General features: G+C 44.7%; 69 protein-coding genes (2 of these 69 cut by a window edge). 51 read left to right on the plus strand and 18 right to left on the minus strand.

Features of this window, described 5'->3' with window-relative positions; translation table 11 throughout:
• The 7 genes from ilvD to ACQCV8_RS08235 all read left to right on the plus strand — a co-directional run.
• Positions 1-899, plus strand: the 3' portion of a protein-coding gene (gene ilvD / locus ACQCV8_RS08205; protein ID WP_426844089.1) for a dihydroxy-acid dehydratase. 808 nt of this gene lie to the left of the window's left edge; only the last 899 of its 1707 coding nucleotides appear in the window; its start codon lies beyond the left edge, outside the window; the stop codon is at positions 897-899.
• Between the two features lie 100 nt (positions 900-999).
• Positions 1000-1434, plus strand: coding sequence for a BrxA/BrxB family bacilliredoxin (locus ACQCV8_RS08210; protein WP_426844090.1), 435 nt, complete (start codon positions 1000-1002; stop codon positions 1432-1434).
• Between the two features lie 144 nt (positions 1435-1578).
• Complete coding sequence (locus tag ACQCV8_RS08215; protein WP_426844091.1) at positions 1579-2355, plus strand: class I SAM-dependent methyltransferase; 777 nt, start codon at positions 1579-1581, stop codon at positions 2353-2355.
• 28 nt (positions 2356-2383) lie between these two features.
• Entirely contained in the window at positions 2384-2512 is a 129-nt protein-coding gene (locus ACQCV8_RS08220; protein WP_426844092.1) for a YuzL family protein, read from the plus strand.
• Between the two features lie 386 nt (positions 2513-2898).
• Positions 2899-3453, plus strand: coding sequence for a YpjP family protein (locus ACQCV8_RS08225; RefSeq protein WP_426844093.1), 555 nt, complete (start codon positions 2899-2901; stop codon positions 3451-3453).
• Positions 3454-3472: 19 nt separating this feature from the next.
• Positions 3473-4003 carry a phosphatidylglycerophosphatase A family protein gene (locus tag ACQCV8_RS08230; protein ID WP_426844094.1) on the plus strand — a complete coding sequence of 177 codons (531 nt, stop codon included), beginning with the start codon at positions 3473-3475 and terminating at the stop codon, positions 4001-4003.
• A gap of 84 nt (positions 4004-4087) precedes the next feature.
• Positions 4088-4864, plus strand: coding sequence for a TerC family protein (locus ACQCV8_RS08235; protein WP_426844095.1), 777 nt, complete (start codon positions 4088-4090; stop codon positions 4862-4864).
• Between the two features lie 36 nt (positions 4865-4900).
• Here ACQCV8_RS08235 and ACQCV8_RS08240 read toward each other — a convergent pair whose 3' ends face one another.
• Positions 4901-5029: a hypothetical protein gene (locus ACQCV8_RS08240; RefSeq protein ID WP_426844096.1), complete on the minus strand. Its 129-nt coding sequence runs from the start codon at positions 5027-5029 to the stop codon at positions 4901-4903.
• A gap of 117 nt (positions 5030-5146) precedes the next feature.
• Between ACQCV8_RS08240 and ACQCV8_RS08245 the strand changes: the two genes are divergently transcribed.
• Both ACQCV8_RS08245 and ACQCV8_RS08250 read left to right on the plus strand, forming a co-directional pair.
• A complete protein-coding gene (locus ACQCV8_RS08245) occupies positions 5147-5941 on the plus strand; it encodes a thymidylate synthase (protein ID WP_426844098.1) in 795 nt (264 codons plus the stop codon).
• A complete protein-coding gene (locus ACQCV8_RS08250; protein ID WP_426844099.1) occupies positions 5938-6423 on the plus strand; it encodes a dihydrofolate reductase in 486 nt (161 codons plus the stop codon). The genes ACQCV8_RS08245 and ACQCV8_RS08250 overlap by 4 nt, the downstream gene beginning before the upstream one ends.
• Positions 6424-6698: 275 nt before the next feature.
• Here the strand turns inward: ACQCV8_RS08250 and trhA are convergent, their stop codons facing one another.
• Together trhA and ACQCV8_RS08260 are read right to left on the minus strand one after the other, a co-directional pair.
• The gene (trhA, locus tag ACQCV8_RS08255) at positions 6699-7340 is read right to left on the minus strand and encodes a PAQR family membrane homeostasis protein TrhA (RefSeq protein ID WP_426844100.1); all 642 of its coding nucleotides are present in this window, start codon (positions 7338-7340) and stop codon (positions 6699-6701) included.
• Positions 7341-7353: 13 nt separating this feature from the next.
• Positions 7354-9387 (minus strand): sigma 54-interacting transcriptional regulator, encoded by a 2034-nt coding sequence (locus ACQCV8_RS08260; RefSeq protein ID WP_426844101.1) that lies wholly within the window; start codon positions 9385-9387, stop codon positions 7354-7356.
• A gap of 217 nt (positions 9388-9604) precedes the next feature.
• On the opposite strand from ACQCV8_RS08260, the gene iadA reads away from it, so the two are divergent.
• A complete protein-coding gene (gene iadA, locus ACQCV8_RS08265; protein ID WP_426844103.1) occupies positions 9605-10777 on the plus strand; it encodes a beta-aspartyl-peptidase in 1173 nt (390 codons plus the stop codon).
• A gap of 195 nt (positions 10778-10972) precedes the next feature.
• On the opposite strand, the gene ACQCV8_RS08270 is transcribed toward iadA, so the two are convergent.
• A complete protein-coding gene (locus ACQCV8_RS08270) occupies positions 10973-11197 on the minus strand; it encodes a hypothetical protein (RefSeq protein WP_426844104.1) in 225 nt (74 codons plus the stop codon).
• Positions 11198-11476: 279 nt separating this feature from the next.
• Here ACQCV8_RS08270 and ilvA point away from each other — a divergent pair, with 279 nt between their 5' ends.
• The 8 genes from ilvA (at position 11477) to ypmT (ending at position 17434) form a co-directional block, all read left to right on the plus strand.
• Positions 11477-12751, plus strand: coding sequence for a threonine ammonia-lyase IlvA (gene ilvA, locus ACQCV8_RS08275; protein WP_426844105.1), 1275 nt, complete (start codon positions 11477-11479; stop codon positions 12749-12751).
• A 15-nt stretch (positions 12752-12766) separates the two neighbouring features.
• A complete protein-coding gene (locus ACQCV8_RS08280; RefSeq protein WP_426844106.1) occupies positions 12767-13417 on the plus strand; it encodes an SOS response-associated peptidase in 651 nt (216 codons plus the stop codon).
• Between the two features lie 91 nt (positions 13418-13508).
• Positions 13509-13760 (plus strand): DUF2535 family protein, encoded by a 252-nt coding sequence (locus ACQCV8_RS08285; protein ID WP_426844107.1) that lies wholly within the window; start codon positions 13509-13511, stop codon positions 13758-13760.
• A 109-nt stretch (positions 13761-13869) separates the two neighbouring features.
• Positions 13870-14712, plus strand: coding sequence for a DegV family protein (locus ACQCV8_RS08290; protein WP_426844108.1), 843 nt, complete (start codon positions 13870-13872; stop codon positions 14710-14712).
• A gap of 14 nt (positions 14713-14726) precedes the next feature.
• The gene (locus ACQCV8_RS08295) at positions 14727-15317 is read left to right on the plus strand and encodes an SCO family protein (protein WP_426844109.1); all 591 of its coding nucleotides are present in this window, start codon (positions 14727-14729) and stop codon (positions 15315-15317) included.
• 136 nt (positions 15318-15453) lie between these two features.
• Positions 15454-16248 carry an SGNH/GDSL hydrolase family protein gene (locus ACQCV8_RS08300; protein WP_426844110.1) on the plus strand — a complete coding sequence of 265 codons (795 nt, stop codon included), beginning with the start codon at positions 15454-15456 and terminating at the stop codon, positions 16246-16248.
• 10 nt (positions 16249-16258) lie between these two features.
• Entirely contained in the window at positions 16259-16837 is a 579-nt protein-coding gene (locus ACQCV8_RS08305) for a YpmS family protein (RefSeq protein ID WP_426844111.1), read from the plus strand.
• Between the two features lie 381 nt (positions 16838-17218).
• On the plus strand, positions 17219-17434 hold the full coding sequence (ypmT, locus tag ACQCV8_RS08310) for a protein YpmT (RefSeq protein WP_426844112.1): 216 nt from the start codon (positions 17219-17221) through the stop codon (positions 17432-17434).
• A 259-nt stretch (positions 17435-17693) separates the two neighbouring features.
• On the opposite strand, the gene ACQCV8_RS08315 is transcribed toward ypmT, so the two are convergent.
• The gene (locus ACQCV8_RS08315; protein ID WP_426844113.1) at positions 17694-18452 is read right to left on the minus strand and encodes a DUF4397 domain-containing protein; all 759 of its coding nucleotides are present in this window, start codon (positions 18450-18452) and stop codon (positions 17694-17696) included.
• Positions 18453-18593: 141 nt separating this feature from the next.
• On the opposite strand from ACQCV8_RS08315, the gene ACQCV8_RS08320 reads away from it, so the two are divergent.
• On the plus strand, positions 18594-19400 hold the full coding sequence (locus ACQCV8_RS08320; protein WP_426844114.1) for an alpha/beta fold hydrolase: 807 nt from the start codon (positions 18594-18596) through the stop codon (positions 19398-19400).
• Between the two features lie 99 nt (positions 19401-19499).
• On the opposite strand, the gene ACQCV8_RS08325 is transcribed toward ACQCV8_RS08320, so the two are convergent.
• From ACQCV8_RS08325 to ACQCV8_RS08335, 3 genes are all read right to left on the minus strand, one after another.
• On the minus strand, positions 19500-19757 hold the full coding sequence (locus tag ACQCV8_RS08325; protein WP_426844115.1) for a DNA alkylation repair protein: 258 nt from the start codon (positions 19755-19757) through the stop codon (positions 19500-19502).
• A gap of 169 nt (positions 19758-19926) precedes the next feature.
• Positions 19927-21528, minus strand: a complete 1602-nt coding sequence (locus tag ACQCV8_RS08330) for an MDR family MFS transporter (RefSeq protein ID WP_426844116.1) — start codon at positions 21526-21528, stop codon at positions 19927-19929.
• Between the two features lie 23 nt (positions 21529-21551).
• Positions 21552-22001, minus strand: a complete 450-nt coding sequence (locus tag ACQCV8_RS08335) for a MarR family winged helix-turn-helix transcriptional regulator (RefSeq protein WP_426844117.1) — start codon at positions 21999-22001, stop codon at positions 21552-21554.
• Between the two features lie 202 nt (positions 22002-22203).
• Here ACQCV8_RS08335 and msrA point away from each other — a divergent pair, with 202 nt between their 5' ends.
• From msrA to ACQCV8_RS08405, 14 genes are all read left to right on the plus strand, one after another.
• On the plus strand, positions 22204-23160 hold the full coding sequence (gene msrA / locus ACQCV8_RS08340; RefSeq protein ID WP_426844118.1) for a peptide-methionine (S)-S-oxide reductase MsrA: 957 nt from the start codon (positions 22204-22206) through the stop codon (positions 23158-23160).
• Between the two features lie 515 nt (positions 23161-23675).
• Positions 23676-23795: a YjcZ family sporulation protein gene (locus ACQCV8_RS08345; RefSeq protein WP_426844119.1), complete on the plus strand. Its 120-nt coding sequence runs from the start codon at positions 23676-23678 to the stop codon at positions 23793-23795.
• Between the two features lie 231 nt (positions 23796-24026).
• Positions 24027-25490 (plus strand): NAD(P)/FAD-dependent oxidoreductase, encoded by a 1464-nt coding sequence (locus ACQCV8_RS08350; protein ID WP_426844120.1) that lies wholly within the window; start codon positions 24027-24029, stop codon positions 25488-25490.
• 365 nt (positions 25491-25855) lie between these two features.
• Complete coding sequence (locus tag ACQCV8_RS08355) at positions 25856-27199, plus strand: aspartate aminotransferase family protein (protein ID WP_426844121.1); 1344 nt, start codon at positions 25856-25858, stop codon at positions 27197-27199.
• A 1-nt stretch (position 27200) separates the two neighbouring features.
• Complete coding sequence (locus ACQCV8_RS08360) at positions 27201-27902, plus strand: CoA transferase subunit A (RefSeq protein ID WP_426844122.1); 702 nt, start codon at positions 27201-27203, stop codon at positions 27900-27902.
• Positions 27875-28534, plus strand: coding sequence for a 3-oxoacid CoA-transferase subunit B (locus tag ACQCV8_RS08365; RefSeq protein WP_426844123.1), 660 nt, complete (start codon positions 27875-27877; stop codon positions 28532-28534). The genes ACQCV8_RS08360 and ACQCV8_RS08365 overlap by 28 nt, the downstream gene beginning before the upstream one ends.
• 4 nt (positions 28535-28538) lie before the next feature.
• Complete coding sequence (locus ACQCV8_RS08370; RefSeq protein ID WP_426844124.1) at positions 28539-29819, plus strand: peptidase; 1281 nt, start codon at positions 28539-28541, stop codon at positions 29817-29819.
• Positions 29816-31153, plus strand: coding sequence for a 4-aminobutyrate--2-oxoglutarate transaminase (gene gabT / locus ACQCV8_RS08375; RefSeq protein WP_426844125.1), 1338 nt, complete (start codon positions 29816-29818; stop codon positions 31151-31153). Before ACQCV8_RS08370 ends, gabT begins: the two co-directional genes overlap by 4 nt.
• Before the next feature lie 112 nt (positions 31154-31265).
• Positions 31266-31745 carry a Ger(x)C family spore germination C-terminal domain-containing protein gene (locus tag ACQCV8_RS08380; protein ID WP_426844126.1) on the plus strand — a complete coding sequence of 160 codons (480 nt, stop codon included), beginning with the start codon at positions 31266-31268 and terminating at the stop codon, positions 31743-31745.
• Positions 31746-31781: 36 nt separating this feature from the next.
• Positions 31782-32615, plus strand: coding sequence for a putative beta-lysine N-acetyltransferase (gene ablB / locus ACQCV8_RS08385; RefSeq protein ID WP_426844127.1), 834 nt, complete (start codon positions 31782-31784; stop codon positions 32613-32615).
• Positions 32616-32668: 53 nt separating this feature from the next.
• Entirely contained in the window at positions 32669-34084 is a 1416-nt protein-coding gene (gene ablA, locus ACQCV8_RS08390; protein ID WP_426844128.1) for a lysine 2,3-aminomutase, read from the plus strand.
• Positions 34071-34349: a YokU family protein gene (locus ACQCV8_RS08395; protein ID WP_426844256.1), complete on the plus strand. Its 279-nt coding sequence runs from the start codon at positions 34071-34073 to the stop codon at positions 34347-34349. Before ablA ends, ACQCV8_RS08395 begins: the two co-directional genes overlap by 14 nt.
• Positions 34350-34426: 77 nt before the next feature.
• Positions 34427-34654, plus strand: coding sequence for a YozE family protein (locus tag ACQCV8_RS08400; protein ID WP_426844129.1), 228 nt, complete (start codon positions 34427-34429; stop codon positions 34652-34654).
• 201 nt (positions 34655-34855) lie between these two features.
• On the plus strand, positions 34856-35539 hold the full coding sequence (locus ACQCV8_RS08405) for a hypothetical protein (protein ID WP_426844130.1): 684 nt from the start codon (positions 34856-34858) through the stop codon (positions 35537-35539).
• Positions 35540-35542: 3 nt separating this feature from the next.
• Here the strand turns inward: ACQCV8_RS08405 and ACQCV8_RS08410 are convergent, their stop codons facing one another.
• A complete protein-coding gene (locus ACQCV8_RS08410; protein ID WP_426844131.1) occupies positions 35543-35680 on the minus strand; it encodes a hypothetical protein in 138 nt (45 codons plus the stop codon).
• A gap of 126 nt (positions 35681-35806) precedes the next feature.
• Between ACQCV8_RS08410 and ACQCV8_RS08415 the strand changes: the two genes are divergently transcribed.
• Positions 35807-35998 (plus strand): YozD family protein, encoded by a 192-nt coding sequence (locus ACQCV8_RS08415; RefSeq protein ID WP_426844132.1) that lies wholly within the window; start codon positions 35807-35809, stop codon positions 35996-35998.
• On the opposite strand, the gene ACQCV8_RS08420 is transcribed toward ACQCV8_RS08415, so the two are convergent.
• Positions 35988-37082, minus strand: a complete 1095-nt coding sequence (locus ACQCV8_RS08420; RefSeq protein WP_426844257.1) for a DUF2515 family protein — start codon at positions 37080-37082, stop codon at positions 35988-35990. The two genes, ACQCV8_RS08415 and ACQCV8_RS08420, sit on opposite strands and share 11 nt — an antisense overlap.
• A gap of 115 nt (positions 37083-37197) precedes the next feature.
• Between ACQCV8_RS08420 and ACQCV8_RS08425 the strand changes: the two genes are divergently transcribed.
• The 5 genes from ACQCV8_RS08425 (at position 37198) to ACQCV8_RS08445 (ending at position 40020) form a co-directional block, all read left to right on the plus strand.
• Positions 37198-37359, plus strand: a complete 162-nt coding sequence (locus ACQCV8_RS08425; RefSeq protein WP_426844133.1) for a hypothetical protein — start codon at positions 37198-37200, stop codon at positions 37357-37359.
• 2 nt (positions 37360-37361) lie between these two features.
• On the plus strand, positions 37362-38117 hold the full coding sequence (locus tag ACQCV8_RS08430) for a serine/threonine protein kinase (RefSeq protein WP_426844134.1): 756 nt from the start codon (positions 37362-37364) through the stop codon (positions 38115-38117).
• Positions 38118-38128: 11 nt separating this feature from the next.
• Positions 38129-38899 carry a sporulation protein gene (locus ACQCV8_RS08435; protein ID WP_426844136.1) on the plus strand — a complete coding sequence of 257 codons (771 nt, stop codon included), beginning with the start codon at positions 38129-38131 and terminating at the stop codon, positions 38897-38899.
• 119 nt (positions 38900-39018) lie between these two features.
• A complete protein-coding gene (locus tag ACQCV8_RS08440) occupies positions 39019-39636 on the plus strand; it encodes a phosphatase PAP2 family protein (RefSeq protein WP_426844137.1) in 618 nt (205 codons plus the stop codon).
• Positions 39637-39705: 69 nt separating this feature from the next.
• A complete protein-coding gene (locus tag ACQCV8_RS08445; protein ID WP_426844138.1) occupies positions 39706-40020 on the plus strand; it encodes a YodL domain-containing protein in 315 nt (104 codons plus the stop codon).
• Positions 40021-40060: 40 nt separating this feature from the next.
• On the opposite strand, the gene ACQCV8_RS08450 is transcribed toward ACQCV8_RS08445, so the two are convergent.
• Positions 40061-40204 (minus strand): hypothetical protein, encoded by a 144-nt coding sequence (locus ACQCV8_RS08450; protein WP_426844139.1) that lies wholly within the window; start codon positions 40202-40204, stop codon positions 40061-40063.
• Positions 40205-40235: 31 nt separating this feature from the next.
• On the opposite strand from ACQCV8_RS08450, the gene ACQCV8_RS08455 reads away from it, so the two are divergent.
• From ACQCV8_RS08455 to ACQCV8_RS08470, 4 genes are all read left to right on the plus strand, one after another.
• A complete protein-coding gene (locus ACQCV8_RS08455; RefSeq protein ID WP_426844140.1) occupies positions 40236-40601 on the plus strand; it encodes a hypothetical protein in 366 nt (121 codons plus the stop codon).
• A gap of 72 nt (positions 40602-40673) precedes the next feature.
• A complete protein-coding gene (gene deoD / locus ACQCV8_RS08460; RefSeq protein WP_426844141.1) occupies positions 40674-41378 on the plus strand; it encodes a purine-nucleoside phosphorylase in 705 nt (234 codons plus the stop codon).
• Between the two features lie 237 nt (positions 41379-41615).
• The gene (locus tag ACQCV8_RS08465; protein ID WP_426844142.1) at positions 41616-42404 is read left to right on the plus strand and encodes a M15 family metallopeptidase; all 789 of its coding nucleotides are present in this window, start codon (positions 41616-41618) and stop codon (positions 42402-42404) included.
• Positions 42405-42428: 24 nt separating this feature from the next.
• Positions 42429-42929 carry a mismatch-specific DNA-glycosylase gene (locus tag ACQCV8_RS08470; protein ID WP_426844258.1) on the plus strand — a complete coding sequence of 167 codons (501 nt, stop codon included), beginning with the start codon at positions 42429-42431 and terminating at the stop codon, positions 42927-42929.
• 33 nt (positions 42930-42962) lie between these two features.
• On the opposite strand, the gene ACQCV8_RS08475 is transcribed toward ACQCV8_RS08470, so the two are convergent.
• The 3 genes from ACQCV8_RS08475 to ACQCV8_RS08485 all read right to left on the minus strand — a co-directional run bounded on the left by ACQCV8_RS08475 (position 42963) and on the right by ACQCV8_RS08485 (position 44625).
• Positions 42963-43208 carry a hypothetical protein gene (locus tag ACQCV8_RS08475; RefSeq protein ID WP_426844259.1) on the minus strand — a complete coding sequence of 82 codons (246 nt, stop codon included), beginning with the start codon at positions 43206-43208 and terminating at the stop codon, positions 42963-42965.
• Positions 43209-43575: 367 nt separating this feature from the next.
• Entirely contained in the window at positions 43576-44280 is a 705-nt protein-coding gene (locus tag ACQCV8_RS08480) for a class I SAM-dependent methyltransferase (RefSeq protein ID WP_426844143.1), read from the minus strand.
• A gap of 69 nt (positions 44281-44349) precedes the next feature.
• Positions 44350-44625, minus strand: coding sequence for a hypothetical protein (locus ACQCV8_RS08485; protein WP_426844144.1), 276 nt, complete (start codon positions 44623-44625; stop codon positions 44350-44352).
• Between the two features lie 175 nt (positions 44626-44800).
• Here ACQCV8_RS08485 and ACQCV8_RS08490 point away from each other — a divergent pair, with 175 nt between their 5' ends.
• The 4 genes from ACQCV8_RS08490 (at position 44801) to ACQCV8_RS08505 (ending at position 48930) form a co-directional block, all read left to right on the plus strand.
• Positions 44801-46186, plus strand: coding sequence for a S41 family peptidase (locus ACQCV8_RS08490; RefSeq protein WP_426844145.1), 1386 nt, complete (start codon positions 44801-44803; stop codon positions 46184-46186).
• Positions 46187-46381: 195 nt separating this feature from the next.
• Entirely contained in the window at positions 46382-46990 is a 609-nt protein-coding gene (wrbA, locus tag ACQCV8_RS08495; RefSeq protein ID WP_426844146.1) for an NAD(P)H:quinone oxidoreductase type IV, read from the plus strand.
• Positions 46991-47078: 88 nt separating this feature from the next.
• On the plus strand, positions 47079-48326 hold the full coding sequence (locus ACQCV8_RS08500) for a pyruvate kinase (protein WP_426844147.1): 1248 nt from the start codon (positions 47079-47081) through the stop codon (positions 48324-48326).
• A 7-nt stretch (positions 48327-48333) separates the two neighbouring features.
• Entirely contained in the window at positions 48334-48930 is a 597-nt protein-coding gene (locus tag ACQCV8_RS08505) for an alpha/beta hydrolase (protein WP_426844148.1), read from the plus strand.
• 42 nt (positions 48931-48972) lie between these two features.
• Here ACQCV8_RS08505 and ACQCV8_RS08510 read toward each other — a convergent pair whose 3' ends face one another.
• The 3 genes from ACQCV8_RS08510 to ACQCV8_RS08520 all read right to left on the minus strand — a co-directional run bounded on the left by ACQCV8_RS08510 (position 48973) and on the right by ACQCV8_RS08520 (position 51872).
• The gene (locus tag ACQCV8_RS08510) at positions 48973-49749 is read right to left on the minus strand and encodes a 3-hydroxybutyrate dehydrogenase (protein WP_426844149.1); all 777 of its coding nucleotides are present in this window, start codon (positions 49747-49749) and stop codon (positions 48973-48975) included.
• A gap of 73 nt (positions 49750-49822) precedes the next feature.
• Positions 49823-51109, minus strand: coding sequence for a GntP family permease (locus tag ACQCV8_RS08515; RefSeq protein ID WP_426844150.1), 1287 nt, complete (start codon positions 51107-51109; stop codon positions 49823-49825).
• Positions 51110-51251: 142 nt separating this feature from the next.
• Positions 51252-51872, minus strand: a complete 621-nt coding sequence (locus tag ACQCV8_RS08520; protein ID WP_426844151.1) for a nitroreductase family protein — start codon at positions 51870-51872, stop codon at positions 51252-51254.
• Positions 51873-52023: 151 nt separating this feature from the next.
• On the opposite strand from ACQCV8_RS08520, the gene ACQCV8_RS08525 reads away from it, so the two are divergent.
• From ACQCV8_RS08525 to ACQCV8_RS08540, 4 genes are all read left to right on the plus strand, one after another.
• Positions 52024-52329 (plus strand): winged helix-turn-helix transcriptional regulator, encoded by a 306-nt coding sequence (locus ACQCV8_RS08525; RefSeq protein ID WP_426844152.1) that lies wholly within the window; start codon positions 52024-52026, stop codon positions 52327-52329.
• 13 nt (positions 52330-52342) lie between these two features.
• Positions 52343-53083 (plus strand): SDR family NAD(P)-dependent oxidoreductase, encoded by a 741-nt coding sequence (locus tag ACQCV8_RS08530; RefSeq protein ID WP_426844153.1) that lies wholly within the window; start codon positions 52343-52345, stop codon positions 53081-53083.
• Between the two features lie 14 nt (positions 53084-53097).
• Positions 53098-53457: a DUF2188 domain-containing protein gene (locus ACQCV8_RS08535; protein WP_426844154.1), complete on the plus strand. Its 360-nt coding sequence runs from the start codon at positions 53098-53100 to the stop codon at positions 53455-53457.
• Between the two features lie 85 nt (positions 53458-53542).
• Positions 53543-53791: a hypothetical protein gene (locus ACQCV8_RS08540; RefSeq protein WP_426844155.1), complete on the plus strand. Its 249-nt coding sequence runs from the start codon at positions 53543-53545 to the stop codon at positions 53789-53791.
• A gap of 125 nt (positions 53792-53916) precedes the next feature.
• Here the strand turns inward: ACQCV8_RS08540 and ACQCV8_RS08545 are convergent, their stop codons facing one another.
• On the minus strand, positions 53917-54377 hold the 3' portion of the coding sequence (locus ACQCV8_RS08545; RefSeq protein WP_426844156.1) for an Hsp20/alpha crystallin family protein. It continues 7 nt past the right edge of the window; 461 of the gene's 468 nt are visible here — the last part of the coding sequence; its start codon lies off the right edge, out of view; its stop codon occupies positions 53917-53919.

Genomic DNA, 54377 nt, shown 5'->3' on the forward strand with positions numbered 1-54377 from the left:
TCGGCGGTTCAACGAATGCCGTCCTCCATCTGCTTGCGATCGCCAATGCAGCTGAGGTAGATTTGACGCTGGATGATTTTGAGCGGATCCAAAAGAAGGTTCCCCACATTGCAAATTTAAAGCCCAGCGGGAAGTATGTCATGCAGGATCTGTATGAAGCGGGGGGAGTGCCCGGGGTAATGAAGCTGCTCTTGGAACAAGGGTATTTGCATGGTGATTGTCTGACTGTGACAGGAAAAACCATAGCTGAAAACCTGGAGGTTCTGGAGGGGCTTAAAGACAATCAGGATGTTATTGTTCCGCTGGACAAACCATTGCGTGAAGATGGTCCCCTGGTCATCATGAAAGGGAATCTGGCCCCGTCTGGAGCAGTCGCAAAGGTTTCCGGATTAAAGGTTACAAGTTTAACAGGCCCGGCGAAAGTTTTTGACAGTGAAGAAGAAGCAACCGAAGCGGTTTTAGCAGGGGAAGTTTCTGCGGGCGATGTGATTGTCATCAGGTATGAAGGTCCGAAAGGGGGACCGGGAATGCCTGAGATGCTCTCACTGTCCGCCATCCTTGTAGGAAAAGGCCTCGGTGAAACCGTAGCTCTTCTTACAGATGGGAGATTTTCAGGTGGAACTCATGGACTCGTAGTTGGCCACATTGCCCCTGAAGCACAAATCGGCGGACCGATTGCCTTTTTGAATACCGGAGACCTTGTCACCGTTGACAGCGATCGAAGAGAGCTGACGATGCATGTTCAGGATGAAGAGCTCGCAAGAAGAAAAGCGAGCTGGTCGCCTCCTGTACAAACTATGCGGGGAGTACTTGGGAAATATGCGCGCACCGTTTCCTGCTCCTCTCAAGGAGCGGTAACCGATCTCCCTGAGACACCTATGGAGCATGTAAAGCTTTAATCGTTTGCCTCCGGAATTTTTCTATAGTATTCTTGAAAACATAGGAGCAAAAGAGCCACGGCGGCCAGCTCCATATGATCGATTCAGGAGGGGTTTTAAAATGTCGATGGCATATGAAGAATACATGCGTCAAATGGTAAAGCCAATGAGAGCGGAACTTACAAACGCCGGCTTTCAGGAGCTTTTGACAGAAGAAGAAGTAGAAGCCTTTATGGAAAATGCTGAAGGAACGACCCTTGTCGTTGTGAACTCAGTTTGCGGATGCGCAGCAGGCCTTGCGCGCCCGGCTGCCACTCAGGCTGCGCTGAATGCCGATAAAAAGCCTGACCGGCTTGTGACCGTCTTTGCGGGACAGGATAAAGAGGCTACTGCCAGAATGAGGACTTACTTTGAAGGGTATGAACCTTCTTCTCCTTCTATGGCACTTCTAAAAGGGAAAGATGTCGTTCATTTTATTCCGAGAGACAGCATTGAAGGATTTGCAATAGAAGAGATTATGGCTAATCTTGAACAGGCTTTTGAAAAAAACTGCTGAGCAGGCAGATGGGATGGCTTCTCAATTGAAGCCATCCCGATTTTTATGAAAAGCTTTGGCTGAGCAAGCTGCTGATTGAATAAATATCTTTAGCGGATATCATCAGCCAGCTACAGCCTGGCTTCAGGAAAAGGGACGCTAAAATTGATTGTAACTACAGTGATGAGAAACTTTAAAGAAGCGGAAAAAACAGCCTTACGTCTGGCACCTTCTATCAACGGACGGTTTGAGCCGAGAAATAAACAATCCATAGCTTTCATGCTCCATAAGTACCAAAAACCTGTTCTGGTTGTCGGAACCGAGAGAATGGAGCTCTTCACCAGCCCGGATAGTAAACCTTTCTTTTTTCACCCAAACTCTGCCATGTTCAGGGTTAAGCGGCTTATGAAGGGGCAGTCCGACCCGTTTGCACAAGCTGCGGGGTTATCAAGTGGCAAAACCATGCTTGACTGCACGCTTGGCCTAGCCTCCGACAGCATAATCGCCTCCTTCGCAGTAGGTGCTGAAGGAAGGGTCTGCGGACTTGAAAACAATCAGGAAATGGCCGTCATTGTTAAAGAGGGCCTGCAAAACTGGGATACGGGCATCGATGAAATCAACAGGGCGATGAGAAGCGTAAAAGTAGTTCATGCGCATCATACCGGCTTTCTAAAAAACTGTTCTGATTCTTCATTTGATGTCGTCTATTTTGACCCGATGTTTGAAGAACCCATTGATTCTGAGGGAATGACACCGCTAAAACAAATTGCCTTGCATGAAGATCTTGCAGAAGAAGCGGTTTTCGAGGCGCTTAGAGTCGCTAAAGAAAGAGTTGTTCTTAAAGATCACTGGAAAAGCGCCCGTTTTGAAAAATTTGGTTTTATTCAGCTGAAGCGGCGCTCAGCTTCTTTTCATTACGGAGTTATAGAATTGAAGAAATAGGCGGAAACTATGGGCGGAGGTGACAGCCATGTCCAGAAAAAAAGCCGACCCATCCAAAGCCCAGCTTGGATCTCCTGAACCGGAAGGACAGGGAACGACGAATAAAGAGACGGGGAAATCCAGAAGCTCCGCCGTCTCCAAGCCTAAAAATATGTAATGGACAGGGGAGATCCCGCAGATGGAACAGCGCCCGTTCCGCGCAGGGCGCTGTTCATCTGCTGTCAAGGCTTTGCACATTCAGCCCGCAAGTAAAAAAGGATTCGCGTCAAACCTCGGAAGCAAATAAATTGAGCAGAGGTTAAGTAAGCCCGGAACGTAAGCTTCCGGGCTTTAGTCTGTTATTTCCATCATAATCATGTAAAGCAGCGTGAGAAAACTTGCTGAAATAAGCAGGACCTCAAACATGTTGCGCCTCCCCGTGTAGGTAATACATTTATTGTAAAGGAAATGATTGTTTAATTAAAGCGTTTTCCTAACTTTGTTAAGGTGAAGTTCTATAAGCTATGATAAACTAATAGAGAATAAACCTGGGAGAGGGTCAGCATGAACAAATGGCTTAAAAAAACACTCGTAGCGCTTTTTTCCATCGCCACTCTAGGCATGGTTGCACCTCCAGCTTCTCTTATTGCAGAAGAAAAAACAGGCAGCTTATCCGAAACCCTTTCAGAGAACCAATATGACTCGGAATTAAAAGGTCAAGAAGAGCGTGCCCATCAGGAATTTAAAGATTTGGCAAGAGAGCAGACCTATTTAAAATTCGGGGACAGGATCAGACCTGTTATTGAAAGGGAGTTTGACGAGCTCATTCTTCCGAAAATCACGGAAGCTATTGACTGGGAGCTGACTGCCGTAGAATCGGACAGCCTTGTCATCAGTGAAAAGCCGGGAGGGGGAAGAAGTGAAAAAATCTTCCATATATATGATGCCCGGACCGGCAAAGATGTTATACGGTTTCATGTGAGAATCGACCATCCTCCTGGCGAAGGTTTTTGGTTTAATTTTCATTACCATTTAGATAAGGATTCCTTTGAGAAGCATCATGAGCTGGGCAGCATTTATTGGGACCGAAATACTCCGCCCGCTTGGATGACTCATTAAAAGGGGGAAGGGTCAGCCGATGACAAAATATACAATGAGAGAAATGACCTCTATTACTATCCGAATGCTTGATGAGAGAGGAGTCACGCTCTCTGATATAGCAGATATCGTATTCCGTCTCCAGCAAAAATACATACCTGCTCTTACCCATGAGGATTGCGTTTACAACGTTGAACGCGTACTCAGCAAACGGGAAATTGTGCATGCTGTTCTGACGGGACTTGCTCTGGACCAGCTTGCTGAGAAGAAGCTTCTTCCTCAGCCTTTGCAGCATCTTGTTGAAACGGACGAGCCCTTGTACGGAATCGATGAAATCATTCCGCTTTCCATCGTGAATGTGTACGGGTCGATCGGTCTGACAAACTTTGGTTTTCTGGACAAGGAAAAATTCGGGATCATAAAAGAATTGGATGAACATAAAGAAGACCGGGTAAACACGTTTCTTGACGATATTGTGGCCGGACTTGCTGCAGCTGCAGCAAGCAGGATGGCGCACAGAAGCCGCGATAAAGAAGAGGAAGATCAGTCAGAGCAAATGATTGGAAGTTAACAAGGGTTTCTGCTTAACAATAGAGTTATATTCTTGTATAATAGGATAGATATTGCTCGAACCTTAGGAGGTATTGTCGTCACGATGAATGAAGTATTTAATGTATTTGTAGACACGTATGCCCAGTTTTTCAACTGGGAAATGTGGGCCAAAGTGCTTACAGACCCTACCAGCTGGGGGCTGATCCTCACTCTGGTTATTCTTGAAGGTCTGTTATCAGCAGATAATGCCCTTGTGCTTGCAGTTATGGTACGGCCTCTTCCTGAGCATCAAAGGAAAAAAGCCCTGTTTTACGGTTTGATTGGAGCATACCTTTTCCGGTTTATCGCAATCGGAGTCGGAGTCTTTCTCATTAAGTTTTGGTGGGTTAAGCTTATTGGAGCGGCATATCTTGCCTGGCTTGCCATCAAGTATTTTATGGATAAACGGAATGAATCGAATGGGGACGAAGCTGAAGAGGCTGCCAAACTTACTAAAGGCAGTATTTTCACGCGCCTGTTCGGTCAATTCTGGGGAACCGTTGTCGCTATAGAGCTCATGGATATCGCTTTTTCAGTCGACAGTGTGCTCGCAGCGTTCGGAGTAAGTGAGCAAATCTGGGTTCTTCTTCTTGGGGGAATGCTTGGTGTCCTCATGATGAGGGGAATTGCCGGAGTATTTGTTAAACTGATTGAGAAAGTTCCTGAGCTTGAAACAACCGCTTATGTTTTAATCCTGCTCATTTCCATTAAGATGGCCCTGAGTGTCGCTGGTGTTCACATGCCGCACTGGGTATTCTTCGTCTTAATCATCGTTATGTTCGTCGGGACGTTTGTTATTCATAAAATTAATAACGGCCGTCAGGAAAAAACTAATATTTAGCAAAAAAAGACGGGAGCTTCAAGGTCCCGTCTTTTTTTATCTTAACAAGTATAGAAACAGGACGATCAATCCGGTGCTGAATATTCCGTCCGCGACTAGAAAGCGAGAGCTCCCCATGTACTCAATTGTTTTTTCCGCTTCTTCCTTTGAAGGTCTCTTTCGCATGGTGTCACATCCTTGGTGGTTTGATGAATACTATTCATCCTTTACGAATTTGAACACTTCCATACGCTATAATATGTTAAAATGAAGATTCGAATGTTAAGAAAAGGGCGTGACACGATGAAACAATATTTGGATTTATGCCGGCACGTGCTCGAGAAGGGTTCTGTTAAGGGGGACCGCACGGGCACTGGAACGATCAGTACCTTTGGATACCAAATGAGATTTGACTTAAATGAAGGATTTCCGCTGGTAACGACAAAAAAGCTGCATGTTAAGTCGATCGTACACGAGCTTCTCTGGTTCCTGAAGGGGGATACGAATGTATCGTATCTGCAGGAAAACGGCGTTCGGATCTGGAATGAATGGGCGGATGAAAAAGGTGAACTGGGTCCGGTTTATGGAGCGCAATGGCGCTCATGGGCGGGAGCAGCTGGAGAGACGATTGACCAAATCTCAAATGTGGTCCATGACATTAAAAACAACCCGCAATCCAGAAGACTTATTGTGAGTGCATGGAACCCATCTGATATTCCAAACATGGCTCTGCCGCCATGCCACTGTCTTTTCCAATTTTATGTATCAGACGGGAAGCTCTCCTGTCAGCTTTATCAGCGATCAGCCGATGTTTTTTTGGGAGTGCCGTTTAATATAGCATCCTATGCTTTGTTAACGATGATGATGGCTCACACATCAGGGCTTGAATATGGAGAATTTATTCATAGCTTTGGAGACGTACATATTTACCAGAATCATATAGAACAGGTGAAGCTGCAGCTAAGCCGCGATCCGAAGCCTCTCCCGGCGATGAAGCTCAATCCGGAGGTCTCATCGATTTTTGATTTCAAATATGAGGATTTTACGCTTGAAAATTATGAAGCCCATCCTCATATTAAAGGAGCTGTCAGCGTTTGATTTCCTTTATTTTTGCGATGGATCAAGAACAGGCGATAGGCAAAAACAACGACTTGCCCTGGAAGCTGCCTGCCGATTTAGCTCATTTTAAACGTACTACATATGGATCTGCAGTTGTCATGGGCCGAAAAACCTTTGAATCGATGGGCAGCAAACCTCTTCCTGGAAGAAGGAATTTTGTTGTAACCGGAAATCCTGATTTCAAAGCAGAAGGCTGTGAAATCCTGCATACAGTCAAGGAAATCCCCTTGCTTGAAAAAGAGGGAGAGGAATTATTTGTCATCGGCGGAGCGAAAATTTTTGAAGAGATGCTTGTCCACTGCAGTAAAATGTATGTGACTCTCATTCACCATAATTTTGGGGGAGATACGTTTTTCCCGGAATTTGACGAGCGGGAGTGGAGAACGGTTTCCAGGGAAAAAGGAACGAAAGATGCTAAAAACCCGTATGATTACGAGTTTTTGGAGCTTCAGAGAGTGTAGCGTAAACCGTGAATTCCGGCTCATGTTCATAAAAAAGGAAGAAAGTGTAGGATGTAAAGTGCCCAGAGCTTACAGCTCTGGGCACTTTTTTTATATATGACGGGACAGAATCCCCACCCTGCACTTCTAATTACAAGGCCCTCGTGCAACGGTGAGCAGTTGCTTGCCCCTAATAGGAAATCTTTGCACAGCCAAATTAAATACATCAGTCTGCAGGTATAAAAAAAGCCTGGATGAGAAATCCAGGCTTTTAGCTGACTCCATAAATAGTGAATTTAAATAAAAGGCACGTCTACTGCGTAAAACAAAATGCAGAAAAACATGGAAGCACTTCCGCCCAAAACGAAGAGGTGCCATATTGCGTGATGGTAAGGGATTTTCCGCCATACGTAGAAGACGGCACCGACCGTATATAGAATGCCGCCTGTCAGAAGCAGCATAAATCCTTCCATGGAAAGATACTCATAAAGAGGTTTGGCTGCGATGATCACGAGCCAGCCCATCAGAATGTAAAACAGGGTGGAAAGTATGACAAACCGGTCAACGAAAAAGATTTTGAAAATTACCCCTGCGATTGCAAGGCTCCAGATAATAACGAGAAGGGACCATCCAAACGTGCCTCTCAGAGGACCGAGAAGAAGCGGTGTATAGGTACCGGCAATCAGAATGTAAATGGCTGAGTGATCCAATATGGCGAAGATGTGCTTTGCCTTCTTATGCTGGATGCTGTGCAGGAGTGTCGAAAATAAATAAAGCAAAATCATTGAAGCCCCGAATATGGTAAAGCTGACAATGCTGATCGTATCTCCGTACCAGGCGGCAAACAAAATTAAATAAATCAAAGCAGGGATGCTCAGCAAAACCCCTATACCGTGTGTAATCGCGTTGGCGATTTCTTCTTTAATTGAAAATTCCATATGTTCAGCTCCTTTAAATCACAAGATGGGTTTGGAGGGAGTGAAGAAAATCCAAGCCTTCCAGTGTAATCTTCGTTCCGGCCCGGCCGCGCCCTTTTGTCACATAGCCGTGTTTTTCCAGATAGTCCAGTCTGTGCCGCACCTGCTGGGCAGTTAAGGGATGCGGGCTCGTTTTGCTGATTTCAGAAATGATTCTTCTGCTTGCCGGCTCCCCGTTCTCATTTGATATCCGGATCGTCTCCAAAATAAAGGCAAATTCCTGTTTATCCATCAGTGTAAGCGGAAGCGGCGGAGAATCCTTTTCTTTTTTCTTGGTTTTTTTGCCGGGTGTGCCAGGGATGTCATGTACCTGTATGGTCTTTCCGTCTGAAACCGCCAGCATATAATCAATCGTATTTTTCAATTCTCTAATGTTTCCTTCCCACGGCTCTTTCAATAACTTCTCCATAACAGCAGGATGCATCCGGCTGACCTTCCCAGATTTATTTAAGAAGCTCTCAGCAAGAATCGGTATATCGGAACGGCGGTCTCTAAGGGGAGGGATTTGAATGGACAGCACATTAAGGCGGTAATATAGATCTGTCCGGAAATGACCGCTGTCCATCTTATCCATCAGGTTCATGTTAGTTGCCGCGACAATACGCACATCAATCGGGATATTCTTTGTGCCGCTGATCCTGCGTATTTCCTTTTCCTGAAGGACTCTTAAAAGACTTGCCTGGCCTTCAGAGGAAACATCCCCTATTTCATCAAGAAACAGAGTGCCTCCCTCTGCCTGCTCGAAAAGCCCTTTCTTTCCGCCTTTATTCGCGCCTGTAAAGGCACCTGCTTCATACCCGAACAATTCGCTCTCTAAAAGAGCAGGAGGCAGAGCGCTGCAGTTAACGGCTACAAAGGGACCGCTTCTTCTTTTAGAGCCATTGTGAATCGCCTGAGCGAACATTTCTTTGCCAGTGCCGGTTTCTCCCTCGATAAGCACAGGAAGGTCTGATAGAGCGAGTTTCTTGGCTACGGCGATTATTTCCTTAAAAGCGGGGTGATCCCCGATCATTTGATCGAATGTGTATTTTGCTGAGAACCCTTTCTTCTCCCAGGCCGTTTTCGCCTCTTTGTTGATTTCCTCCGCTTTGCTCACGTGACTGATGGCTGCAGTAATCAAGCCGTTTTTTTCATTCCGGTCGATGGCTGTTTCCATTCCGCCGATTCGAAACAGCCCGAGAGGACTGGTCCCTTCATAGATGAAAGCAGCTGCTTCCGGCGGCAGCCCGGCCTGCATAATATGCCTGCCGCAAACATTCTCTTTCGCTATTTGAAAAATTGCTTCACTTGCTGTATTAAATAAGGCAATGGTTCCATCCGGGTGAACTCCTACCAATCCGTCACTGATCTGATTGACTACATTCTGGAGGTTTTCCTCGTTCTTCTTTGCCAGCCGCGCGGCAGCAGAAAGCTTCCTTTGCAGCTGAACTGCTTGCTTCATATGCCGCTCTGTTAAGATCTGAAAAAGGAAAGTCAGATTGAATATACGTGCCAGTTCAAAAATGGTTGGAAAGCCGATCAGACGGACCCCTATATCCAGCTTAGGGAATAAGTGTTTAGGAACGTATTCCATTTCTCCTGGTGAAATGACAAGATCAATCGTTTCATAAAAAGATTTTTCTTTCTGATACGGAACGTAGTTTACATGATTCATTCCCAGTTCGTGTAATTGTTCAATCAGCTGTGCAGCCGTTTCACTCGTATCATTTACAGTTAAAACGTTTGCGCCATCCGGCAATTGAAGAAGTGGCTCAAGGTTCTCTGCGTTAACGGATCTGACGGCAGCAAGGATCTCGTGCTCCCTGCTATCCAGCAGGTGATGGATCTCTTCTTTTACATCCAGCGAAGAAAGCAGAATCACGCCTGCTGACAGCTTATCGGGCAATCCGTTCTCAATTGAAAATGAGTCAATACGGATATAGGGATCGAATAGCCGGGTGAGCTGTTCATGCAGGGCGTTCTTCGTATGATTAGTTCCGGTTATCAGCTGCAGTGTGTTTTTTTTCAATGGCTTTCGCACTCCTATCCATATGTACACTTGCATTATAACACCCAATTGGAACTAAATACACCCAATAAAGATAATTCGCTGAAATGGCTGGTTAATTAGAAGAAAAAAATGGGGGGATGACCAAGTTTTTAAAGGATGACAAAAGAAGGAAGTTATCTTTAGCTTGTGGCATGATTTTTGCTCCTTAATTAACAAACAGTAAGGAGGGATCATCATGATTACCCTAATTAAAAACGGAGAGGTCTATGCACCGGAGTATCTTGGGAAAAAAGATATTTTAGCCGGAGGTGGCAAGATCCTCTGTATGGCAGATGATGCTGAGTCTTTTCCTTCATCTTACATAACTGAAAGCATCGATGCTGAAGGACAGCTTGTCTTTCCGGGATTTATCGATTCGCATGTTCATATTATGGGCGGAGGAGGCGAGGGAGGGTTTAAAACCCGGACTCCTGAGCTCGCCTTAAGCTCAAGCATTGCGGCAGGGGTAACGACCATCGTCGGTGTGATTGGAACAGATGGAGTAACGCGGACGATGAGTTCGCTTCTTGCAAAAGCCAGGGCTCTTGAGGAGGAAGGCATCACCTGCTATGTCCATACGGGGAGCTATCAGATTCCGGTTAAAACACTTACGGGGAAAATTGAAGACGACCTCATACTAATTGATAAAATTATCGGGTGCGGGGAGATTGCGATAAGTGATCACCGATCGTCTCAGCCAACGTGGGAGGAACTTGCTAAAATAGCATCTGCTGCAAGGATCGGGGGGATGCTCGCCGGTAAGGCCGGTATCGTCAACATCCATGTTGGAGATGGGAAAGGGAAACTGGATCTGCTGCTGAAAATTTGCAGGGAAACGGATATCCCGATTAAGACATTTCATCCTACTCACATAAACCGGAACCAGGAATTGTTCCGGTCCGGCATTGATTACGCCAAAAGAGGCGGGTATGTGGACTTCACAACCAGTACGGTACAGCGGTTTCTGGATCAGGGTGAAATGAAATGCAGCAGAGGGCTGAAAATTATGCTGGACGAAAACGTGCCCATTGAACAGATTACTTTTACATCAGATGCCCAGGCGAGTCTCCCGGATTTTAATAAAGAGGGGGAATTGATTGGACTTCAAATCGGAGATATCTCCACGCTCTACCAGGAAGTCAGAGCCGCAATCCTGGAGGAGGGAATACCGGCTGAGCAGGCTCTGCGGGTCATAACCTCCAATCCTGCAGCGATCCTTAAGCTTCCTCATAAAGGAAGGGTTAAAGAAGGTCTTGATGCTGATCTCGTAATAGCCGACAAGGCTACCCTGAAGATTACCGGAGTGCTCTCTAAGGGACGGGTGATGATGAGGGTGGGAGCCATAGCTGTGAAGGGAACGTTTGAATAATTGCTTGATGGAATGAAAAGAGAAGGTGGGTTGAAATCGGCAGGAACCTGGCCATCATCCGCTGCAGCTTACGTAAAACTTGTCATGGCTGAGTAGGTTCTGCCATTAAGACTGCACGCAAGTAATCCACAAAGAAGACTGTTAAAAAGATGCCGGAAACTCAGGCATCTTTTTTCAACTGCATCCCGTAACGCTCTATATGGATGGATCCTCAAGTTGGTGCATCACACTTTTTAGCTGATCGGGCTGTTCAAAATCCTCTGCTTTCCAATGCTCTTCAATCCAGGCAATCATTTCTTCCTTTGTATTAAAACCTTTGCCGCTCGTATCGGCATTCCGGACCATGTAACGGTTCAGGTCGCTGTCAGCTTCAATCAGACATGGGATAGCGCTTGATTTGCTTTTTAGCAAGTATTCCATTTACGCTCCTCCTTATTTTATTATTCTGTATTGTTCTGCATGTATCTGTGCCTTGCTCCGCCAGGAGAGAATTCACGAAAGTGCCCCGAAACCTTAGAAAGGTTAGCGCGGCTTGATGGACAGTGGTTGGAAGCGGACGGATAAAATAAAACGTAACAGTAAACAATTTTCCCGATTTTGATGGGAATCAACCGCGAATTGTCTAAAACGACTTTTAATTTAGAATATTCGTGATATAATGGCAAATTAAATAGAGTAAATAAGGAAAGGAATTTTGCCATGAAGCCTTTAACTGCCCCCAGCAAACGATCAGCGGTTCATGTGGAATCGATTCTTAAGGCCCATCATCTTTTAAAGGATGTAGTCATTCATACTCCCCTTCAGTATAACAGGCAGCTCTCGGAGCATTATCAGTGCAATGTATACTTGAAAAGAGAAGACCTTCAGCTCGTACGATCCTTTAAAATCAGAGGAGCTTATAATAAAATCAAATCTCTCAGCACGGAAGAATTAGTAAATGGAATCGTCTGCGCAAGTGCGGGCAATCATGCTCAGGGGGTGGCGTACTCATGTGAAGCACTTGGCATTAAAGGGAAAATTTTTATGCCGAGCACGACGCCAAGACAAAAGGTGAATCAGGTTGAAAAATTCGCAAAAGGAAGCGCTGAAATTATTTTGTGCGGAGATACGTTTGATGATTCCTATCACGAAGCAGTAAAATGCTGTAAGGAAGAAGGCCGGTCGTTTATACATCCCTTTGATGATGAAGAGGTGATTGCAGGCCAGGGAACAGTTGCGGTTGAAATTTTAAATGATAGTGATGTTCCTGTGGATTTTGTTTTCGCAAGCTTCGGCGGTGGCGGACTCATTTCCGGTATTGGTACATATTTTCAGGCAGTTTCTCCGAAAACGAAAATTATGGCGGTGGAGCCTGAAGGAGCAGCTTCATTTACTCAGGCTAAAGCAGCGGGTGAAGTCGTGACACTAAAGGAGATCAGCAAATTCATCGATGGAGCCGCCGTAAAGAGAGTCGGAGAGAAAACGTTTGACATTGCGAGCACATGCTGCCACGACACCGTTTTAGTTCCCGATGGAAAAGTATGCAGTTCTATACTCGGGCTGTATAATGACAACGCCATCGTTGCGGAACCTGCCGGAGCCCTGCCAATAGCAGCGCTCGATTTTTGCCGGGATCAGATTAAAGGAAAAAATGTGGTTTGTGTCGTAAGCGGAGGGAATAATGATATTGGAAGAATGCAGGAAATTAAAGAAAAATCGATGATCTATGAAGGGCTGCAGCATTATTTCATTGTGAACTTTCCACAGCGTGCAGGGGCTTTAAGAGAATTTCTTCACGATGTTCTGGGCCCGAATGATGACATCAACCGGTTTGAGTACACAAAAAAGAATAACAAAGAGAACGGTCCGGCCCTTGTGGGAATCGAACTTAAGGATAAAAAGGATTACCCTGCTCTTATTTCAAAAATGGATGTGAAAGGATTTCAGTACACAGAAGTGATTAAAGATGAACAGCTGTTTAATTTATTGATCTGACTGGGGGCCTTGCGGATGTGCGGCAGATTTACACAAACATTTGACGAAACCATTTTTGATTATTTCCCAGTTTCCAACCACTCGGAACTTGCTATTCAAGCCACTTTTAATGCTGCACCTTCCCAGGCTGTTCTGGCCGTGGCAGGAAAAGAGGGTCAATATAAAGCGGGGCAATTACACTGGGGGCTCGTCCCGTTTTGGTCTAAGTCTAAAAAAGGAACGGGCATCATAAATGCCCGTGCTGAAACTGTGGCGGAAAAGCCGAGCTTCAGGCACCTGATCGGGAGTAAAAGATGTCTGATTTTAGCAGACAGTTTTTATGAATGGGAAAGAACAGATAAAGGGAAGGTGCCTTTCCGGTTTATGCTGCAATCGGAGCAGCCTTTTGCCTTCGCTGGCCTTTGGGACAGGTGGCAGGCTAATGGGAAGGAACTAATTACATGCACCATCATAACGACTGAGGCAAATCAGCTGGTAAGGGAGGTGCATGACAGGATGCCGGTGATGCTGGATGCTTCTGCAGCATACCACTGGCTCGATGATGCGCCGGATGAAGCCCTTGGCAGATTGCTTCCTTATGATTCTGAAAAAATGATGAAATACGAGGTCACGGCTAAAGTGAATTCTCCTGCTTATAACGAAGCGGAATGCACGCAACCGGTCTGAAAAATTTTTGGCAGCCAAGCACATTATGACAGACTTCGATAGGGAAATGAAGTATAATAAAGGAAACGGGTGAAAAAGAGGATTGATATTTTTGCTATTCAAAAGCCTAGAGTTCAAACGGATGGATGGACAGAAGGTAAAGGTTATTGAGATTCCGGTAATGGGAAAGGATCAAAGATATGCATTTCTCATTCAGGCCAGACTGCAGGCATACTTAACACGGCTATATGCAGAGCCTGAACCGAAAAGCGTCTATTCATTCCGGGAATATCTCAAAAAAGTGTTAAAATGGCCGGATTATGAAGCAATCTTTCAATCTGAAATTCTTCAGAACAATGCTTAGAGAGATCCTCGCGGGTCTCTCTTTTCTCTGTTAATTTGCTTATTTTTATTGAAACCATTTGCACAATCTGTATAATACTTCTTAATGAGAGAGATAGGGAAGTGACATTGTGAAGAAAATTGTAATTGTAACAGATTCAACGACAGACCTTGATCAAAGCTTAATTGATAAACATCATATAGAAGTGATTCCATTGACTATTCATATTGATGGAGAGACCTACACGGACGGAGTAGATATTACGCCCGAAATCTTTATGAAAAAGATGGCAAAGTCTTCAGAGCTGCCTAAAAGCTCCCAGCCTGCAGTAGGAAAGTTTGTTGAGACCTATCAGGGACTTTTGCAAAAAGCAGATCAGATTATCTCCATCCATTTAACTTCAGGAATGAGCGGGACATTTCAGACAGCAGAGAGTGCGGCAGAAATGGCAGGGGGAGATATAACCGTTATTGATTCTCAATTTATCTCCAAAGCCCTTGGTTTTCAGGTGCTGGAGGCTGCAAAAATGGCTGAAAATGGATTTTCAAAAGAAGAAATACTGAACCGTATTCAACAAATAAAGGAAGCAACAAAGCTTTTTGTCACGGTAGACACGCTTGACAATCTTGTTAAAGGCGGCAGGATCGGCAGAGGAAAAGCGATGATCGGGTCCTTGCTTAACATTAAGCCAATCGCAAGCCTTCAGGACGGCGTTTATACACCAGTTGCAAAAGTCCGCAGCCATTCACAAATCGTGAAATATCTGGCTAAGCAGTTTGCAGACGATGTTAAAGGCAAAACGGCCAAAGCAATTGGAATTGCGCATGCGGATGCATCCGAATTGGCCCATAATCTAAAAGATGCCTTGCTTCAAGTGCGCCCGGACCTGCCGATTGATATTTCCTTTACGACACCTGTCGTTTCCACTCACACGGGACCTGGTGCCATTGGTTTTATGTATTACACAGAATAAACTTAGTGAGAAGGATGTGGGTTCCTCTGAACAAAGCTGGTGTCATATGGATTGCCGTCCTCGTCGTCCTTATATCAGGCTGCGCCCGGGCATCCTCCGGGTATTCATCGATTTCCTCCGTTGAGGATTTTGAGTATACAGACCAGGAAGGCCGTCCTTTTGGACTGGAAGAGTTAAAGGGAAGCGTCTGGATCGCTGATTTTATCTTTACTAGCTGTGAGACCGTATGTCCTCCAATGACCGCCCATATGAAAAAATTCCAAGATATGGCGGATGAGGAGAAAATACCTGTTGAAATTGTATCGTTCAGCGTTGATCCGGAAGTTGATTCGCCATCCCGGTTGAAAGAATTTGGACAGAAATTTGGAACATCCTTTCAAAATTGGCATTTCCTTACCGGTTATTCGCAAGAGGAAATTGAAGATTTCTCTTTAAAGAGCTTTAAGGCTCTTGTAAAAAAGCCCGAAAACGAAGATCAGGTGATTCACGGCACCTCCTTTTATCTCATCGATAAAGAAGGAGAGGTTGTAAAAACCTACAGCGGTATCGAAAAAACCCCCTACAAAGAAATATTGGATGATGCAAAGAGGCTGCAGCAGCAATAATCACTGCATGCCTCTTTTTGTTAGACACAGTGTTAGCTTTAGTGCCTCATTTATTTCGAGCAAAACTATTGAAAAACAAAGGGTTCTATCGTTATGCTTATAACATAAACTACGTGTAAAAAGAGGAGGGACTCAAATGAAAATGAAAAAATATTTGATTTTGTTTGCTGCATGTCTGGTCCCTCTAGCAGGGTGCAATCAATTTTCTTTTCAGACCGAAGAGCCCGCCGCTAAGAAAGCGACGGTCAAAAGGGCTGAAAAACCGTTGAAAGAAGTGCAGCAAGGTGACATTACCATTACAGGAGTCGGGGATTCCCTTACAGCGGGAATAGGCGACGACACTAGAAACGGCGGTTATGTTGGAGTCGTAAAAAACAAATTAATGAATTTGAGATCAACAAAGAATGTGGCGGTCAACAATTATGCGGTCCATGGAAACCTGACCACAGATTTGCTTATAAAATTAGATAGTCCAGAAGTGCAGGAGTCGATCAAAAAATCGGATATTATTCTTCTTACTATCGGCGGAAACGACATCATGAAGGTTCTTAAGGAAAATATATTTGATTTAACGCTCGAGCCATTTAAGGAAGAACAAAGCGCATATGAAGAGCGTATGTCCGAGATTCTGGAGACAATCCGAACCCTTAATCCTGACGCGAAAATTATCTATTCAGGATTGTATAATCCATTTAAATTCGCGCTTCCCGAACTTTCTGAGATCGATCTCGTCGTGGCTGACTGGAACAAAGCTGCCAGATCGCTGCTCGAAGAAGACGAAAATGCAGTATATGTTCCAGTATCGGATATTTATCAAAGAGAAAACGAAAACCTCCTATATGATGATGCGTTTCATCCGAATAAAGAGGGGTATTCATTAATCGGAGAAAGAGTATTTGATGCCATTGTTGAAAGAGATAATCCCGCTTAGGAGGTTACGTATGAGGAAGTGGAAATGGGCATTTCTTATTCTGCTGGTCCTGAATGCTGCAGCTATCGCTATAGCTGCCAGTTTGATTCTCTCCCCTGGCGACAGGCAGACAGCCCCCACACAGAAAGATATAAAGGAAGGAAAAGCGGTTCAGCTGAATGTAGGAATTAAAAAAGAGCAGCTGAATGTCCTGATCGACCATTATTTAAAGGAAGAATTAAATGCTGATCAGTATAATTACAAAGTATATTTGGATGACAAAGTATATTTTACAGGCTCGATAAAAGCATTCGGCAAAACGATCGATGCGAAAATGACGTTTCAGCCTCTGATAAAAAAAGATGGGAATGTAAGACTGGTGGTGGAGGATCTGTCAATCGGCCAGCTTAATATACCTGTATCAGCCGTTTTAAATTACATCAATACTTCTTATAAGCTTCCGGAATTCGTACAAATTGATGAAGGAAATCACTCGATTGATGTCGATTTGACCGAAATTGAATTAAGCAGCAATTATCGGGCCAGAGCAGATCAGTTTGATTTGAAAAACGATGTCATACGCTTCGACCTGTTTGTTCCTTTAAACTAGAGTGGGATTGGCTGCAGCTGAATTCTGAAATTTTATCATGCCTGATTATCCATGAAAAATCAGGTATACGGGTTGACGAAATAAGTCCATTGCCTGATAATATTTATCTAAGATGTAAATTTTCTATGAAGAAATTTACAAAATATTAATATTTACTATGATCATGATGAAGCACATTTTTGATTTTAAGCACGCAACATTGCAGCAGATGCCTGGGAACTCCTGCGGAAGCGGCGGGATATGTGCGGCGCCGTTAGGCTAAACCGTTATTTGATTAACGAATGCCGCAGCCATAGTCAGCGGCTAACATAAACAGAACGGGATCATACATGCAAAGAAGGCTCCCTTTGCAGATAAAGTAAATCAGGATGGAGGATATGCATGGATCAGAGAAAATACATACTGGGCAGCGTAATCTTTCTATTGGCTGGATTGTATTTCGCAGGTATAGCGGGGATTCAGTTCATGGATGAAAAAGTGGAAGAAAATATGGACATTGTCTTTACTAATATTGCATACAGTGCTTTGTTTTTTTGTATAACGGTCTATCTTCTGCATTTGAAAGATGAAAAAACAAATCGAACCAACGGAAAATGAGAAGGCGACTGCAGCCTTCTCATTTTTTATGTTCAGGAAAAAGCAGGAATAGAAGCGTTATGCGGCCAGCAGGAAGATGATGAATAGAGAAATGCTCAATTTTTTCGTGAAACGCATGGCAGCTCCTCCTTTTAAGTAAGAATAGAATGGAAGATTTCTTCTTCTATCTTAGTAAAAATCAGAGCATGAATGGATGACTTAACCTAATTATTAGATAAACTTTACAAAATTAACCCGGGATTTACATTCGCTCTTTCTCTTACCCCTTTACAAGCAGGGCTTCCAGCGGAGGATTGCCGTTTGCGAATCCAAGTGCAAAGATCGTATAGGCTGTATCAGCTTTAAACTGTACTTTCGGCACGTCGAGTGCCACTGTATCTGTTCCGGCAATTCTCACCTCAAGATCGACTTTGCCTGCAGGGACACTCTGATACTTAGTTGAAGTCATAAAGGAGACATTTGGAAATAAAACATCTCCATTTTTAACAGCAACATCGACAGCTGGCGCATCAGGTGATAAATGAACGAATTTAACCTTTGTTTCGCCAGCTGAAACAAACGGCCGGTCTACGATTGGGAATAGTTTTAATTTTGCCAATGGACCGGTAGCAGCAAGTGTGTAAGTAATGCCGGGCATAAGAAGGATGTTTTCAGAAAGAACAGCAGAAGTTTGATTGCCTGCAGGAAAAATATCGATCCGGTACTGTCCTCCCGGTACCTGCATATAATCGCTGATTTGCCTGTAAGAGACATTCGAAAGCACCAGCCTGCGATTAACATATACATCTACTGCCGGTGCGTCAGGTGAAGCGTGAAGAACACGGATCATGGTCATTCCCGGACTGATGCCTGAAGGATTCTGACTTTGTCCGCCGGCTCTTGACTGCAGTGCATTCTGCAAGGCTTGGAGATGCTTTTGATAATACATGATGTACAGCCTGGGATTGCGGTATTTGTAATAGCATGCGTACATGTCATAGACCATTGCCTGCCACAAGCTGTTTTGATCATTCGCCAATAGTAAACACCCCATTCTTATAATCTGGACAAACATAACATTATTATGTTAACAAAGACGAGAAATACTTCTCTATTCACTTATATGATGTTTGATCAGATTTCATTAAGGAAAAAAATAGATAGGAAGAGGAGGATGATTATGAAACGATATGAATTGACAAAACAGAACCATACCATCACATATATTGATGAAGGAGTAGGGGATCCGGTTATTTTCATCCACGGCTTTTGCGGAAGTGCCGATTATTGGAAATATATCATTCCTGAACTGTCTGAAAAACATCGTGTGTTAGCCATCAACCTCAGGGGACATGGGGGCTCCAGCACTCTCAAGGAGAGCTATGGAGTGGAAGAAATGGCGGATGACATCAAACTTGTAATGGACGACTTATCCATACAGGAAGCTTCCGTCTTCGGCCACTCTCTTGGAGGCTATACTGCACTGGCTTTTGCAGAAAAATATCCTGAACGTCTATCATCCTTCGGTCTGATCCACTCTACGGGATTTGCAGATGATGATGAAGGGAAGAAAGCCAGGGAAGCCGGAATGAAAAAAATTGAAGCGGAAGGGGTCAGGCCTTTTATAGACCAGCTTGTTCCTAAACTATTTGCAGAGGAACACCGGACAGGAGAAGAAGCGGACTTTGCCAGACGGATAGGATATCAAACTCCGGTTACAGGTGCCATTGGCTCTCTTGAAGCCATGAAAAAACGCCCTGACCGCCGGATGGTCCTGGAAACTTCAAGTGTACCCGTATTGCTTGTAGCTGGAGATAAGGACGGGGTCGTCCCTCCGGAAAAAACGTTTACGGCAAAAGGCCCTCACATATACCAGTCTCTGCTGAAAGGGGCAGGTCATATGGGAATGCTTGAGTCAGCGGACCAAATGGTGTATGTATTAAAAGATTTTCTTGAAAATTTCGTTCACCCTAAACCGAAAGAATAAAGGGCTGTATAAAATGTCCAGCGGAAAACCCCCGGCAGCACGTCAAACCGGGGGTTATCTGTATAAAAGGGGAGATAACGTTAAAACGGTGTACGTCCCCTACTGGTATTTTCCCGGATGGCTTTGAGCGAACTTGACAAAGGATACCTCATCCTCAATCAGTCCGCATGATCCGCATTGCACGCGTCTCTCAGTCCCTTTGTAGGGAAGATGGAAAGGATCAAGGGAGGATGAATTGTATTCTTCCATGATTTCACCAGTCTGAGGATTTAATTTTACCGCTTGGGGATGCTGCTCTAAAATGTGATACCGGGAACGGTTTGTCTTGCAATTCGGGCATAAATAAGGTGAAGACAAAGTAACACCTCCAGCTTGGGATATTTTTAGCTTCTCTCCTGCTGAAACTTTTATACCCCTTTATCCGAAGTCAGCCATCCGGACCATGGACAGGCCGGTCAAACTGAAACAGTATCATAACCTGAATGGAAAAATGCCCCCGACTCTATTTTGCGGGGGCATAGCTATATTAATTATTGGAAGCGGCACTCTCTTGTTTTTGCTGTTCATCTTCTTCCTGAATCGCTTCGTCTTTATTGCTTGTTCGCAATGGGATCTGCTTGAGGAATAAAGTGAGGACAAATCCCAGGGCAATGACTGCCGAGCAGATAAGGAAAACAATAGACAATCCTGACTCAAGGGAGTCCCGGACCATTTCAACCGTTTTTGTAATCACGTCCCGAAAATCTGCAGGAACAGAATTCATTATTTGATCTACCTTAGCCTGATCCATTAAAGCCTGGGGATTCATAAGACCTTGTAGCTTTTCGGCTGGAAATCCGGCCGGAACATCAGGCTTGTCCGCATGATGCATGCTGTTGTTCAGAACAAGTCCCATAATGGCTACACCCACGGTTCCGCCGGTTTGTCTGAACAGCTGGGATGATGCGGTTGCCACCCCGAGGTATTGATGACCGACTGCATTTTGAACCGTCAGCGTGAAAATTGGGAAGCTCATTCCAAGCCCCGCTCCTACTATGACATTATTCACGACAGCAAGTAGGACCGGCGTGTTTTCATTCATAAGCGACAGGGAGAGCATGCCGCCTGCCATAACCGCAAGGCCCGCCAGCGCAAACACCTTGTATCTTCCTGTTTTTGTAATGAGTGCTCCTGTGATGCTGCTTGCAGCAACCATAGAGAGGGTCATGGGCATCATAATCAGGCCGGAAGCTGCTGCGGATACCCCCATTACTCCCTGAATGAAAAACGGCACATACATAACAGCGCCAAACATTCCCACTCCTAAAATGAATCCGACCAGGTTTGAAAGAGTAAAAATGTTGTTGCGGAAAAGCTCCAATGGGAGCACGGGACTTTTTGATTTTTTTTCTGCAAAAATAAAAAGCACCAAGGATAATAATGTCAAAGCAAATAAGCCGAGAATCTGTATAGAACCCCAATCATATGTTGTTCCAGCCCACGTGAAAGCAAGAAGAAGGGGAACGATTACCGCTGTAAGTAAAATAGAACCTAGATAGTCCACAGATTCTGTCTGTTTCTTATCCGCACTGGGAAACAAGGCAAGAATGCATATAAAAGCAAGAATTCCGAATGGGAGGAAAACCCAGAAAACCCACTGCCAGTTTGCGTTATCTACAATCCAGCCTCCCAAAGTAGGACCGAATACACTGGCAAGCCCGAACACCGAACTTAACAGTCCCTGCCAGCGGCCGCGTTCCCTCGGTGAAAAAAGATCGCCGACTGCAGTAAAGGATGTAGACATGATCATCCCGCCTCCAAAGCCTTGTATCCCTCGGAAAATAACGAGCTGAATCATAGTCTCAGAAAAACCGGCCATAAGCGAACCCGCCATAAACACACCGATCCCAATCAAAATAAATGGTTTTCTTCCATAAATATCAGATAGCTTTCCGACAAGAACGGCCGTGATGCTTGAAGTCAGCATAAAGATTGTGAAAACCCAGCTGTAATACTCAAAACCTCCAAGTTCAGCCACGATTTTTGGCAAAGCCGTGCCGACAATCGTTTGGTTAAGTGCAGCAAAAAGCATCGCTGCCATAATGGCAATCATAATCGTAACTTTCTTGCGCTGATCTAGATGTTCCATTCTTTACCTCCTCTAGGATAACGTTAGCTGCCATTTCCGGTTTTATTTCCATCCGGCAAATCCAATTTTTTAAATAAAAAAACAAGCGTTTCTAATTCTTTTTCCTCGAGACTTTCAAAGCGGTCAAACAAGTAGTCCGTCTTCTTTTTTTCGAGCTCCAGCCACGTCTTTTCCCCTTTGCTTGTTAAAGTGAGCTTTATGATGCGGCGGTCTGTCTCATCCCGGGAGCGGACAACCAGTTCTTTCTCAACTAGTGAATCAGACATTGAGCTTATATGACTTGCGGATACATCCAATTTCTTTGATAAATCGGATGCTTTTAAAGGGCCACAGCAATGGAGATCCCGCAGGATAAAAAATTCGTTGCGGGATATTTCTTTCTCGAGTATCGTGTTGATGCCATTGCGCAGCTGCCTGAAAACCTTGCGGAGGAGCCCTTCCATTTCATATAGAAGTTCTTCATTATGCTTCAAATAAGATCCCTGCTTTCTTGCATTTAATGATGGGAATTGATCAAAAGGATCAATAAAAAAAATACTTAAGTAACTGAACTATTAATTAGATTAAGTATTTTAGGAGCTGTTGTCAATGGAAATGACTCAAAAAGCAACTTTCTTTAAGTTCCCCCTGCAGGTGGTATAATAGAAATATGAATTTAAAGCGAGGTGTCCGATTATGAAACAGACAGAATTAGCGACATTTGCAGGAGGCTGCTTTTGGTGCATGGTGCAGCCTTTTGATGAAATGCCCGGGATAGAGAGCGTGGTTTCAGGATATACAGGAGGCACCATTGAGAATCCGACCTATGAGCAGGTTTGTTCCAATCAAACGGGCCACTATGAGGCAGTTCAGATTACATTTCAGCCTGATGTTTTTCCGTATAAAAAGCTTCTTGAGCTGTTTTGGCAGCAAATTGATCCAACGGACACCGGCGGCCAGTTTTTTGACCGCGGAGAGTCCTACAAAACGGCCATTTTCTATCATAGTGAGGAACAGCGGCAGCTTGCGGACCAATCTAAGGAAGCATTGGCTGCAAGCGGGCGTTTTAGCAAACCAATCGTAACAGAGATCAAACCCGCAGCTCCGTTTTACCGTGCTGAAGAATACCATCAGGATTACTACAAAAAGAATTCCGCCCATTATAACCGGTATAAAACAGGTTCCGGAAGAGCGAAATTCATTGAAGACCATTGGAAAAACGAGGACAGCAACATGTCAAAAAACATTGAATCGCTCACTCCAATCCAGTTCGAAGTGACTCAGAATAACGGAACCGAGCCTCCATTCCGGAATGATTACTGGGATAACAAGGAAGAGGGCATCTATGTTGATATTGTCTCCGGGAAACCGCTATTCAGCTCTGCTGACCAATATGATGCAGGCTGCGGCTGGCCCAGCTTTACGAAACCGATTGATGAGCAGGAAGTAGACGAGAAAATGGATTATACCCACGGCATGATCCGTACAGAGGTAAGAAGCAAAACAGCTGATTCCCATTTGGGGCACGTATTTAATGATGGGCCCGGACCCAGCGGCCTTAGATATTGCATTAATTCAGCTGCTTTAAAATTTGTTCCAAAGCGAGAACTGGAAAAAAACGGGTATGAACGATACAAAGTCCTCTTTGAGTAATGTTAGTGATTAATGCCGATCTTACTCGCAAAATTATGTGATTAAAAATTGTTTTTTTGAAGCAATAGGCCATTTGCATTCCCCGCTGGAGGCATTTTGAATAAGGGGCTCTGTACTATGTCCTGCTGAAAGGAAATATTGGAATATAATCCCCCGGCTGCTCGGAATGCAGATCGGGGGTTTTTTAAACTATGGCTTAGGAGGCAGCGACAGATGCTTGACTCCAAGCTAAGAGCAGCGCGGCAGGTGGACCCCGCAGCCGCGAGGACACTCTCAGCCCGCCGAAAAATAAGCACTCGCAAGCTTGCTGAAATCAGCATCCGAGTTTTACGGAGCTGAATGTTAGGCAGCGGAAATGGGAAGACCGGCAGATAAAGCCGTCCCTGCTATGTTTCGGCTGATCGCCATATTGCGAGCCGGAAAAAACTGAAAATAAAATAGGCATTCGCACAAACGAAACAACCTGGGGGCGGCATAGGCTATCATTGACTCAAAACAAATGGAGGGATTGCCTTATGTATTGCTACCCTGGATATGGCCACGGGCAAGGACATGGTTACGGAAGCAGCTTTGTATTGATTGTTGTGTTATTCATCCTGCTTATTATCGTTGGTGCAGCCTACATCGGTTACTAATCTGGAAAAGAGCCTTTATGGCTCTTTTTTTTTTGCCGAATGGAAATGAAGAGTGGGTTAAGCCCTCACTGTACTTGGTGAACGAGGACAGCGAGAATAATAAGATGCATTAAAACACGAACATTAACGTAATGATAATAATATATAGTTCGTTTAAACGGTTGACGGAAGCGGTTTACTTTGATATATTTACCAAGGATGTTAGAAAACCATTAATCGGAGGGATTTTCCTTGAACCGTATATATGATGTGATTATTGTGGGAGCCGGACCGGCTGGCATATTTGCTTCCTATGAACTGAACCATCTGCTTCCTGATGCTAAAATACTGCTGATCGATAAAGGCCACGACATATACCGGAGAAATTGTCCGATTCTTCAGAGAAAAATTGAGAAGTGTCCGCCTCCTGCCGGGAAAAAAGATTTTTCCGGCTGTCTGCCTGCGTGCTCCATAACCAATGGCTTTGGGGGTGCCGGTGCTTACTCGGACGGTAAATTTAATATTACGAGTGAATTTGGAGGCTGGATGACCGACTATCTTCCGGAAAGCACGGTTCTGGACCTCATCGATTACGTTGATCATATTAATTTACATCACGGAGCCACTGATACAATTACCGATCCGCTGACAGATCAGGTCAAAAACATTGAAAAGAGAGCCTATGCGGCAGGATTGAAGCTGTTACGGGCACAGGTCCGCCATTTGGGTACAGAGCAAAACCTTGAAATTTTGAAAAGCATTTATGAGTATTTAAGCGGGAAGATTGATATGCAATTCAAGACAGAGGTCCAGGATTTGATCACCGTTAAAGAAGAAGGGAATCATGCAGCGAAGGGAATCCTGCTAAAAAGCGGTGAAGAGATATTTGCGGATAAAGTGATCGTTACTCCGGGAAGGGACGGCTCTACCTGGCTTGGAGGAATTCTGAAAAAACGGCGTTTACAAATGATCAGCAATCAAGTGGATATTGGAGTCCGTGTAGAAACGTCAAATGTTGTCATGCAGGAAATCAATGAACACCTGTATGAAGGGAAATTCATCTTTAATACTTCCGTTGGGACAAGAGTCAGAACTTTCTGCAGCAACCCATCCGGCCACGTAGTGGTGGAAAACCATTCAGGGACGATGCTTGCAAACGGCCATGCGTATAAAGATCCAATGCTTGGCAGCGCCAATACGAATTTCGCCCTGCTTGTATCGCACAAATTTTCTGACCCGTTTGACCAGCCGAATGAATATGCCCATGAAGTATCCAAGCTTGCGAATAGCTTATCCAGCGGGGGGCTGATCGTTCAAAAGTACGGAGATATTTTAAAAGGCAGGCGATCTACTGCTAACCGGATAAAAGAAGGGTTTCTTGAACCGACCTTAAAAGAAGCTGTCCCGGGGGACCTTGGATTAGCGCTGCCTTATAATACAATGAAAAGCTTAATTGAAATGACTGAGGCACTTGATAAAGTAACGCCTGGACTGGCGTCCGAGCATACGCTTTTTTATGGAGTTGAAGCTAAATTTTACTCTGCCCGTCCAAAACTGAATGACCGTTTTGAAACGGAAATCGGCGGTTTGTATGTAGGAGGAGACGGTGCAGGAATAACGAGAGGACTTGCTCAGGCTGGCGCCTGCGGTGTCTGGATTGCCCGAGACATAGCGAGTAAGGTTAAATTGCCGGATAAAGAAGAGGTTTTTGCTTAAGAAGCGGATTCCGCTTCTTTTTTTTTGTTAAATATCAAACCTTATCAGACTTAATGCTGCCTAATCCTCCCCGCTTTGGGCGATTAAGCTGGATTTTTGTATGCACAGGCTAAAATAAAGGACGCAGCATCGGAGCGGGAATTTTAACTTGGCACGCATATTCAGCGTGAAAACTGAATGATTTGGACTGAACAGGCTAGGCGAATTGTTTAAATAAGGATGTAGTAAACAGAGAAGAGGACCGTCTTATTGTTCTTCATATCCCTGTACTTATTCCGTTTATCCTTCTATTCGCCTGATATAAAACGGTCCTCTCCCACATACGTTATAAAGAGTGATGGATTGGCTGGCAGGGGGGATGAGGGATGGAGAAGAGCTTTCTGATTAAACCTCTTTTAGGTGAAGCGCTTCCTGAAATTTCGTTCGGCAGGGGCGTCTATTTATATGGCTCAGATGGCAAAGAATATTTGGATGCTTCTTCGGGAGCCATTACATGCAGCATTGGACATGGGATCCGGGAAATAGCAGAGGCAATGAGTGAACAGGCAAAGAAGGTCTCATTTGTGTACAGGTCCCAATTTACAAGCAAGGCGGCGGAAGGCCTTGCTTTAAAGCTAGCCAGACTGCTCCCAGGTGATCTGAATTGGAGTTTTTTTGTCAACAGCGGTTCAGAGGCTGCTGAAACTGCTGTAAAAATGGCTATTCAGTATTGGCAGGAAAAAGGGAGACCATCAAAGACTATGGTTTTGTCTCGGAGAAGGAGCTACCACGGAATTACGATGGGGGCGCTCGCATGGTCCGGTTACCCAGAGCGGCGGGAAAGATTCGGCTATCACCTTGTATCTAACCCGGATATTTCTGCCCCCTACTGCATGAGGTGCCCTTATGGAATGACTTACCCTGCCTGCAATCTAAAATGTGCCGAGGATCTGGAACAATCCATTAATAGAATGGGAGAAAACAATATTGCGGCATTTATAGCCGAGCCGGTAGTGGGGGCTGCGGGGGCTTGTATAACCCCTCCAGATGGATACTATGAAAAGATCCGTGAAATATGTGACCGCCATGAGGTGTTATGGATTGCAGATGAAGTGATGACAGGTATGGGGAGAACTGGAAAGGTGCTGGCTTCTGAGCACTGGAACTGCCTGCCTGATATTGTTGTTCTTGGGAAGGGTCTGGGAGCGGGATATAGCCCGATTGCAGCAGCTGTAGCGGCAGATCATGTGATAGAAGCGTTTGAACATGGCAGCAGAGTAATTATGAGCGGGCACACGTATAGTGGAAATCCTCAGTCTGCAGCTGCTGCTCTGGCAGTCATAGAATACATGGAAAAGCATCAAATCATAGAAAACTCTGCTAAACAGGGAACCATTCTTCTGCAAAGGCTGAAGGCCATTCACAAAGAGCTGCCATTCATTGGCGACATAAGGGGAAAGGGATTGCTGATCGGTGTCGAGCTGGTCAGGGATCAGGAGAAGCGGACCCCTTTTTCTAAAATGAAAAAAGCCGGAGCCAAGTTCATCGAATTGTCCTTTAAAAACGGTTTAATCCTTTATCCTGCAAGTGCAGGCATTGAAGGGGGCGACGGGGATGCCGTTATAATCGCACCCCCGCTTACAATTACAGATCAGGAATTAGCCGATCTCATACGGCGGTTTAATAAAGCATGTGCACAATTTATAGAATGGCAAAGCGAGGGGTGCTGAGTTGGAGAATTACAGCAAAATCAGAACCATTGACGAAGCAATCAGGACGGTTCGGAACGGGACAACATTAATGATTGGAGGGTTTGGCGGAGTCGGATCCCCGCCTTCGCTAATAGACGCTGTATTGGAGAAAGGGGTCAAAGATCTTCATATCATCTGCAATGACGCAGGGTTCCCTGATATTGGGGCGGGGAGGCTAATCACAGCCGGCAGAGCAAGGAAGCTGACCGCCTCGCATATCGGTTCAAATCCAATCGCTGGAAAGCTTATGACAGAGGGGAAGCTGGAAGTGGAATTTTCCCCGCAGGGAACACTCGCGGAGAGGATCAGAGCGGGGGGGATGGGAATGGGAGGGGTTTTAACGGATATCGGCTTGGATATTGATTATGTCAGAAATGGAAAACAGCTGATAGAAAGCAACGGCAAACAATATCTGCTTGAGACAGCTATTCGAGCTGAAACGGCCATCCTCTACTGCAGCAGAGCGGATGATTGGGGAAATCTCACGTACTGCAAAAGTGCACGCAATATGAATCCTCTTATGGCAATGGCTGCAGATGTAACCGTTGCGGAAGCGGAAGATGTGCTGGAAGCCGGGGGAATGAATGAAGAGGTCATTGCAACACCGGGTATTTTTATACAAGCTGTTGTAAAAAGCAAGGGAGTGGGCTGGAAATGGTCATGGGAACGGAAGCCAAGCTGAAAATTGCAAAGCGCGCAGCCCTGGAAGTAAAAAAAGGAATGGTTTTGAATCTCGGCATTGGGATACCATCTCTCGTCCCAAATTTCCTGCCAGCAGGTTTTCCTGTCATGATTCAGGCGGAAAATGGAATTCTTGGAATTGGACCTGAGCCTCCCCGGGGAAAGGAAGAATGGGAACTGTGCAATGCGGCCGGCTTTCCTGTGACAGCTGTAAAAGGAGCGTCGTATTTTGACTCTGCCACCGCTTTCGGGATGATCAGAAACGGTTCCGTCGATTTGACAATCCTTGGATCACTGCAGGTGAGTGAAAGAGGAGATCTGGCAAATTGGATTGTGCCGGGCCGAACGATACCGGGTATGGGAGGGGCTATGGAACTGGCTCAAAAAGTCAGAAAAGTCATTGTCGTTATGAGTCACACAGATAAGGACGGCCGGCCGAAACTCGTAAGAAATTGTACCCTGCCTCTGACCGCTAAAAAGTGTGTCAGCCGGATTATTACGGATATGGCGGTTATTGACGTCACCGAATCCGGACTCCTGCTAAAGGAAATATTGGAACCTTATACATTAGAAGAGGTGACAAAAGATACGGAAGCACCGTTATGTATCTCAAAAGAATTGAAGAGAGGATGATTGCATGGATCAAGAACAGGCGGCGGTATGCCAGTGGCTGGACCATAATGAACACCGGGCAGTTAAGCTGCTCCAGAAATTAGTGGAACAGCGCAGCATTCAGGGAAACGAAGCTTCTTCACAGGCGATTGTTCTCGAGAAATGCAGGCAAATCGGTTTAAGCATCGATATTTGGGAGCCGGGGGGGAAGAGACTGAGGTCTCACAGGCATTTTTACTCGACCCGCTCAAATTTCAAAGACAGCCCGAATATTGCTGCGGTGCTCAAAGGGAGCGGCGGAGGGAAGTCCCTTATATTTAACGGGCATATTGATGTGGTGCCTGAGGGGGAGAGAGGTCAGTGGGTTAGAGAACCCTATTTGCCAAAGCTTGAAAATGGGAACGTTTACGGGAGAGGCACTTCCGATATGAAAGGCGGAAATGTTTCCATGCTGATGGCGATTGAAGCCATTGTCCGGAGCGGAGCTGAACTGAGGGGAGACATTATCTTCCAAAGTGTCATTGAAGAAGAAAGCGGCGGAGCGGGAACGCTCGATGCAGTTTTGAGGGGCTACCATGCTGACGCAGCTATTATACCAGAGCCGACTAGAATGAAAATCTTTACAAAGCAGCAGGGATCCATGTGGTTTAAACTTAAAGTGCGCGGCAAATCGGCACACGGAGGGACGAGGTATGAAGGGGTTTCAGCGATAGAAAAGTCGATGATTGTCATTCAGCACCTGAGGCAGCTGGAAAAAATCAGAAATGATAGAATTTCTGACCCCCTTTACTCCTCTGCACCAATCCCGGTACCAATCAATATAGGGAAAATCTCAGGCGGTAATTGGCCATCCTCGGTGCCGGATCAGGTTTTATTAGAAGGCCGATGCGGTATTGCACCCCACGAACAGCCGGAGGAGGTTCAAAAAGAAATGGAAGAATACCTAGAGAGGCTGGCAGAGCTGGACTCCTGGTTCGCTGATTATCCTGCCGAACTCGAGTGGTTCGGAGCGAGATGGCTGCCTAACGAGCTTGATGTAGAACATCCTCTTGTAGAAAACCTCGTCTCCGTTTACAGAACGGTCACGGGGGAAGACCCCATAATAGAAGCCTCCCCATGGGGGACAGACGCTGGAATGCTTGCTGCTGCAGGGAACGTTCCGTCCATTGTGTTCGGCCCAGGAATTACAGAGACGGCCCATCATCCGAACGAATACATCCCTGTCCATAATGTCATACAGGCTGCCAAAGTAATGGCTCTTTTTGCATTAATGTGGTGCCGGACCGCAAAGGAGGAATCTGCTTGACCAAATACATTTCCATTAACCAGCCGCTTGCTGGATTGAAAACACAAAAGCTGCTGGAGCGCAGGAACAAACACATTCCAAGAGGTCCATTCCATGTTATGAATAAATTTATCAGCCATGCAAAGGGGGCCCGGGTCACCGATATCGAAGGGAATACGTACCTGGATTTTGCGGGGGGCATTGGAACGCTGAACGCGGGCCATTGCCCTGATCCTGTAGTCCGGGCATTAAAAGAGCAGCTGGACCTTTTTATCCATCCCAGCTTTCATGTGATGCAATATGAATCGTACATTGAACTCGCAGAAAAATTAAATAGGCTGACCCCGGGAAACCATCCGAAAAAAACCTTTTTTTTAAACAGCGGCGCAGAAGCGGTTGAAAATGCAGTGAAAATTGCCAGGAAAGCAACAGGTAGACGGGCGGTCGTATCGTTCGAAAGAGGATTCCATGGCAGGACTTATATGGCGATGAGTTTGACAAGCAAGGTAAAGCCTTATAAAAATGGATTCGGCCCTTTTTTGCCGGACGTTTATAAACTCCCGTTTCCCTATTATTTTCATAACAGGGGCAGGAGCAGAGAAGAGACCGACAATCAGGCGCTCAAACAGCTTGAAACCTTCTTTCTGACAGAGGTGCCGCCGGAAGAAATCGCAGCTTTTATCCTTGAGCCCATTCAAGGAGAAGGCGGCTTTGTCATCCCGTCTCCATCGTTCGTGCAATCCATTAAAAAGACGTGTGAGACCTATGGAATCCTGTTTATCGCAGATGAAGTGCAGACCGGCTTTGGCAGGACAGGTAAGTGGTTCGGGATTGAGCATTTTGGAGTGATTCCTGATCTGATCACGATGTCAAAGTCGATTGCAGCCGGCCTTCCTATAAGTGCGGTAACCGGAAAAGCAGAAATTATGGATGCTCCTGAAGTTGGAGAAATCGGAGGAACATATGGGGGAAGTCCTCTTGGATGCAGGGCCGCAATAGAGGTGATCGAGATGATTGAATCCAACAGCCTGCTCCAGCGTTCAGAGGAAATCGGCCGGATGATTGAAACCTATTATAAAAAATGGGTGGCAGATCTTCCTTTTGTCGGGGAAGGACGAAGGCTTGGAGCAATGGCGGCCATCGAAATTACCGGGCCCGGCAGCATGGACGCTCCTGACAGATCCCTGACGGCACACTTGCTGAACAGGATCCAGGAGCGCGGTGTGATTTTGATGAGCGCCGGTATATATGGAAACGTCATCCGGTTTTTAAGCCCGCTCATAATTTCAGATGAAGAACTGAGAGAGGGTTTGGATGCAATAAGTGAAGTGTTTTATGAAAAGCAATCGTTTTAAGCCATCCTCAAAAGGGGTGGTTTTCTTGTTCGGTGGCACGGTAGGATACATAATTTAGGTTCGCAAGTAAAATAATGGATAGGTAAGAAGGGGGCTGGGAATTGACCTGTCGGTGCCTTGCGGCCAGGATGGAAAACAGGAATATGCAGATATCCGGATCTTGAATTCTAAAACGAAGAAAGAAACAGAATACAAAAAAGGGGAAGGGCTGCTAAAGGTAAGCGTGGAAGGAGAGGCAAGAATTCAAAGTCTTCAATGTTTATATGAGCTGGATAATTCGGACCACTACAATAAAATTGAGAAAATGGTAAATAAGGCGGTTGAAGCAGAAGTAAAAGAAGCAGTGGCTTTCGTACAAAAGAAATACAAAACGGATATTTTTGGGTTTGGAGACCAGCTTTATCAGACAAATCCCGAAACTTTCAGCAAGATTAAGAAAGAATGGCAGGACATCTTTTCTAATAGCAAAGTTGAAGTGGTATCCTCTTATAAGCTCAGAAGGTCCGGTATAAAAAATGACAGCTTTAAAAGGGATCTTCCGGATGGAAGGCAAAATAATTCTCCCGTCATAAAAGACAATGCTGAACTGTAAAATGTATAGAACCATTTTAAACTGGGGGAAATCCACTTGAAAGCAACTGTTTCTGCTGGAACAAAAGGGAATGCGGATGTGTTTATTGATGGATTCAATAAACGGTGCAGGGTTGATGATTATACTGGGAACTTCGATGTATTGTATGAAGAGCTAGTAAAAGACGAAAGGCTTACCTGTGCCGAAAAATTAATTTGGAAAGTAAAAAGTGCTGACTGTCAGGCAGCATTTTCTAAAGGGATGGTGCCTGAGGGAATGGCAGGAGTCTTTTTCAGAGGAGAGCCTTGCTGGTTTTTTGCGAAGTACTTCACGGAACCGCGAAAACATTCGGAAGGCTGGCTGAAGGAAGACCGGCTGCTTGAGGGGGTTTATTTGAAGAACAAAGGGAATCCGCGTCTACTGGCTGAAACAGGTTTAAGACGTGCAGGAAGTCAGGACGCGGAAAAGCTGGCGCGATTTTATAAGGAAGTATTTCCGATTTACCCAGTTCCTATCGACGAACCTGACTATATAAAAAAATCGATTGAGGGAAGTACTGTTTTTATGATGATTGAATTAGACGGCATCATTGCTAGTGCCGCCTCTGCTGAAATTGATGAGCAGCATAAGAATGCAGAAATTACCGATTGTGCAACACTGGCTCCATTCAGAAAACAGGGACACCTCCTGGCACTGATCCATGCCTTGGAAAATCTTCTTGCAGCCCGGGGGATTTTTTCTGCTTACTCGCTTGCCCGCGCCCGTTCGTTCGGTATGAACCAATCCCTTTACCAATGCGGCTATCGGTACGGCGGAAGGCTGATAAACAATTGTTATATTTCTGAGGATCTGGAAAATATGAATCTATGGTGGAAGGATTTATCCATTTAGCTGGAGTGCATATCTTGCGGGTAAAGCCTTGAATAGCAAGAGGGGGAATAAGAATGGCCCAGCAGCTGTATGTGCCGGACCGGCACTGGAAGGACATAAGCTTATGGAAAGACGTGCCCGATGAAAAATGGAACGATTGGCTCTGGCAGCTGACGCATACGATCCGAACAGCAGACGACCTGAAAAAAGTCATCCGCCTTACTCCGGAAGAAGAGGAGGGTGTCAGAATCTCAGCTAAGACCATCCCTTTGAATATAACCCCTTATTATGCCTGGCTCATGAACCGGGATGACCCAAAATGCCCAATCAGGATGCAGTCGGTGCCCATAGGAAGGGAATTATATAAAACAAAGTACGATCTTGAGGATCCTCTTCATGAGGATGAAGATTCGCCTGTTCCCGGGCTGACCCACAGATATCCGGACCGGGTGCTGTTTTTAGTAACGAATCAATGCTCAATGTATTGCCGGTACTGTACGAGGAGGAGGTTTTCAGGGCAAATTGGCATGGGAGTTCCGAAAAAGCAGCTGGATGATGCGATTGCTTATGTTGCATCCACACCGGAAGTGCGGGATGTGCTCATTTCCGGGGGGGACGGATTGTTAATCAATGACAGCATCCTTGAATACATTTTAAAAAACCTGCGGGCCATCTCCCATGTTGAAATCATCCGGATTGGAACAAGAGCACCAGTTGTTTTTCCTCAGCGGATCACCGAAAATCTCTGCAGCATTTTGAAAAAATACCATCCGGTCTGGCTGAACACCCACTTTAATACCTCTATTGAAATTACTGCTGAATCCAAAAAAGCTTGTGAAATGCTTGCAGATGCAGGGGTTCCGGTCGGTAATCAGGCGGTCATTCTCGCGGGAATCAATGACAGCGTCTCCATCATGAAAAAGCTGATGCATGATCTCGTAATGATCCGCGTCCGCCCTTACTACATTTACCAATGCGATCTTTCTGAAGGAATCGGTCATTTTAGAGCACCTGTATCAAAGGGTCTTGAAATAATTGAAGGACTTAGAGGTCATACGAGCGGGTATGCCGTGCCGGCTTTTGTCGTAGATGCACCAGGTGGAGGAGGTAAAATTACGCTTCAGCCCAATTATCTTATTTCCCAAAGCCCTTCCAAGACGGTGCTCCGCAATTTTGAAGGGGTGATCACATCCTATCCGGAGCCTGAAAATTATGTAGCGGGTACGGCAGATGCCTATTTTGAATCAATCTATGGGGATATGGATGGGAAAAAATCGCTTACAGGAATTGCGGGTATCAATGAAGATGTCCGTCTGACCCTCGTACCGTCAGAATTAAAGAGGCTGGAAAGACGAAACCAATACAGCAGCAATCCATCCCATCAGACTTTGAAAGATAAGCGGGAAAAACGGGATGTGCTGAAAGAAAAGAAATATCAGTCTCAGCAGCAAAAAGACAGAGCAAAAAGCGGGGAAGCTGATGACGTGTGAATGGTGCAGTTCAGAAAAAACGAGGCCTGCAGAGACAGCAGTGTACTGGGAGCTTCCGGATGGAACAAGGGCCATTGAAATCACATCGGCTCCTTCAATCGAGTGCTTATCCTGTTTTATGGTCTATCAGGAGGAAGAGATTAGTAAGAAAATAGAAAACCAGCTGTATTTGATTAAAACCTCTAATATCGGGGATACCATCCGCTATGATCAGCTGATGGCTGAACCAAGAATATTGAAAAAAAACTATTTTGATTTTTCGTAACAGGAACAGAAGGTTTGACTCTCTCTCTGAACAGGCTATAATAAAATCCAATCAGCCTAATCAGCGGGGGAATTGCCATGAAGTCATTCTATCATTATCTGATGAAATACAGACATCCAAAACCGAAGGATGAGATCAGCCGCTTTGCCAATTACGCGTATAATGACCACAGTTTTCCGAAATCATCAAACGCCTATCATGAGATATCGGATTACCTGGAGCTTAGTGCAGACTATTTAACATCAATGGCCGTTTTTGATGAAGCATGGGAGCTTTATCAAGCAGAAACAGTGACCAATCGATAGCGAAAGACCGCGGCCTTTGCGGTCTTTTTTTGCTGGCTGAAACCGGGCGGATTGCTTAATGGTTCCGGCTGTTGGAAATGCTGGTTAATTTCGGAACCGGATGCTGAAAGTAAACGCTCATTGCATGTGTGAAGGCCCATGCGAATAGGAAACCTCCGCATATACTATCTTAACTTTTCAGAGTGCGGGAGTGAGCATGAAATGGCCTCTAAATATCCAAAGTTTAAGATGGGAGAAGTCGTTGTAATCGTTCTGTACGGAACGGTGGGTACCGTTACGAATGTATATAAGCTAAACCAGTCCTTTCTTTACGAGGTCAATCACGGGGATGTCCTGTTTTATGAAAGCGCCCTCTCATTTTATAAAGAGTATGAAGGCAAGATATTTGAAATTGAACGGATTGAAGTTGAATACCAGTTTGCAATCGGTGACCTTGTGCAAGTGAAAGGGTATGGAAGCGACTTGTTTAAAATTGTCGGGTTGAGGACGGAAATTTGGAGATACATGGAAGACGGATGGGAAGACATGGTTTATGAACTGATGAGAGTCGCTGACGGGGAATGGCTTGAAGCAGCGGAAGAGGAATTGCTGCTGGTCATGAGCAATAACGAAACAGAAAAATCTCTTCATCAGATTATGCTGATGCTCAATAAAGAAGGGGCAGAAGAAGGTGCAAGGGAAGAGACTTCCGGTACAGCACTGACCGGAGTCTCCTATTCCCTTGAAAAACCGGAAAAGGAGCGTGAACCTGGGCAGCTCATCAATGATCTTCTTGATATATATAACGACTACCGTGAGCTCTATATCCGATTTGGGGATGATGAATACAATGAAATGATGCAGATGGTGCTTGCAAGTCTAAAAAGATTCGGCACAAATGAATAGCCTCTATATCAGCCACATAACCATGTTCCATAATATATAAGGCAGACAGCCAAGCGCGGCAAGCCAGAATAGCCGCTTCGAGCCGGTAAGCAGCAGCTCATCAAATTTTGGGCTGTCGAACCATTTTAAGATATCGTTCATTCCTGATCCCCCTGTAAGCTTGTCCTTTGAGAAGAAGATATGCAGGCGCTTCAATGTATATGCCATAAATCTTGTATACATAAGCCGGCTCCTTTTTTCATAAAAAGTAATAAAGGGGGCGGGACAGTGAGAGAGATTGAAGTAGTCATTGATACAGAGGAAATTTCTGAATTTTTCTTTTTAGAATTAATGAGAAGAGGGTACATACCGGAGCCCGGTGAATTGGATGTCCTTGCTGATATTATGTTTGATTATCTGCTTGCCAAGTGCATCATTGATGAAAACTTTGATGATGACCACAACTCTTTTAAACCCTGAACAGTTTTTTGCCAACTGCGGAAATTGGAGCAAGTTTTAACGCGTCCGACAGGATTTTGTCCGTAAGCTCCTGCATCTTTGCCTGCTCAGGAAGCTCAAAGCCTTTTGGGAGGCCGTTTTTTAGGAACCAGTCGCTTAAATACGGCTTGGGCTGCGGGATTACCGGCCAAGAGTCCTCTAACACGGGGCTCACAAGTTTAAATGCATGGTCTGAAGCGGAATAGAGATGGGGCCAATAATCACTCCTTGAAGCGGTATGGTGATGCATGCTGCAAAAAGCAAGGATCGATTCATGTACGAGGCGGCTGCTGTACAGCAAATGATATAGTTTTTTTCCGGTTCTAATCCGTTCCTGCAAAGACTGAAAGCCGGAGACTGTTAATCCGGTCACAGAATAGTGCTTTTGATATTTCCTTTTTTTGAAAGGGAAAAGAATGCTGGTCAGGCCCCATTTTTCCTGCATCATAAATTTAAAGGTATCAAGAACAGCTGCTGAAGCTGGTTTGGATAATATGTTTTCCTCAATCAGAGACTGTTCGTTTGTAATAAGAGCCATGGTCAGCAATTTTGAATCACCTGAATGAAAAAAATAGTTCCAGACAGGACCCATAAATGCCGATACACGGAATGCGGGCAGCAGATGAAATAAGCTCCTGTCCCTTTTCCTGCTTTCCTCATAAAGAAGCAGCTGAGGGTAGGCATCTAAAAAAATGGACGCATTGATGCGTTCCAGAAGCTGAAAAAAAAGGGTTTTTTCCTTTTCGTTTAGAAGGGGACCAATATAAGAAGATTTCAGATCGGTCATGCTGTATCCGCCATTTCTGGAAACAAGATGGGCAAGCAGTGCCCAATGGACCTCAGGAAAACGGGAATGAAAACGGTGATAGCCTTCAGTACGTAAAATATTGCTTCCGTTTTTTTCATTAACCCTGGATTGAATTGACTGGATGAGGTCTTTTTCTTCCCCAGCTGCAATAAACGGCAGTTTTTCAGTATGGTATGCCTGCATGATCTCTTCATAAAGAGCTGGTATTCCCGGTCTGGAAAGTTCTTCCATACTGTTCCGTTTTAATATTCTAGCCATGCTAATCAAATCAATTTAACCTCCCGTCCGTACTCCACCATCTAAAATAATGTATGATAATTGTGAAACTCTGGTTCACTCAGCTGCGTATAATTGTTTAGAAAGGAGAAACGTCATGCTGAAAAAAGTATTGAAATCTCTTTTATCCCAAAGAAAGAAACAGAACCATGGTTCAGGCAGCGGGTATAAGCGGGGGAGATTCGGACAGCATCCATCTAAATACGGGCACAGCTACTATAAGAAAAAACATCGCTCAAGCAGATCTTACAGCAGCTGAAGATGATTGGCAGGAAAAATGAGCTCACTGCCGGAGAGCTGCTTTGCGGAAAATATGTCATCCTGTCAAAAGCAGGGGAAGGCGGATATAGCTGTGCTTATCTTGCAAGAAGACTTGAAGATCAGCAGGTTGTATTAGTTAAGATCGCGAAAAAAATAGGGCGAAAAACAAGGAAATCCTTTGAAAGAGAATCAAGGATTCTATCACTTCTGGAAAATAAAGGTGCACCCGGGCTTTATGAATTTATAAACGAAGAGGATGCTTGCTGCCTGGTCATAGAATACAAAAAGGGGAGTACATTCGAGGATTTGATTTTTGAAGATGGCTGTATGTATACGGAATCTGAATCCATTGTCCTGCTGAACAGGATTATTGAAGAACTTGCTCCCATTCATAGTCATGGCATTGTTCACAGAGACCTGCGCATACCCAATATTTTATTGTACAAAGGTGATGTTTCAATCATCGACTTTGGACTGGCGGGAAGTGTAAATGAAAAAGCAATCTTCCGGCTATCCCGAAACAGGAAAAGATTTAGAGAATTTTCATTTAAAAGTGATTTTTATTCCCTTGGCCATTTATTGCTTTTTCTGCTGTATTCAAGCTATCCGGAGCATGAGGAAAAAGAAAGACCGTGGGAGGAAGAATTGTGTATTTCACCCGCCACAAGAAAAATCACCAGAAAACTGCTTCAGCTGGACGAACCGTATGACAAAATGGAAGAACTGCAAAACGATCTTATAAAATGGGGAAATTAGGAGGAATCGGCATGTCTTTTTTTAATAAAGTATTTGCAAGCGTTGGAATTGGCGCAGCAAAGGTGGATACACGGCTTCACGATGTGAACGTTAGGGCAGGTGAAGAGGTCCAGGGAATTGTTGCTGTAAGTGGAGGCAAAACAGACCAGGAAATTGCTGAAATTTATTTATCTGTGATGACGGAATACATAAAGGAGGCAGACGACAGAAAATACACTCAATCTTCTGCGGTCACCAAGGTGAAAATTAATGAACCCTTTGTGATTATGGCGAATGAGCACAAGGAAATCCCGTTTCGTTTTAAGCTTCCTTACGACACGCCCATTACATACGGCCAGTCCAAAATATGGATTCATACAGGCCTTGATATAAAGAACGCGGTAGATCCAACAGACCAGGATGCTATCCATGTGCATCCGAATCCCATTCAGCAGAAACTGCTTGATGAGCTGGGGGCACTTGGTTTCCAGCTGAGAAAAGCACAAAATGAGGCGGCCCCCGCCAGACTGCGCAGAAGACTGCCTTTTGTACAGGAATTTGAATTTTATCCATATTCCGGACCTTTCAGAGGTAAATTAGATGAGCTGGAAATTGTCTTTACAGATGTAGCCGAGAACCGGGCAGAAATGGTTATGGAAATTGACAGAAAAGCCAGAGGGCTTTCCGGACTCTTTTCCGAAATGCTTGAAACGGATGAAACGTCTGTCAGGCTAGCCGTTACCTCGCAGGATTTTCCAAATGTTAAAACGATGTTAACGCAGACCATCCAGCGGTTTTCCTGAATAATTCCAATAGAATCAAAAGCCTACTTCCCGTTAAACAGCTGTGGAAATAGGCTTTTCTGTTTTAGTGAAAATAGATTATGGGTATTTTAGGACCATACCACTTGAAAGGTCGCTGGATGATGAAAGACATCAGGAATATTGCGTTGCTGCTTGTAATTTTTACAGGGGTATCAATCATGTATGAATCAGACTGGTACAATCAAGCTGATCAGAACATAGTCCTCTATTTTGAACAGTACCGTTCACCTATGGTGACAGAGTATTTTATTTTCTTTACCGAATTTGGGTCCGGAAGAACCCTTTTCCCGCTTTTGCTAGTTGCTGCTATCCTTCTATCGTTTAAAAGAAGGGCGATGGAAGCTTTATTTTTATTTTGCTGTTTTTTTGGTTCCAGACTTTTTAATTGGCTTCTGAAAAACGGATTTGAAAGAGAGCGCCCATCTTTTAACCCGTTAACGGATGAAAATTCGTACAGCTTCCCAAGCGGCCACGCCATGAATTCGGCCGCATTTTTTTCGTTTACGGGCTATTTGCTGATCCGCTATTTTCCAGGATGCCGTTTCCCGATTGCGGGGGCAATGGGTTTAATCATCGCAAGCATTGCGCTGAGCAGGGTGTACCTGGGGGTTCACTTTGTTACAGACATAACCGCGGGAATTTGTGCAGGACTGATCTGGTCTATCCTTATAAAAATAGGGTACAAGCGCGCTGCTGTTAAATTTCGACAAAACTAGCTGCAATTCGAAGGAGGATTTCGTGCACACCGTAGCCAATGTATAGGAAAATGATGCGGAGGGGTTCAGATGAGGCAACAGCTTATGATATTGAAGAGAAGACTGCGCATAATGGAAATCACCATCTTCCAGACACCCGAATTCGGCCATACGAAAGGGTATCAAAAAGTATATAGCTGCACAATCCCTGCTAAGGACCAAACAGATGCCCTCGAGAAAACGTTTAAAACATTTAATGTTCAGGATACGGTTCCAGAAGATTATGAAGCAAGATTTATTCGCACCGGCGATATCGTAAGCATTGAAGAAGAAAAAAGAGGAGTGGCATATTACAGGCTTCACTCAGGCGGCTGGAAAAAAATTAATCGCATACATGTGAGATAAAAAAACAAGCAGCGAATGGTTCATCCGCTGCTTGTACACATTATAGTTGATAGCCCGGTCCGTTTTTTCGTTTTCCGGCACTCTGTTCTTTTCCATGGGCGTTTTCTTCAGCCACGATCGCTTCAGGCGGTATATGGTTGTTTTTCTTCGGAGCGTTCACGCGGTTCCTATGTTTTTTGCCCATTTGACTACCTCCACATAAAGGGGATATGGTTATGCTTCTAATGATTATTTGCATCCTGGGTGCAATCTCTACAATTTCGGCTCTGCTTGTAAAAAGAGAACTTGAAAAGCTTTTTTATAAAGGAAAAAGCCGTTTTTTCTTTCATTTGCTTAACCTTTACTTCGTTAGTCTGCTCATTAGCTTTTCGGAAATTGTATTCTTCAGTAAGTTTCACGATTTTAACGGATTCTCCATGTATTTCATCGAAATGATTAAAATTTCCCTTCTGTACTTCCCTTTTTATTTAGGAGCTGCCTGGCTGTTTGAAAAGTACTTGAAGAGTATGAAAAAATACTATGCAGAAGGAAACGTCCTCGTAATCAAGCCGAAGTACCTTTCCAGAAAACAGCTTCCATAGTGCGCGCAATCAAAGTACAATAAAAGTATAGCATCTGATGCTTAACAGAAGGAATAATAGGAGGACGGTTTGATGAGTGTACATATTGGAGCGAAAGAAGGCCAGATAGCAGAAACGATTCTGCTTCCGGGAGATCCGCTTAGGGCAAAATACATTGCCGATACATTCCTTGAAAATCCTGAGTGCTACAATGAAGTGCGGGGCATGCTCGGATTTACAGGAACATATAAAGGAGAACGCATATCTGTTCAGGGAACAGGCATGGGTGTTCCATCCATTTCAATTTATGTAAACGAACTCATTCAAAGCTACAATGTTCAGCAGCTGATCCGTGTGGGAACATGCGGAGCCATTCAAAAGGACGTTAAGGTGAGAGATGTGATTCTCGCCATGAGTGCCTCAACAGATTCTCAAATGAATCGCATGACATTCGGTGGAATCGATTATGCCCCGACTGCAGATTTTGATTTGCTGAAACGAGCTTACGATGCCGGAACCGAAAAAGGCTTGCATTTAAGAGCAGGCAGCGTATTTACAGCAGATATGTTCTATAACGAAAACGCAGACTGGGAAAAGTGGGCGCGCTACGGGATCCTGGCGATTGAAATGGAATCTTCCGCGCTCTACACATTAGCAGCGAAATTCGGACGCAAGGCTTTGTCAGTACTGACAGTCAGCGACCACCTCCTGACCGGAGAAGAAACAACCTCTGAAGAACGCCAGACAACGTTCAATGAAATGATCGAAGTTGCACTGGATGCAGCAATACAGAAATGATTTAGTAAAAGATGCCTGAACCGGGCATCTTTTACTGTTAGGACCCGTTCCCTGGAAATCCGGAAGTATTCGCTGCCGATCAGCAAGTTCCAGAGACTTTAAGGTTGGCTGCCTCCTATTTTTTTATCATCCTTTCTTTAAAGGAATGGTAAATATAGTTTTTTTCTTTTATGGCCATAATGGTACAATTGAATTTGCTGAAAACAGATACTTTACGATTTAGGTGGTCGGTTTGATATGAAAAAAATGTTTGCCTGTTCAGTAGTCCCGTTCATGCTTTTCACAGCTGCCTGCTCCGTGGAGATGGAAGAAAATCTTCCGTCCAATGACGGTCAGAAACAAACGGAAGAAAAAGAAATTGGAAGCGTACAGGAAAATCAGCTTGTATTGGAAAACGAATACTTCAACGCACTGGAAACGGTTGAGGGGGAAGATGTTATTACAAATCCCGAAAATATATTAGTTTTGGTTAATAAGGAATACACACTTCCTGCTGACTACAAACCAAAAGATCTAACTGTTCCAAATGTACCTTTTTCATTCGGAGAAGCCGATGTACCCCAAAAATACATAAGAAAAGAAGCAGCAGCCGCTCTGGAGAAGCTTTTTGATGGCGCGAAAAAGAACAGCATTGAACTGTTTGCCGTTTCGGGGTTCCGTTCATATGACCGGCAGGAAAACATATTGGATCAGGAAATTACGTCTAAAGGCGAAGCAAAGGCAGAGCAAGCGGTTGCACATCCCGGTCAGAGTGAGCATCAAACCGGTCTTGCTATGGATATTTCCAGCAGAAGTGCAGATCTTGAAATTTCTAAAAAATTCGGCGAGACAAAAGAAGGCAAGTGGGTGAAGGAAAATGCTTATAAATACGGCTACATTATCCGCTACCCTGAAGATAAAGCTGAGGTCACTGAATATCAATATGAACCATGGCACTTAAGATATGTAGGGGAAAAAACGGCGAAAGTGCTGCATGAGAAAAACCTGACACTGGAAGAGTACTTTGAGCAGGTAAAAAAGATATAGCGGGTGATTATTTTGAAAAGACCGATGGATTTGCTGGATTATGGGATGACGATCCTATTCACAGGGTTTAATCCAAGTGTCATCTCAGGTCAGACGGGTCATCATTACGCAAATCCGACGAACCGTTTCTGGAAGATCCTCTTTCAATCCGGACTGACGAAAAGGCTGGTAAGGCCTGAAGAGGATAGGACCCTTCTTGCTGACGGTTACGGTTTTACAAATATCGTGCACAGACCGACTAAGGATGCATCTGAAATAACTAAGCAGGAATATGCCGCAGGACGAATTGAATTGACCGATAAAATCAGGAAATATAAACCGGGCATTGTATGCTTTGTCGGAAAAGGGGTTTACTTGCAATACAAAGGGATAAAGAAAGCACCGTGGGGGTTTCAGGCTGAACCCCTGATCGAGGGCGTAGAAGAGTTCGCTGCACCATCTTCAAGCGGACTTGTCAGAATGACAACCGCAGAAATATCAGCGATCTATAAAGAACTCGCAATTTGTACAGCAAAAAGGAACTGATCAGAGGACCGGTTCCTTTTTGCTTCTTTAGGATTAAAAGAAAAACAATCCTCCGATTGCTAAACCGGTAATAAACCCAAGTCCGATTCCGTAAGCAGGATAGTATGGGTAATAACCATATCCCCGTCCGTAAAATCCCATCCCAAAAGCGCCTCTCGGCCGGGGGCCATTTGGCTGGATGTATACCCGGCTTCTTGTTACATTGACGATTCTGCCGGAATGCACATTCCCAAAACGGTCAGTTATGCGGGCATGCTTGCCCCGGTGCTGGCTGCACATTTGATAATAGTTTTGGCTCAAACCTGATCCCTCCAATTTTATCCTTACCTTGTACGATATGAAAGGAGGGAAAGGCAGGTTTGTACGTATATCCCGGTTTAGGGTATTTTATGAGTCTGTTTTTGCCGGCTGGATTTCCGCAGCTGACGGAAGAAGTTCAAGAACTGCCTTAATGCCGCTCTAAAGGAGTCTTGGCCCTGCGCCTCACCTGAGCAAAAGAACGGCGAAGCAGAAAAGTGTTAATAAAACGGCTAAAGAGTATTGCTTAGACCTTTTTTCTGCTGTTTGAACTTTCCCCTGGAAACCGGGGTATAAGGAATAAAATGCTGAAGAACTTCTGAAGCGCTTCTTCATGATGGCTTGACGGTCAGCAGCGGGCGGCTATAAACGCGCGGTAGCTTAAGTAACCGCTGTATTTTTGCAGGATAAGCTGATGCGCTTGATAAACATCAAATACCTCGGGAGGAACGCTTTCATCCATCATCAGTTCATGATCCGGCTGTTCATCGTCATACGTAAAGGAAAATTCTTCGGCTTTCAAGCTGCGCACCTCACAATATCCACACGAGCCGAACAGGTTCTGCCATTCTTTTTCAGACAATAGCGCCTTAAATCCGTAAAAATCCATGATTTCATTCCGGCTTGCTGAATGAAGTGGCTGCTCAAGAATCACTTCAACCGCTCCGAGTTTTCCTCCCGGGACAAGTACTCTGCGGCATTCCTTTAATGCGGCAGAAGTGTCCGTAAAGGAGAGCACGGATTCACTGAACACCGCATCAAAGTGGGACCCGGGATAGGGCATTTGTTCAAGCTTTCCCTGCTGAACGGAAGCAGATTCCCCAAGCCTCTCCCTGGCTTTTCTGACCATCCGCTCATCTGCGTCGATCCCGGATGGGCTATACCCCAATGCGGAAAGATAGGAAAGCGTTTGGCCTGTGCCGCATCCAGCATCTAATATGCGGCAAGGGAAGGGGAGGTCCATAGCCGGCAGGAACTGCTTTGTTAGCTGCAATCCTCCTGGATGGGCTCCTGCTATTCCCAGCGCAGCAATCATATTTAAATAGTCCGGCAAAAAATCGTCTCCTTTGCACATTAGCTGTTGCTCTGCATTTACACAATATGCAAATAAGACTGAATTGGTTTAACAGCTTCTGAACAGGCAGTACCGGGCCATAATCGCTTTCAGCCTGGACCGGATCAGGGATGTGACTTCAGATTTGCAGACTATTTTCATCGAACTGCTTAAGTTAAGTGATGTAATGAAGATTGAGATTTTGTTTTGTACATAAGTTGTTACCTGATTTTCATAGAAAAGAATTTTTTTTTGGATTTTCTCATCCACTTCCTCCAGCAATGAAAATGAAAAGCTGATCATTTCCCTGTCTATATCCATTACATAATCACGAAGAAGCATCATGCATCCTCCTTTTTCTTTTTTTGTAATAAAATTTACACAGAGTTTACATAAATTTCATGAGAAAAGTGTCGAAAATTTTAAAAAAATTTATTGGACAAAATCCTGCAAAGGCAGTATTAGTTGACGTTTTAACAGGACTCGGACATAATGAAATTCATAATGAGGTGATGATAAAGTGAATAAAAATGTAAAGCTGTTATTAATCGTTTTATTAACAGCTATCATAAGTTCAGGTCTGACAATGACACTGATCAAACCGGAAAAAGTCGTAAAGGAAAAGGAAGCAGAACAAAATCCGGACTTTGCTAAATTGTATGATACATACGAAAAATTGGAACAGGAATATTATCAGAATACAAGTAAGGAAAAGATGGTGGACGGAGCAATAAACGGAATGGTTGAGGCATTGGGGGATCCTTACAGTTCCTATATGAATGCTGAAGATTCCAAAAGCTTTAATGAAACGATCTCTTCCTCTTTTGAAGGAATTGGAGCAGAACTGCAGGAAGTGGAAGGACAAGTCATGATTGTCTCCCCGATTAAAGGCTCTCCTGCTGAAAAAGCCGGGTTAAAACCAAAAGATAAAATACTAAAAGTGAACGGCAAAAGTATAAAGGGGAAGAGTGTCAACGACACAGTAGGGCTAATCAGAGGGGATAAAGGCACCTCTGTCAAGATTGGTGTTGAGCGGGAAGGTTCCCAGCAGCTTGAATTTTCTATCGTTAGAGATGAGATACCCATTGAAACCGTCTATACAGACGTGGAAGACGGGATTGGAAAAATACAGGTTACAACCTTTTCGAATGACACAGCCACGGATTTCCGTAAAGCTGTAGATGAGCTTGAAAGGAAAAATGTCAAGGGAATCGTGATTGACCTCCGTCAAAATCCGGGCGGACTTATGCAAGAGGCAATTTTGATGAGTGAACTGTTTATACCTAAAGGAAAAAACGTTATGCAGGTGGAGAATAAAGACGGAACGAAAGAAGTGCATGCATCCAGAAATGATGATCCGGTCGACATCCCAACCGCTGTCGTCATTGATGAAGGGACGGCAAGTGCCGGAGAAATTATGGCGGCTGCATTAAATGAATCGGCCGGCATCCCTTTGTTTGGGGAAAAAACGTTTGGAAAAGGAACCATCCAGACATCCGCCCAATTTAATGATGGCTCATCCATTAAATACACGATCGCTAAATGGCTGACACCTGGCGGAACGTGGGTTCATGAAAATGGAATAAAGCCGGAAAAAAAGGTCTCACTGCCAGACTACTCAAAGCTGCCTTATTTGGATCCATCCAAAACATTAAAATCCGGAGATGCTTCCAAAGAGGTGAAAACCGCTCAGGAATTTCTGAGTGCTCTCGGCTACGGCAAAGAAAAGTCCGGAGTATTCGATTCAGAGATGGAAAAATCGGTGAAAAATTACCAGGAAGATCATGATTTGAAGCAAACCGGTATGATTGATGAAGACACGGCTATGTCTATGCTCACATCTTTACAGGAGCTTATTAGAAAAAATGATACCCAGCTTAAAGAAGCGGCAGAGTCTTTAAAATAAGCTCTCATACAAATTCCTGGAGCAATTGATTTGAGTTTATAACCCAAGACCGTATAAGCGGTTTTGGGTTTTTTAGGATTAAAAATAGTTATAATTTGACCGCTTCCTATTAGCCATTTATAATTAATTTGAATTTGAGATGTTTGATGCTGAAGGAATTTTGTGGGCCTAAACATGCTAAAAGGAGAGATTCACATGGCTAATCTTAATGTAGCGATCATTTATTACAGTTCTACTGGCACCAATTATCAAATGGCAAAATGGGCAGAAGAGGGAGCCCGATCATTCGGAGCAGATGTCAAAGTTCTAAAAGTAAAGGAGCTCGCACCACAAGAAGCAATTGAATCGAACCCTGCCTGGAAAGCGCACATTGAGGCTGCGGCACATGTCCCTGAAGCTTCACTTGGAGATTTAGAATGGGCGGATGCCATCATCTTCAGTGCTCCTACTCGTTTTGGGAATGTCCCTTCACAAATGAAGCAGTTTTTGGATACGACTGGAGGATTATGGTTCCAGGGAAAGCTTGCGAATAAGGTTGTAAGCGCCATGTCTTCAGCCAGCAATCCTCATGGCGGACAGGAGCAGACAATCCTTAGCCTTTATGCCACGATGTATCATTGGGGTGCGATTGTAGCTGCTCCGGGATATACAGACCAATCAGCTTTCACTTCAGGCGGCAATCCATATGGAAACAGTGTAACGGTCGGACAGGATGGAGTAATGCAGGAAGATATTCAGGAAGCTGTCAAACATCAGGCTAAGCGGACCGCAATGGTAGCTGCGGCCATTAAAAGCGGACTATAACGGTAAAGGGGGCTTTTAGAGCCCCTTTAATCATGTAAACCCTCCAGCCTCATACAATAGGAGGAGGCATTTAAATGGAGTGGTCTATGTGGATTTTGATATTCAAAAAGAACGGATCTTCAGTCTTGCATCCTTGCGGGAATACTTGATGACCAGGACAACCGAGCGTAAAGAAATTCAGAACCCGGAAGGAAAAAAGCAGAAATATTCCATTGCGGAATCGGATGAAATAGTCAAAACTAAGCTTAAAAGCAAAAGAGCAAAAGCGCTTCTTCAGCATGATGGGCATGCCGTCATGGCAACAATGGACAAAAGCATGCAAGAGTCCTATATAGCCAAATTGCTTGTAAGCGGGATGACAGCCGCCCGGATCAATTGCGGTCATGATGGGGTGAAGGAGTGGAAAGAGATCATCAGCCGTTTAAAAAGAGCGGCTGAAATGACAAACATTCATACGTGTAAAATCTATATGGATTTAAGCGGGCCGAAAATCAGAATTATAGGCCTGCCGAACGGGCTTCAGCAAATGAAAATCCACAAGGGCCAGACGATTCGCATTGCTCTGAATCAATCGCATATGGCAGATTCTTTTATAACAAACATGCCAAAAGCTTTTCAAAATGCCAAAAAAGGAGACCGGCTTCTAATTAATGATGGAACGATTCAAGCAGCCATTATTTATATAGAGAAGGAAATGGTCATAGCGGAACTGGTAAAAGGTCATAAGGAAAGTTTTTCAATTAAAGTAAATGACGGAATCAATTTGCCGGATTCGCTGACGTTTTTGTCACTCCCGGCAATGTCTGAGCAAGATATCAAAGAAAGTGCATTTACATTTAAACATGCGGATATTGTGGGTCTTTCATTTGTCCATTCAGCCGGGGATCTGAGGGCCTTAAAGAATCTGATGCTTCAGAAAACAGGAAAGGTGCTGCCGGTGACAGCCAAGATCGAAACAGAGTATGCGATCAAAAATCTGCCGGCCATCATTTCAGAAGGATTAAAGCATAAAGGCTTCGGCATAATGGCTGCACGGGGAGATTTGGCTGTTGAAGCTGGGTTTGAAAGTCTTGGAAGACTCCAGGAGGAAATCATGAATGTATGCCATCACTCACAAACACCGCTCATTTATGCCACAGAAGTATTGAGCACACTTGCCAAAACAGGAATGCCGAAGCGGCCTGAAATCATCGATGCCTACCTTTCTCATCAGACAGCCTGCACGATGCTCAATAAGGGGCCGTTTATTCCTGAAGCTATTTCCATGCTGAAACGGATTGGGACGGACCGAAAGCGAAAGTTATCCTTTTACACGGCCGGACTATTGGAGGACTGAACAGTTAATGAAGCACATTTATAAAAAAGGAACCTCTAAAAAAACCATCCTGCTATTACACGGAACAGGCGGAAGTGAGCATGATTTGCTTCCTCTCGGACCAATGATTGAACCGGAAGCCGGCTTATTGTCCGTTCGCGGCAATGTGTCTGAAAATGGAATGCCGAGATTTTTTAAACGTCTGTCAGAAGGTGTTTTCGATGAAGAGGATTTAGTTGAACGCACGAAAGAACTTTATCAGTTTCTCTCAGACGCATCAGTGGAATATGGGTTTGACCGTTCAGAAGTGATTGCTTTAGGCTATTCAAATGGAGCAAACATTGCGGCCAGTATGCTTTACCACTTCTCGGATGCGTTTAAATCTGCGATTCTGCACCATCCGATGGTTCCGCTCAGGAATCGTTCGCTTCAGGATTTAAACGGAGTAGCTGTCTTTATCGGAGCAGGGGAGAATGATCCAATTTGCACACCTGGCGAGTCAAAGGAACTTGCAGCTGCATTGGAGCAGGCTGGCGCAAGTGTAAAACTTCACTGGGAGCGCAACGGGCATCAGCTGACGGAACCGGAAGTGCGGGCTGCGGCAAACTGGTATAGCAAGAACTGAAAACCCTTTGCGGATCTTTCCGCAAAGGGTTTTTTGTAAACTTTATTGAGCTGTATATCCGCCGTCCAATACGACAGCCTGCCCTGTAACACCGCGAGCTTTATCGCTTGAGAGGAAGATGGCATAATCTGCAATTTCTTCAACTGTAAGCAGGCGTTTTTGCGGGATGAGCGGATAAAGAACATCCTCGAGCACTTTTTCGAGTGGTACGTTTCGAGTTGTAGCCAGGTCCTGCATTTGATTGCGTACGAGTGGGGTATCCACATATCCCGGGCAAAGTGCATTTACTGTAATCCCATGCTCTGCGCCTTCAAGTGCTGCAACTTTTGTCAAGCCGATTACACCATGCTTCGCACTGTTGTATCCAGCTTTTCCAGCAAATCCGATGACTCCATTAATCGATGACATGTTGATAATGCGGCCGAATCCCTGCTCTTTCATTTTAGGGAAAACATGTTTGATCGCCATGAATGGGGCTGTCAGCATGATTTTGACTAATAGCTCATATCTTTGTGTGCTGAATTCCTCAATCGGGGAAACGTGCTGCATGCCTGCATTGTTGATTAATATGTCGAGGCTGCCAAAATGGGAAACAGCTTCATCGATTGCCTGGATCAGCTCTTCCTCATTGGTTACATCACATTTAATTCCGAGAGTCTGATGGCCGCTTTCTGCCAGTGTATCCGCAGCCTTTTTCACACCTTCTTCATTCAAATCAGTGAGAACAACCTTTGCCCCTTCCTGAGCAAATTTTTCCCCGATTTCATACCCGATGCCCTGTGCAGCACCCGTAATAAATACAACTTTATTCTGTACCATAATGATCTCCTTCCACTAAGAAAAATTTTATTTAAAATTAGAGCTTACAAAGTGTAATATCTAATTTTATTTATTAATAAATCCCTGCTGATGCCAGCAGGAGAGCGACGATCAGTGAGATTGTCGGGAGAATCAGCCCAACGACTGCAACATCCATATAAGAATCCTTATGCTTTAATCCGGTCACGGTTAAAAGTGTCAGCAGTGCCCCGTTATGAGGCAGAATGGATGCACCTGAAGCAACTGCTGCTATTCTGTGGAATGCATCCGGAGATATGCCGCTTGACTGCGAAAGCTGATAATATTGATCTCCCAGTGCCTGTAAGGCAATGCCCATTCCACCAGAAGCGGAACCTGTAATACTTGCAAGCAGCTGGACGGCAAGTGCCTCTGAAATGAGCGGATTTCCGCCGATTCCCATAATCATATCCGTGATGTTTGAAAAACTGGGTACGGCGGTTACGACAGCTCCGAATCCGACGGCTGCACTTGTGTTAATGATGGCCATAACCGATCCGCTGGCCCCGCCATTGATTGCACTTATAAACAGTTTAAACTTTTTAATGCTCAAGACCATAATCACAATGATTCCAATTAAAAGGGAAGGCAGGATGTCGAGATTAATGACATTGAGTGTTACCACGACGACAATAAGCGGAATGATGGAAACATAAGGGTTCGGAAGGGCAGAAGGATCAATTTGCTTCACTTCGCTTCCACCCTTTGGATCTGTATATCCTTCCCCTTTTTCCTTTAGCTTTCTGCCGCGCCATGCCAGATACAGGTATCCTCCCACTGCCATAATCAGTCCTGCGGCTATCCCGGTTACAGGTCCCGCTAATGGAGTGGTATTAAAGTAATCCGTAGGGATAATATTCTGAATCTGCGGCGTACCCGGCAGAGCAGTCATCGTGAAGGTGAAAGCTCCTAATACGAGTGTAGCCGGTATCAGCTTTCTTGATAAATCAGCCGCCTTAAAAAGGGCAATGGTAAGGGGGTATAACGCAAACACAACGACGAACAGGCTGACTCCGCCGTAGGTGAGCACAGCCGCCCCGATGAGAACACCGAGAACCGCCCGCTCTTTGCCGATAAAATCCGTGATTTTATAAGCAACCGCCTGTGCCATTCCTGTTTCTTCCATCAGCTTTCCGAAAATGGCTCCCAAAAGAAAGACAGGAAACCATTTTTTTGTAAAGCCAACAAAGCCCTGCATATACGTTTCCGTATAGGACGGAAGGAGGTCCATCCCTTCAATCCCTGCGACGAGAAGGGATATCAGCGGCGCGATCCAGATGATTGACCAGCCAAAATAGGCAAGGACCATAAGTAAAATTAATCCGAGTATTATACTGAACATGTCCTGAGTCTCCTTGTATCAATTTATGTACTAGCATTCCTCAAACCCTGCAAAAGTATTGTATATCCAATAATTCCTGTTTTAAAACGTAACGGGCAAAAGGAAAAAGCGGGTGAGCTTCCCGCTTTTCATCCTGTTTTTATTAAAGCCATTCTGCTACTTGATCGAGCGAAATTCTTTCACTTTTATGAGCAGATTTGGCTGCTTTCCCTACGGAAATGAGCATAACCGGTACATATCGTCCGGCTACTTTAAATTCTTTAATAAAGGCTTCACCGTTAAATCCGCCGATTGCACATGTATCAAATCCTTTTGCTTTAGCGGCAAGCATAAGCTGCATGGCTGCTAAAGAAGCATTGGAGTATGCGGCATCTCTTGCGTAGACTGGATTTTCATAAGCGCCATGAATCTGGCCGGCAAGGGTTTCTTTAATTTCTTTAGACATATGGCCAGCCTCAACCAGCGGGCTGTACACCTGTTCCACATTTTTATTCGCTTCCAGATCGCCAAGAATGGCAATAACCGCTGAGGATTCTATAATCTGGTTTTGACTGTAAGCGATTGGATGCAATCTTTCCTTCGCTTCATCGCTGTGGAACACCATGAAGTTCCAGTGCTGGAGGTTCCAGGCGGATGGAGCTTTAACAGCTGATTCCAGGATGGATGTAAGCTCAGCTTTGGAAATGGCTTCGGATGGATCATAATGACGGATAGAAGTGCGGTCCTCCATTAAAGTCAGCAAATCTTCTGCAATAGTTGTCATGGAAAAACTCCCCCTTAGTAAAATAATGGCATAATGGATATAATAGACAAAAAGTAACGCGCTCACTTATAGTAAGCTTGTCGAACCTTGTCTATGATAAAACGCTGTTCAATTAATTGTCAAGAATGAGGCTTGAAAAGGTGGAGATGGTATGAAATTCCCGAATTGTCCGCACGTAGAATTTGCCTTTAAACTCCTTGGTAAACGGTGGAACGGAATGATCGTTCATGTCTTGATGGATGGTCCAAAGCGATTTAAAGATTTAAGTGAAATCATCCCTAGTATTAGTCAAAAGATGCTTGCCGAACGTTTAAAAGAATTGGAAAATACAGAAATGGTTGAGCGCATTGTCTATCCTGAAACTCCTGTAAAAGTGATTTATCAGCTGACCGAAAAGGGTATGGCATTAAAGAACGTCATGAAAGAAATCCAAATTTGGGGCAACCGATATTGCTAGGAGGAAAAGATAAATGGATTCTAAAACAGTCATTGTTACCGGAGCGTCAAACGGAATAGGGGAAGGGGTTGCAGCGGCTTACTGCAAGGAAGGCTACAGTGTTGTGCTTGCTGATAAGGATGCAGAAAAGGGCAAACAGCTGGAGGAGCAGCTTTTAAAGCAGCACGACCGGGTATTGTTCATCAAAACAGATGTCAGAAATCCTGCTGAAATTACTGCGTGCATGGAAGAAGCGGTAAGAACATTCGGAGGGGTTGATATATTAATCAACAATGCCGGCGTTTCCACGTTCAAGGACCCGCTGGAGCTCTCCGTTGAAGAATGGGATGATATCCTTTCAGTTAATCTGCGCAGTGCATTTTTGTTCTCAAAAGAGGCGGCCAAGCACATGAAAGACCGGACTGGAGGCTCAATCGTGAATATCGCATCCACCAGGTCGCAAATGTCTGAGCCCCACTCAGAGGCTTATGCCGCATCCAAAGGGGGAATAGCAGCCTTAACTCATGCCCTGGCTGCATCCTTTGCAGATTATTCGATTACAGTGAACGCCATATCCCCTGGTTGGATCCACACAGGGAAACTGGAAGAACTAAGGGAGATCGATCACGCTCAGCATTTATCCGGAAGAGTGGGTGAACCATCGGATGTCGCCGGTGCCTGCCTTTACCTGACTCAATCCTCGAATAGTTTTGTAAATGGCGCAAATCTTGTAATTGATGGCGGGATGACCAGAAAAATGATCTACGAACATTAAAAGGAGGAATTTTAATGCCATGGAACAGCAGGAATTATCCGGAATCAATGAAAAACCTCCCTGGAAAGACAAGAAAAAAAGCGATAGAAATAGCCAATGCTTTGCTGGATGAAAAGTACGAAGAGGGCAGGGCGATTGCAATCGCGACGGCCCAGGCTGAAAAATGGGCGCAGGACGAAGGTGCTAAGGAAGCCTATAAGCTCCATAAAAGAGATGAAAAGTGGATCATCGAAAAGGATTCCGCCGAGCGAGCAAGCTTTTCGTTTCATACAAAAAAAGAAGCTTTAACAAAAGCGAGAAAATTGGCTGAGGAGAAAAACATTTCAATCTCCGTCTTCAAACAGGACGGCTCTGAGGATCAGACCATTAATTAATGGGAGCGGCCGGGCAAGGGCCCATTCGTTGTCCATGCCAGGTGAATAACCTATAAGTGCAGGCTAACGAAGAGGAGGAAATACCTTGTACCCATACATGATGCGCAGTGTTCCAGGCGCTCCTTACCAGCGTTTTTTCCCATTAGGCTTCCCGTTTGTCGGAGGTCTGATTGGCGGGCTCTTTGGTGGTGCGATCGGAGCAAGTTTGTTTAGACCGCCTTTTTACGGCTACGCCCCCTATCCTTATTACCCTCCCTATGGAGGAGGATTTCCAGGAGGATTTCAGGGGGGCTACCCCGGAGGCGGAGTTCCCGGCTACCCCGGAACATACTAACAACTGCCGGATAAATATGAAACGCCGCCTTTATTCAAAGGGCGGCGTTTCATGTCGAGCCGGGAACATTCGGGGTTCTCCGGGAAAAGGATGATGAAGCAGCCCGAAAAAAAGAGCCGGCATCATCAGCTCTCATTGCTGATTTCAGGCAAGGAAATCTCAGTTACATGAACATCCTCATTTTTCAGGAAAGAAAGCTCAAGATTCTCATTCTGGTAAGAAGCTTTCGTTCCTTTTCTGCGAACCGGGTGAGGGATGCTGAACGTTTTGCTTTCTCCCTTTTCAGGAAAGTTTACGATTGTGACCTGATGACTGTTATGCTGGATTTTAATATTTTTTGCAAGGCTCGCAGGAATGTGAAGTTTAAAATAAACTTTGTCAGTAGCTTCATACCAGCTTTCTCGTGGAGCTTCATTTTTTTCTTCGTGTCCCTGTTGGGAAAATTGATAAGGAAATCCGCCTTGCTGGTCTTGACCAAACACCTGGCCCATCACCTGCTGTACATAGTTTTCCACTTGATTCGGATTCATTTTCTTGAAAAAATCAGGCATTTTTTGCTGATTGAACGGATACTGCTTATTCCATG

The organism is Metabacillus sp. 84, assembly GCF_050107715.1.
GTDB lineage: Bacteria > Bacillota > Bacilli > Bacillales > Bacillaceae > Metabacillus_B.

Bases quoted from the DNA above. Each gene is read 5' to 3' on its own strand.
- ACQCV8_RS08400 (WP_426844129.1), top strand. From the start codon at position 34,427: ATGAAGTCATTCTATCATTATCTGATGAAATACAGACATCCAAAACCG.
- ACQCV8_RS08295 (WP_426844109.1), top strand. From the start codon at position 14,727: ATGTGGGTTCCTCTGAACAAAGCTGGTGTCATATGGATTGCCGTCCTC.
- ACQCV8_RS08425 (WP_426844133.1), top strand. From the start codon at position 37,198: ATGCTGAAAAAAGTATTGAAATCTCTTTTATCCCAAAGAAAGAAACAG.
- ACQCV8_RS08225 (WP_426844093.1), top strand. From the start codon at position 2,899: ATGAACAAATGGCTTAAAAAAACACTCGTAGCGCTTTTTTCCATCGCC.
- ACQCV8_RS08520 (WP_426844151.1), bottom strand. From the start codon at position 51,872: ATGACAACTATTGCAGAAGATTTGCTGACTTTAATGGAGGACCGCACT.
- ACQCV8_RS08220 (WP_426844092.1), top strand. From the start codon at position 2,384: ATGTCCAGAAAAAAAGCCGACCCATCCAAAGCCCAGCTTGGATCTCCT.
- msrA (WP_426844118.1), top strand. From the start codon at position 22,204: ATGAAACAGACAGAATTAGCGACATTTGCAGGAGGCTGCTTTTGGTGC.
- ACQCV8_RS08230 (WP_426844094.1), top strand. From the start codon at position 3,473: ATGACAAAATATACAATGAGAGAAATGACCTCTATTACTATCCGAATG.
- ACQCV8_RS08525 (WP_426844152.1), top strand. From the start codon at position 52,024: ATGAAATTCCCGAATTGTCCGCACGTAGAATTTGCCTTTAAACTCCTT.
- ACQCV8_RS08300 (WP_426844110.1), top strand. From the start codon at position 15,454: ATGAAAATGAAAAAATATTTGATTTTGTTTGCTGCATGTCTGGTCCCT.
- ACQCV8_RS08330 (WP_426844116.1), bottom strand. From the start codon at position 21,528: ATGGAACATCTAGATCAGCGCAAGAAAGTTACGATTATGATTGCCATT.
- ACQCV8_RS08305 (WP_426844111.1), top strand. From the start codon at position 16,259: ATGAGGAAGTGGAAATGGGCATTTCTTATTCTGCTGGTCCTGAATGCT.
- ACQCV8_RS08210 (WP_426844090.1), top strand. From the start codon at position 1,000: ATGTCGATGGCATATGAAGAATACATGCGTCAAATGGTAAAGCCAATG.
- ACQCV8_RS08280 (WP_426844106.1), top strand. From the start codon at position 12,767: ATGTGCGGCAGATTTACACAAACATTTGACGAAACCATTTTTGATTAT.
- ACQCV8_RS08475 (WP_426844259.1), bottom strand. From the start codon at position 43,208: ATGTGCAGCCAGCACCGGGGCAAGCATGCCCGCATAACTGACCGTTTT.
- ACQCV8_RS08465 (WP_426844142.1), top strand. From the start codon at position 41,616: ATGAAAAAAATGTTTGCCTGTTCAGTAGTCCCGTTCATGCTTTTCACA.
- ACQCV8_RS08450 (WP_426844139.1), bottom strand. From the start codon at position 40,204: ATGGGCAAAAAACATAGGAACCGCGTGAACGCTCCGAAGAAAAACAAC.
- ACQCV8_RS08505 (WP_426844148.1), top strand. From the start codon at position 48,334: ATGAAGCACATTTATAAAAAAGGAACCTCTAAAAAAACCATCCTGCTA.
- ACQCV8_RS08530 (WP_426844153.1), top strand. From the start codon at position 52,343: ATGGATTCTAAAACAGTCATTGTTACCGGAGCGTCAAACGGAATAGGG.
- ypmT (WP_426844112.1), top strand. From the start codon at position 17,219: ATGGATCAGAGAAAATACATACTGGGCAGCGTAATCTTTCTATTGGCT.
- deoD (WP_426844141.1), top strand. From the start codon at position 40,674: ATGAGTGTACATATTGGAGCGAAAGAAGGCCAGATAGCAGAAACGATT.
- ACQCV8_RS08410 (WP_426844131.1), bottom strand. From the start codon at position 35,680: ATGAACGATATCTTAAAATGGTTCGACAGCCCAAAATTTGATGAGCTG.
- ACQCV8_RS08470 (WP_426844258.1), top strand. From the start codon at position 42,429: ATGGATTTGCTGGATTATGGGATGACGATCCTATTCACAGGGTTTAAT.
- ACQCV8_RS08245 (WP_426844098.1), top strand. From the start codon at position 5,147: ATGAAACAATATTTGGATTTATGCCGGCACGTGCTCGAGAAGGGTTCT.
- ACQCV8_RS08515 (WP_426844150.1), bottom strand. From the start codon at position 51,109: ATGTTCAGTATAATACTCGGATTAATTTTACTTATGGTCCTTGCCTAT.
- ACQCV8_RS08320 (WP_426844114.1), top strand. From the start codon at position 18,594: ATGAAACGATATGAATTGACAAAACAGAACCATACCATCACATATATT.
- ACQCV8_RS08355 (WP_426844121.1), top strand. From the start codon at position 25,856: ATGGAGAAGAGCTTTCTGATTAAACCTCTTTTAGGTGAAGCGCTTCCT.
- ACQCV8_RS08370 (WP_426844124.1), top strand. From the start codon at position 28,539: ATGGATCAAGAACAGGCGGCGGTATGCCAGTGGCTGGACCATAATGAA.
- ACQCV8_RS08430 (WP_426844134.1), top strand. From the start codon at position 37,362: ATGATTGGCAGGAAAAATGAGCTCACTGCCGGAGAGCTGCTTTGCGGA.
- ACQCV8_RS08435 (WP_426844136.1), top strand. From the start codon at position 38,129: ATGTCTTTTTTTAATAAAGTATTTGCAAGCGTTGGAATTGGCGCAGCA.
- ACQCV8_RS08510 (WP_426844149.1), bottom strand. From the start codon at position 49,749: ATGGTACAGAATAAAGTTGTATTTATTACGGGTGCTGCACAGGGCATC.
- ACQCV8_RS08240 (WP_426844096.1), bottom strand. From the start codon at position 5,029: ATGCGAAAGAGACCTTCAAAGGAAGAAGCGGAAAAAACAATTGAGTAC.
- iadA (WP_426844103.1), top strand. From the start codon at position 9,605: ATGATTACCCTAATTAAAAACGGAGAGGTCTATGCACCGGAGTATCTT.
- ACQCV8_RS08445 (WP_426844138.1), top strand. From the start codon at position 39,706: ATGAGGCAACAGCTTATGATATTGAAGAGAAGACTGCGCATAATGGAA.
- ACQCV8_RS08365 (WP_426844123.1), top strand. From the start codon at position 27,875: ATGGTCATGGGAACGGAAGCCAAGCTGAAAATTGCAAAGCGCGCAGCC.
- wrbA (WP_426844146.1), top strand. From the start codon at position 46,382: ATGGCTAATCTTAATGTAGCGATCATTTATTACAGTTCTACTGGCACC.
- ACQCV8_RS08485 (WP_426844144.1), bottom strand. From the start codon at position 44,625: ATGATGCTTCTTCGTGATTATGTAATGGATATAGACAGGGAAATGATC.
- ablA (WP_426844128.1), top strand. From the start codon at position 32,669: ATGGCCCAGCAGCTGTATGTGCCGGACCGGCACTGGAAGGACATAAGC.
- ACQCV8_RS08345 (WP_426844119.1), top strand. From the start codon at position 23,676: ATGTATTGCTACCCTGGATATGGCCACGGGCAAGGACATGGTTACGGA.
- ACQCV8_RS08405 (WP_426844130.1), top strand. From the start codon at position 34,856: ATGGCCTCTAAATATCCAAAGTTTAAGATGGGAGAAGTCGTTGTAATC.
- ACQCV8_RS08440 (WP_426844137.1), top strand. From the start codon at position 39,019: ATGATGAAAGACATCAGGAATATTGCGTTGCTGCTTGTAATTTTTACA.
- ACQCV8_RS08455 (WP_426844140.1), top strand. From the start codon at position 40,236: ATGCTTCTAATGATTATTTGCATCCTGGGTGCAATCTCTACAATTTCG.
- ACQCV8_RS08270 (WP_426844104.1), bottom strand. From the start codon at position 11,197: ATGGAATACTTGCTAAAAAGCAAATCAAGCGCTATCCCATGTCTGATT.
- ACQCV8_RS08235 (WP_426844095.1), top strand. From the start codon at position 4,088: ATGAATGAAGTATTTAATGTATTTGTAGACACGTATGCCCAGTTTTTC.
- trhA (WP_426844100.1), bottom strand. From the start codon at position 7,340: ATGGAATTTTCAATTAAAGAAGAAATCGCCAACGCGATTACACACGGT.
- ilvA (WP_426844105.1), top strand. From the start codon at position 11,477: ATGAAGCCTTTAACTGCCCCCAGCAAACGATCAGCGGTTCATGTGGAA.
- ACQCV8_RS08535 (WP_426844154.1), top strand. From the start codon at position 53,098: ATGCCATGGAACAGCAGGAATTATCCGGAATCAATGAAAAACCTCCCT.
- ACQCV8_RS08420 (WP_426844257.1), bottom strand. From the start codon at position 37,082: ATGGCTAGAATATTAAAACGGAACAGTATGGAAGAACTTTCCAGACCG.